Here is a 53,313-nt window from a genome sequence, read left to right as displayed (position 1 = left end):
CGTCTGTCACGCCCCTTGGGTGCTGATTGAGGCCGACATCGTGGCAGGCCGCGAAATGACCGCCTATCCGTCGATCCGCACTGACCTCAAGAACGCGGGCGCGCGGGTGGTGGACCAGCCGGTTGTGGCCGACAGTGGTATCGTCACCAGCCGCAATCCCGACGACCTCAAGGATTTTGTCTCGAAGATCGTCGAAGAGATCGAAGAGGGCCGTCACAACCAGAAAGCGGCCTGATCGTCGCTTGACCCAAGTGGTTCGACAAGACGGGGCGCGTCGCATCTGCGGCGCGCCCCTTTGCATTTTTGGCCCGTCTTTGGCCCGTCGCGCCGGGGTTATTCCGAGACGGTGATGGTGATGTATTCCGAGACGACCGACGGGTTGTGCGGGATGTGGTTCATGTCCCCCAGCACCAGTTGCAGGGTATGCGTGCCGGGATCGAGTCCCAGCATGACCTCTGTCTGGCCCCCACCGAAATGCCGGTGGTTGTCGTCGCCGGGAATGCCGTACTCGGCGAACTCTGCGTCCTCGTCCCCTTCACCATAGGGCGCGCGGTCGATCAGGATGTGATGGTGGCCGGTGAATTCCTTGTCGGTGCCCGCAGGTGCGACCCCCATGCCCGACAGGCCAAACTGGATCGCGACCGGGCTGGTCACGGTATCCCCGTCAGCGATGTTGATGAAATAGACGGATGCGTCATCCGGGGCCGGCGTGGATTCGGCCCAGACAGCAAGCGGGGCAATGACAAGCGCAGCCGCGCAGGCGATGTTTCGGAACATGGTTTTGGTCCTCCCTGAAAATAACTTCTGACGTCACGGCAATCGTGCGGGCAGACTACACTTTCGCGGTCCTTCGGTCAGGTGTTTTCCGTTTCGGTACGGCAAACAGAGAACGCGATTACCCCTCAATTGTCGCCTCATTGCCCAAGTTGCGCCCCAGTTCAAAAGCATAGCTGCTGGAGGAATGTTTAGTTGAACGGAGACCGGTATGGATCGTCTGACCGAAATGGAGGCCTTTGCCACGGTTGTGGATCAGGGCGGTTTCACTGACGCCGCCAAGAAGATGGGGATTTCCAAATCCGCGGTCTCGAAGCATGTTTCGAGTCTGGAGGCGCGGCTGGGCGCACGTCTTTTGAACCGCACCACACGCCGAGTCTCACCGACAGAGATCGGTCTGGCCTATTACGACCGCGCCCGCCGCGTCCTGAACGACGCCGGTGAGGCGGACGCTCTGGTGACCTCGATGCAATCCGCGCCCTCGGGCCTGTTGCGGATCTCGGTCGCCACGGATTTCGGCGTGAATCACCTCAGCCCGGTGCTGGGCGAGTTTCTGGCCGAATTCCCCGACATCACCGTGAACATGGTGCTGAACAACCGCTACGTGGAACTGATCTCTGAAGGGTTCGACATGGCGATCCGCATCGGAGAACTGGAGGACAGCACCCTGCGCGCGCGCAAGCTGACCGAAACGACCAAGCGGATGATTGCCTCGCCCTCGTATTTCCAGAAATTCGGACGCCCGCAGCGGATCGACGATCTGAACGAGCACAAACTGCTGCATTATTCCAACCAGTCCTCTGGCAACGTGTGGAAGCTGACCGCCCCGTCGGGCGAAAAGCGTCAGGTGCGGACGGCGGGCTGGCTGACGGTAAACGACGGTCAGTCGCTGCTGAACGCCTGTATTGCGGGTCTCGGCATCGCCTATCTGCCTTCCTACCTGTACAATGAGGCGATGGAGGCCGGTCTGGTCGAGGATGCGATCCCCGACCTGCCGATCGAGATGCAGGGGATCTATGCGGTCTACCCGCCGGGCCGCTTCACCCAGCCCAAGGTCCGCGCCTTTATCGACTTTCTGGTGCATGCCTTTGCCGAAAAAGGCCCGCAAAGCTGGTGATCTGACGCCACCTATTGTTGAGATTGCGCGTCGGGTGAATATGCCCGGCGCGCTTATTCCGTCGAGATCAACACCGCCTCGACGCGGCGGTTCGCCTCGCGCCCCTCGGGCGTCAGGTTTGACGCCACCGGGGCAAGGTATCCCGCCCCCTGAGCGTCGATCTGGTTGGCAGAGGAGTTGTGGCGGTCGCGCAGGTAGCGCACCGCCGCCTCTGCGCGGCGCAGGGAGACGTTGCGATTGGCGTCCAGCGATCCTGTGGCGTCGGTATGCCCGACAAACAGGATGCGCCGCGACGGGTTCTGCGCAAGATAGGCGGCGATGGCATCCAGCGACGCGAAACGCCCCGCGCCCAGCGTGGTTGAGCCGGTCTCGAACACCAGATCGCTCAGGATCACGTGGCCGTTGGTATCCAGCTGTTCGGCAATCCCCTGCGCTTTGACGACCGGTCCGACCGACGCGGGTTTGGCGCTGGGCTTGATACCCCCGACAATGTCCCCTGCGGTGCCCCCGGCGCGGATGATCTGGATATAGCCGGACCGTGCGTCGCGGCTGGTCAGGATCGACACCGCGCCCTGATCGTCAGACAGGGCCGAGACAAAATGGAAATCCGTCAGATCGACGAACATTTCCGGCGCGGGCAGCACCAGCGTGGCAAAGCGGAAATCGAATCCTCCGCAGGCCCGCGCCCGACAGTCGAGCACGATCCTGAAGCCATCGGCAATCAGCGCATCCCGCAAGGGTTTGATCAACTGGAACGGCGTGTCGTCATTGCCCGGAATATGCCATGCGGCCACCTCGACCCGCCCTTCGACCCGTTCCACCGCCACGGTGCCGTTTTTCCACGGCCCGGTCGGCAGGGCGTAGGCACCGGGCGACTGCACGGTGCCAAAGCTTTGCTGCGCACCGGGCGGCAACGACAGGTCAAGCGCCAAGGCATGGCTGCCCGCAGCCAGTGCCAGCCACAGGATCAGACCAAGCGCCTCAGCGCGCCTGCGCGTGGTACTCGTCATTCGGACGCATGTCTGTGGCGCTTGCGACGCGGTTCGTCATGTTGAAAAACCCGGCGACATTGGCAATGTCCCAGATGTCACGCTCTGAGAACCCGGCATCGCGCAGCGCCTCACGGTCAAACTCGGCCACCTCGGACGAGGCAACGGTCATTTTTTCGGCGAATTTCAACATCGCGCGGTGCCGGTGGCTCAGATCCGCGACGCGCCAGTTCATCACCAGCATCTCCCCCAGCTTGGGGTCGCCGGACAATTCGCGCACCGCCGCGCCATGCGCGGTCAGGCAGTAAAAGCAGCGGTTCACGGCGGACACCACCACGGCGATCATCTCGCGCTCCAGCTTGGACAGGCCGCTGTCCGCCAGCATCAGCTCATTGTACATCGCGGTAAAGCTGTCCAGCTTGGCGACGTCAAAGGCATAGGCCCGCAGCACGTTGGGCACCATGCCCAGCTTTTCCTGACAGATGTCGAAATATTTCTGCGTGGCGTCCGGCAATGGGTCTGCCATCGGCAGGTTCAGCGCGGTGGGAAGGGCGTCGGTCACAAGTCCTCGCTTTCAGCGTTGCGTATCCGGTAATGGTAATGCCCGGCCACCTCCATCTTCAAGGTGGCATAAAGCGCGTTGGCCCCGGTATTTTCTTTGGTGGCGGCGACGGCGATGCGGGTTGCACCCTGATCCGCCGCCCAGAGCGCGGCGCAGCGCATCATCCAGCCGCCCAGCCCCTTTTGCCGATGCTCAGAGGCAATCTCCAGCGCGTGGACCATGGCGGTCTCACCCTGCACCGCGCAAAAGGCCGCGCCTGCGGGTTTGTCCGACACCCGGCCAAGGATGCCGGTCTTGGGCAGCGCGGCGCGTTCCATGATCCTCTGGCGTGCGGCGCCAATGCCGCCCGTCTCCCAGATTTCGCGCATGATGGCCAGCGGCTCCCAGATGGCAAAGGCGGTGACGCGGGGCAGCCTGAGATCGGTCAGCCGGTCAATCGGCGCGACCCATAGCTGAACCGGGTCGATCAGGGTATAGCCGCGTGTCTTCAGCGCGCTATCCAGCGCCTCTTCGCCGGGGCGGATCATGAACAGCGGGTTTTGCCCCAGCAGCGTCATGGATTTTTCCGCCGCCGACAGATCGTCCTCGCGCCAGTCGCCCCGCGCGGTGGCCGCCGAGACGCGTTTGCCGCCGCCGCGCCCTTCGCGCAGTATCCAAGGACCGGCATTGATTTTGGCCGCGGCGGGCCAGGTGGCGTCGAGCGCGTCAAAGAAGGAAGAACAGTCGTCGGGCATGACAGCGGCCAAAAGTTAACACAGGGGTGCCGGTGTTATGGCTGTTGCCGCGGGGGCTGTCCATGCGGCCTGCGCGCCCGACCGCCGCTCAGTGTGCGACCGCCTCGGGAAACAGCGCCAGCAGATCGGCCATGGCAGCGTCGATTCGGCTGCCCTCACCGCCCCGGATCACCACATTGGCCCCGTAGACGCCGTTGCGCTGATAGGGGTACGAGCCGATGGACAGGTCCGGATATCGCCCGGCCAGATCGCTGAGCGGCCCGGCGATATCACCCTCACCGCGCTCTATCCGCAGGGTCTGGGACAAAAGCGGCTGGCCGCCGGTCAGGCCCGGCAACACGCTGGACACCATCGCCTGAAACACCGATGGCACACCGGCCATGACGTGCACATTGCCCAGTGTGAAACCGGGCGCGGCAGACACCGGGTTCTCGATCAGCGTTGCGCCGTCCGGGATACGCGCCATGCGCAGACGCGCCTCGTTCAGTTCTGTGCCCTGTCGGTCGTAATGCGCCTGTAGGATGGCGCGCGCGTCGTCGCGCACGGTGATCGCCACGCCAAAGGCCTCGGCCACGCAGGGCGCTGTAATATCGTCATGGGTCGGGCCGATGCCGCCAGAGGTCACCACATGGTCGAACCCGTCACTCAGCGCCTTGACGGCGGCGATGATCGCCGCACGGTCGTCCGACACCACGCGCACTTCCTTCAGATCGATGCCGTGTTTGGTGAATTCCTGCGCCAGATGGTGCATGTTCGAATCCCGTGTGCGGCCCGACAGGATCTCGTCCCCGATGACCAGCATGGCGGCGGTGGGATTGGGCATGGGCTGGCTCCTTGGCGCGTGCGTCGCGCTACGGTATAGGGCCGGGCCATGCGCTTTCAAACCCCTCTCGTCCCGGCGACGCTGCTGCGCCGCTACAAACGCTTTCTCGCCGACTGTCTGCTTGAGGACGGGCGCGAGGTGACGGCCCATGTGGCCAACCCCGGCAGCATGCTGGGGATGAAGGACGAGGGCCTGCGCATCTGGCTGGAACCGAACGACGATCCCAAGCGGAAACTCAAATGGGCGTGGCGGCTGGTGGATCACGGCGGTGGACACTTTACCGGCGTCGATACCGGCGTGCCGAACAAGGTGCTCAAGGCCGCGCTGATGGCCGGAGAGGTCGCGGGTCTCGACGGTTATGACCTTGTCCGGCCAGAGGTGAAATACGGCGAAAACAGCCGCATCGACTTTCTGCTGACCGGAGAAGGGCGGCCCGACACCTATGTCGAGGTGAAATCCGTCACCCTGTCGCGCACCCCCGGCCTCGCCGAGTTTCCCGACAGCGTGACCGCGCGCGGGACAAAACATCTGGGTGAACTGGCGACGATGGCCCGGCAAGGGCACCGCGCCGTCATGCTCTACCTTGTGCAGCGGACCGATTGCACACGGGTGACGCTGGCCTCGGACATTGACCCGGCCTATGCGTCAGGTTTCGCCAAGGCCCGCGCGGCCGGCGTCGAAGCGATGGCGCTGGGCTGTCGGATCTCACCGGACGGGATCGGTCTGGGCCTGCCGCTTCCCGTTTCTTCTGTCTGAAAATATTCCTAGGGGAGGCGCCGCAGGCGACGGGGGCAAAGCCCCCACCCGCACAATACTGAACGGGGGCCGACAGGCCCCCGTGCAATTGGACTGTTACCGCAGCCCGCAAGGGGCCGCCGCCTCACACCTTGAGGTTCGGGATGATCTGTTTCTTGCGGCTCATGATGCCCGGCAGGACCACGGTGTCGCCGGCCACGGTCGCGCCAAAGCTTTTCTCGGCCACGCCTTTGACAAGGTCGTTGGGGACCAGCAGGGTGGCCTCTTCTTTCAGGATGTCCACGACAAACAGCAGCACCTCGTCGACGCCGTCCTCGGCCTGCACGGTCTTGTAGGTTGCCATCAGGCTGTCCTTGCGGCCCAGCGGGATTTCCGGCGCGGTGGTTTCAAGGACCGAGACGCGGAACTTGGTGCCGTCGACTTCGTATTCCTTGCTGTCCATGCGGATCAGGTCGGCGTCGGAAAAGGCCGAGACATCGGATTTGGCGGCAAACATCTGCGCGGCGAACTCGGCGATGTTCACACCCAGATCGGCGGCCAGCTTTTGGGCCACGGCCTTGTCGTGGTCGGTGGTGGTGGGAGAGCGGAATTCCAGCGTGTCGGACAGGATGCAGGTCAGGGCCGCGCCTTTGATCGCCTCGGGCATCTTGGCGGCGTCGTCGCCCATCAGGTCGACCATGATGGTGGCGGTGCAGGCGAGGGGACGCACGGTGATGTCGATCGGGCCCTTGGTTTCCAGCCCGCCGACCAGCTTGTGGTGGTCGATGATGGCGCGGATATCTGCGGAGTTGATCGAGGCGGGCAGTTCGGCGGGGTTGTTGGTGTCGACGATGACAACCGGCGCGCCCTCGGCCACGTCCGAGATGATCTCGGGCTTGTCGAGGCCCCAGTGGGTCAGCATGAAGGCGGCCTCGGTGTTGGGCTCGCCCAGCAGGACGGGCTTGGCGGGCTCACCCTTGATCTCGGAGAGATACCAGGCCCAGATGATCGGGCTGCCGGTGCTGTCGGTGTCGGGGGATTTGTGGCCGAAAACCTGCGTGGTCATGGGGAATCCTTATTGGCTGGATAGGTCGAATTTGCGGGCCTCATAGCCGCGCGGCATCCTCTTGTCACCCCGCGTGAAGGGGGTGCGACCTTGGGGCCGATCCGGGCGGTGGCGGGGGTGTCCACGCGTGGACAGAGGGGCGGTCATGAAAAATCAATGGGTTACAGAGGCGAATTTACCTTTGGTTAGGAATTGGGCAGTCCGCCAGAGCAACGGCGAGAGGCCCCGGATCGGGTCCGGGGCGGGGGTCCACAGCCGCAGGCGCGCTACCTTGGACGCGGCGTCGCGCCCCTGTTGTACGCCGACCAATCGCTGATCTCGGGGTAATAGCGCGCCCGCCACGCCCGCACGCGCGGGTTCATCACCCGTTTCCACAGCGGCGGCACCATCGCGGCCATGGTCATCACCGGATAGCCATAGGGCAGTTGCGGCGCGTCCGCGTCCGCGTGGTTTTGCAACAGCGGAAAGCGGCGGTCGGGTTTGTAGTGGTGGTCCGAGTGCCGTTGCAGGTTGATCAACAGCCAGTTTGACGCCCTGTGCGCGGCGTTCCACGAATGGCGCGGCAGGACATGTTCGTATTTGCCCTCTCCCAGATATTTGCGGGTCAGGCCGTAGTGTTCGATGTAGTTGACCAGTTCCAATTGCCAGATCGCCACCCCGGCCTGCACCACAAACAGCCCTACGCCGCCCAGCCCGCCAAGGCCGTAGGCCAGCGCCAGCATGGCCAGTTGCAGACCCCAGTAGCGCCAGAACGGGTTCGACAAGGCGTGCCACGGCAGACGTTTGCGCGCCAGCATCGCCTTTTCGGCGGCAAAGCTGGAGCGCAGGCTTTGCCGCAACACGCGGGGATAAAAGCGGTGAAACCCCTCATTATAGCGCGCCGTCACCGGATCACGGGGCGTGCCGACATAGCGGTGATGCACCAGCAGATGCTCTGACCGGAAATGCGAATAAAGCACCATCGCCAGCAGCAGATCGCCCAGAAAGCGTTCCGCGCGGCTTTTCTGGTGCATCAGTTCATGGCTGTAATTGATGCCCACGGTGCCGGTCATCACGCCGACACCGAAAAACACCATGAATTTTTCCAACCCGTTCAGATGCGCTGCGCCGCCGACGTACCAGATCAGCGCAAACAGGCTGAAAAATTGCAACGGCACCCAGGCGGCGGTCAGAAGCTTGTACCAGCGCAGGTCCGCCTCGGCCGTTTCAAGGTCGGCGTTATCCGTTTTCAGACCCAGCACCGCGTCCAGTGCCGTAAACAGATACCACGTCGCCAAAATGGGCAGCAGCACCCAGAGCCCGCCCTGCGTCGCCGCGATCCAGACCAGCGGGATCAGCAGGTAGGACATGTAAAAGGGCAGGGCGGCACCGGGTTTGGCGACTTGGGCTGCGGGGATCATCGGGGCTCTCCGATTTCTGGGCGGGGCTATGATACTGTGCGACCCAGCCTGTCCCAAGGGGCGATCAGCCGCCTTGCGCAAGGTCAAAGGCCTTGCGCATGACCGTTGGCAGATCGGAAGGGCGAAATTCAGGCAATTCGATGAACTCTCCGCGAAGCGGCAGCCGGTCCATCGGCACCAGCGCGGTCTTGACCGTCAGGCGCAGGTGGAAATGGGTAAAGGTGTGGCGGGCCTCCCCGGCTATGGTTTTCCATTCGGCACGGATGGGCGGGGCGTCGGCGGGTTGGTCTTCGGTCCAGTCAGAGCCGGGCCAGCCCAGCATGCCACCCAGCAAGCCCTTGTCCGGGCGGGTTTCCAGCAGCATGGCCCCATCGACGCGGCGGGCCAGATAGGCGATGCCAAGGCGCGTGGGTTTGCGTTTCTTCGGGGTTTTCCTGGGCAGGTCAGCGGCGGTGCCGCGCAGCCACGCGGTGCAGGCGCTGCGCCACGGGCACAGCCCGCAGGCCGGACGCTTGGGCGTGCAGATGGTGGCGCCAAGATCCATCACCCCTTGGGCATAACAGCCGGGGCGGTCTTGGGGTGTCAGGCGGGCGGCGTGGTCCGTCAGGATCGGCTTGGCGGCGGGCAGGGGCGTGTGTTCGTCAAACAGCCGCGCCATGACCCGTTCGACGTTACCGTCCACCACGGTTTCCGGCGCGTCAAAGGCGATCGAGGCGATGGCAGCGGCGGTATACGGCCCGATGCCGGGCAGGGTCAGTAGGGTGGCGTGATCGCGCGGAAACCGGCCGTTGTGGTCGCGGGTCACGGTGCGGGCGCATTTCAGCAGGTTGCGGGCGCGGGCGTAGTACCCCAGCCCGGCCCATGCGGCCATGACATCGGCATCTTCGGCCCCGGCCAGCGCTTGAACATCGGGCCAACGGGTTGTGAAGGCAAGGAAATAGTCCTTGACCGCCGCGACGGTGGTCTGTTGCAGCATGATTTCGGACAGCCAGATGCGATAGGGATCGGGCAACGCGCCACGCGCCCGCGCGGCGGGGCCGATTCGCCACGGCAGGGCGCGGGCGTGCCGGTCGTACCAGTCGAGCAGCGCCTGCGGGTCAGGGCTGTGTTGTGGCTCATCACGCAAGGGTGAAACTCCGTGTCGGAAGGGGGGTGGTGCCGCCCCGTATGGTCACTAGAATAGCCTCGCCGACAAGGAGTCAAACGTGGCGCATCGCAAACCGACGACATACGGGTTTTCCAGCGCGTCCAAGCTGTTGCAGGGACGCATCCGCAAGGCGGCGGAGGGGCGGGGATTCGCCCAGAGCCGGGTGCTGACCCATTGGGAGGAAATCGCCGGTGCCGATGTGGCGGCGATCTCGCGGCCCGTGGAGGTAAGCTATGCCAAGGGCGGCTTTGGCGGCACCCTGACATTGCTGACCACCGGCGCGATGGCGCCCATGGTCGAGATGCGGCGCGAGGAAATCCGCGCGCGGATCAACGCGGTCTACGGCTATAACGCGGTTGCGCGGGTGCGGGTGACGCAGACCGCCGCCACCGGCTTTGCCGAGGGGCAGGTGGATTTTCAGCACCGTCCCAAAAAGACCGGGACCGCCGAGGCCTCGGCCAGGATACAGGCCGAGGCGCGCGATGTGGCCGAAGGCGTGGGAGATGCGGATTTGCGCGCGGCGCTTGAACGTCTGGCGGCAAACGTCATATCGAAGGCGGGCCGGGAGTGACCCTGGCCCCAGGACTGACAGAAAAGAGGCGAACGACATGAAATGGATCCTTCCGGCGGGCGCGGTGGCGCTGGCGCTTTTTGGTGGCGGCGCATGGTATCTGACGCAGGGCGCGGGTCAGACCGGGGCGGCGGACGTGCGTTTGCCCGGCGCGGCACAGGCGCAGGCGGCTGACATCGACATCACAACCGTGACGGACATGGTCAAGGGGGCCGAAGATGCGCCGATCGAGGTGATCGAATACGCCTCTTATACCTGCCCGCATTGCGCCTCGGCCCATGCCAATCTGATCCCCAAGCTGGAGCAGAACTATATCGACACCGGCAAGGTCCGGTTCACCTACCGCGAGGTCTATTTCGACAAGGTCGGCGTCTGGGCGTCGCTGATCGCGCGCTGCGGCGGCGAGGCCAAGTTCTTTGGCATCACCGACCTGATCTACAAGGGTCAGCAGGACTGGGCCCGCGCCGGGTCCGAGGCGGCGGTGATCGGAGAGCTGCGCAAGATCGGCCGTCTCGCCGGGATGGACGGCGACCAGATCGAGGCCTGCCTGAACGACGGCGACCAGATCGCGACGCTGGTGGCGTGGTTTCAGGCCAACGCGGCGGAACACGGCATCAATTCGACCCCCAGCTTTGTCATCGACGGCAAGAAATACACCAACATGAGCTATGAGGAATTCTCGGCCATTCTGGACGCCAAGCTGGATTGATGACGTCGGCACCGCGTGGCCCCCTCGAAGGGGTGAAGGTCATTGAACTGGCGCGCATTCTGGCCGGCCCATGGGCCGGTCAGACGCTTGCCGATCTGGGCGCCGAGGTCCTCAAGATCGAGGCGCCGCAGGGCGACGACACCCGCCGTTGGGGGCCGCCCTTCATCGACCGGGAGGGCGATACATCGGCCTCCTATTTCCACTCTTGCAACCGGGGCAAGGCCTCCGAGGTGGTGGACCTGACCAGTGCCGACGGGCAGGCGCGGATGCGTGAACTGGTCGCCGGGGCCGATATCCTGATCGAGAACTTCAAGGTCGGCGGGCTGGCGAAATACGGCATGGACTACGCGTCACTCAGCGCGGTGAATCCCGGCCTGATCTACTGTTCCATCACCGGCTTCGGGCAGGACGGCCCCTATGCGCACCGCGCGGGCTATGACTACATCATTCAGGGCATGTCCGGCTTCATGTCGATCACCGGCGACCCGGACGGCCAGCCGCAGCGCGCGGGTGTCGCCATAACCGACCTGTTCACCGGGCTCTATTCGGTCAGCGGCATCCTTGCGGCGCTGCATCAGCGCCACCGCACCGGCAAGGGCCAGCATATCGACATGGCGTTGATGGATTGCGCGGTTACGGCCATGGCCAATCAGGCGCTGAACTATCTCAGCACCGGCACACCGCCGGGGCGCACCGGCAATTACCACCCGAACCTGACACCTTATCAGGTGTTTGACTGCGCGGACGGGCATATCATCATCGCCACCGGCAATGACGCCCAATATCAACGCCTGTGCCGCCTGCTGGCACTGGATGAGATGGCCGAGGCACCGGAATTCGCCAGCAACGCCGACCGTGTCGCCAACCGCGAGGCGATGATCGCGCGTCTGACCGGCGCGACGCAGGCGCGGACCAAGGCCGACCTGCTGCACGCCTGCGAGGCGGCGGGCGTGCCTGCCGGACCGATCAACGACATGGCCGAGGTCTTTGCCGATCCGCAGGTCATTGCGCGGGGGTTGCAGATCGCCCCCGAGGGCGTGCCGGGCGTGCGTGCGCCCTTCCGGTTTTCCGACGCCGATCTGGTGCTGGAACGGCCCGCGCCCAAGCTGGGCGAGGCAGGCGGCTAAAATCCGGGCGTGAATTCGGCGCGGTCACGCCCCTGCGACAGGCGGTGTCCAGACAAGCTTCAGGCCTCCCGTGTTTCTTCTCTGGTCAAATACCCCTGGGGGTCCGGGGGCAAAGCCCCCGGCGGATCGGGGGGCCAAAGGCCCGCCGATCCGCCTGCCTTCAGTCGATGTAGTGGAAACAGACGGTCAACGCGCCGGAGTTGTCCGCCAGAACGCCGTCGCCTTCGTTGATACGAAAGGCGATCTGATCCACATTCATGTTGAACACACCCGACTGGCGGATCGCGCCGTGAAAGCGCGCCCAATCCAGCACCTGCGCCTGGCCTGCCGCCTCGAACCGGACCAGCAGCGCGCCGTAATGCGCGCCGGGGAAGGGGCGGGTTTCGGGCCGCGCGCTCAGATCCTTGGCGTCCGGTCCGCCGTGGCCCTGCGTGCCTGCGGGTGTCAGCGCGGGGGCGACCGACCAGAACCCGTTGCTGCGCACCTCCTGCACCTGTCCCGCCGGAAAGGCCGCCGCCTGCCAGCCCTGCGCGGCATCGATCTCATGACAGACATCCCCGGCCAGCGCCGGGGAGGCGAGCAGGGCGGTCAGCACCAGCGCCTTCATGCCAGATGATCCACCACGTTCAGGTGCTGGGCGAGGCTCTGCACCTCATCCAGCCAGCGTGCCACCAGTTTCGGGTCGGACGGTGCGGCGCTGACACCGGCGGGGACGGCGCGGTCCAGCACCGCCTCGACCGCCAGCGACACAGGGATCGACACCAGCCGGGCCATGGCGCTGCTGCGCGCATCGCCCCATGCGTCCATCACATAGGTCTTGTGATAGACCGGTGTGCCGTCCTTTTCCGCCTCCAGCGCCACGCACAGGACCACGCGGTCCGGTTCATCCGCCTCATAGGCGTTTTCGGCCAGCAGCTTGTCGGCGATCTCTTGCAGGCGGGCGTCGGTGGCGGTGCCGGCCTCGGCAAAGATGTCTTTCCATGCCTCGGCCCAGCCGTTCAGGCGCAGGGTGCCGCGCACGAAATTCTTGACCTTCCACGCGTCCTCAAACTTGTAGTCCGCCATGAAGGGCAAGCTGTCGCGGTTCGGGTAGACCTCAAAGCTCTCAGTATTGGGCAGCGGCGCGTCATAGCGCGACAGTGCGTCCCACGGGCGGTCCACGTTCAATTCGCTGAAGTGGCGGATCGACCGCGAGGGGGATTTCAACGCCTTGAGCACACCCACCGGCGCCCAGCTGAATTTATAGCGGAAGGCATTGGGGATTTTCGGCACCCCGCCGCAGTATGAGATGAACGACAGCGCGTTGTCGGCGTCAAAACCGTCCGAGGCGCGGTAGTCGGCCACCAGCCAATGGGCCATCAGGTGGTCGATGCCGGGATCAAGGCCGACCTCATTGACCAGCCGCGCGTCGGCCTGTTTGGCGCGGGCGTCCAGTGCGCGCATCTCCGGCGAGATATAGCTGGACGAGACAAATTGCGCGCCCTTGTCCAGCGCCAGTTCGGCCAGCGGGACGTGCCAGTCGCCCGGCAGCATGGAGACGATCACATCGCCGGGTTTCAGCACTGCGGCCAGCGCGTCCTTGTCAAAGGCATGGATGTCGTCAGTCAGGTCGCCGACGGCCTCACGCGCCTTGGCCTCTGTCCGGTTCCAGACGGTCACAGGGTGGCCGTTTTCGATCAGCCGTCGCAGGCCGGGCACCGCCGACAGGCCGGTGCCGCACCAATGGATGGTCATGTCGCGTCCTTTGGTTTGTGTTTCAGATAGGTCTCATGCGCCCGCCCCCAAACGCCGGTATCCAGCGCGTCCAGCGTCAGCAGGTGGGGCAGCAATTGCTGCGCAAAGTCGTGCGAGGATTCGCGCGGCAGCAGTGAGGGCAGGTTGTCGATGGCCATGATGTCCAGCGGCGGCGCGTCATTCACGCGGGCCACCGGCGCGGACCATGAGGTGGCCTCATGGTACAGCGGGATCGGGTTGAACGGGCTGTCCGGGTCGCAGGCGATGTCGCCGATCACCCGCAGGGCGCGCTCGGTCGTGCGGGCCTCTGGCGGGACAAAGACGGGGACGCCTTGGGTGGCGAGGATGCAGTTGAGAAAGATCCCGTGGTCGAGGATTTCCGGGAAAGGCGCGCCACGGGCGGTTTCCGCCATGTCCCATGCAGTGACCGGCAGGTCCAGTTCGGTACACAGGTCGCGGGCGCCGCTGCCGACGCGGCCTTTGGCGCCGATCACGATGACAGAGGCGCGCGGCACCGGGTCAAGGGCGGCGCGCAGCGCGTCCTTCAACTCATCCGCGTCGTCCCATGTGGTCACTGGCGGGCAGATCTTGCCGTCGCCCTGCGCGGCCCATGCCAGCAGCGACACCGCCGCCCCGGCGTAGCCCGCCCAATAGCCAAAGGCGGCGACGCGTCGGCCCGTGTCGTCGATCAAGTATTCGAGGTCGTAGAGAGACCCGCCCCCGGCGGCGAAACGTTTCAGCAGCCGCGCGCCCGCCGACTGGCCCTTGTAGGCGTGGCCGAACATGATGTGGCGGTGGATCAGCGGCGTGTCTGCCTCTGGCAGTTCCTTGAGACCAAGGATGATCGCGTCGCGCGGGGCCTCGGGCCATGAGCCTTTGGGCGCGATTTCCGCGCCCGCGTCGGCAAAGGGCTGCGGGCGCAGGATGCGTTTGGGGCAATCCTCGACCGTGACGCGAAAGCCGTGTTTCACCAGCGCGGCCACGCCGTCCGGCGTGACGCCGGTGCGTTCCTCGTTGCGGCGGCTTTCCGCCCGGATCCAGAGATGGGTCATGTCGCTTCCTGATCTTTGCGGGTCAGAGAACCTGCGGGCGGGCGGCGGTGCAAGCAGTTTTCCGACGGGACCGGGTTACAGGTGGCTGCGGGCGTGCTGGCGCGCGGGGGTGTCGAGATGGGGCAGGGCGTTGAACTGGGTCATGGCCAGCCCGGTCGACAGCGGTTGTATCCGGTGGAGCGAGCTGTTTTCGATGGCAAGGCAGAGATGCGCCATGGCCTTCAGTTCCAGGTCCAGGATCACCCGCATCGCCATGCCGATCAACCCGCCGGAGGTGACCACCAGCGCACGCCCGTCGCCTGCCGCGATCTCTGTCAGGGCCTCGGTGACGCGGGTTTCGAAGGCGGTCCAGCTTTCCGGCACGCCGTCCAGCGCGTCGTCGCGCCAGAGGGTCAGCAGTTGCGGCATGTGCCGGATGAATTCCTCACGGTCGCCGGGGATGGCGATGCCGTGCTGGGTCTCCATCCGCTGGGCCATGTCGAAATAGGCCAGTTCATTCAGCCGCGCGTCCTGTACTGGCGCGGCAAGACTGTCCGGGGCGATGCCCTCCAGCGTCTCAATATGTCGGCGCAGGGTGCCGCAATAGGTGCGGGCGAACTTCTCATTCGTCTGCTGAAAGTAGCCGCCCAGCCAGCGCGCCTGCTGCCAGCCCAGATCGCTGAGGCGGTCATAGCTGTCTTCGTCGCGGGCGTTGGAATTGGCTTGTCCGTGGCGGACGAGGGTGATGAACGACATGCCGGTCTCCGCTGATCTGCCCGGCGCTGATACGCCGGGGCAGGCCGGAGGAAAAGGGTCAGTCGGGCCGTTCGATGGAAATCGCGGGGTCGTAGGTGAAAATCTGAAGGTGCCGGTCCTTGCTGACCTCGGGGGCGAAGGAACTGACGAAATCGGTCATTTCCCAGCGCATGACCTGATCGGTCTTTGGGTCGATGTAGACGGTGTTGAGCGCGCCGAACCATGCGCCGCCCATGCTGTCGTCCGGGTCGGTCTTGGTGAAATAGGTCACGGCTTCATAGGTCATGCCCTCCACCTCGACCGCGCCGGGGCAGGCGGTGTCGGTGAGGTTGGCGACCATCTGCGCCACCTGCTTGCGCTGAAAGGCCTCGCGGTCGGGGGGCAACTGGTTGGGGGCCTTGGTCCACGGGCCTGTCAGGCTGGGACCGAACCAGCTGTCGCTGTCGATCACCATCGTGTAATTGCCGCTGTCCTTGATCCCGGAGACGCTGCGCGCCGGGGTGTCCCAGAGGGTGTCAAAGACGTAGCGCACCGTGCCCTCCGGGTCGGTCACGGTGTTGGAGAACCGGTGCGGCGGACGCTGGAACGCGTCCAGAGCGCCGCCCTGCATCATCGCCGCGATGCGGTCGTGGCAGGTGGTGTCCTGCGCTGTTGCAGGCGGGGCGAGGGACAAAACCAGAAGGCAGGCGGCGGCGTGGGCAAGGGGCTTGGGCATCGCAATAGGTATCCTGTTCAATACTCACGTATGCCAATCCTAGCCGCACAAGCGCGGCAAGGGAAACACCGCTCCTGCCCGGCAGAGAGACGGGGGCGGCACGAGGCACCAGACAGGAAGATGATGCCATAAAATGACGGTTTCCGCGCAGGGCGACCGATCTGGTTGAGTTTTCTCATTCAGATGAATATTTGCGCACATCCGTATGGGAGAGGCGCATGGTGCACATTTTGCGATCACTTGGGCCTGCGGTCTCGCATGTTTCGCCGATTGAGGCGCTGCGGGCGGGGGTCGGGGCGCTGTTGGGGCTGGGGGTGTCGGGGCTGTTCCTGCTGTCGCCGGAGGTCGATCTGGCGCTTGGGCTTTATCTTGTCGCGCCGTTCGGGGCGACCTCGGTTCTGCTGTTTGCGGTGCCGAACAGCCCGCTGGCGCAACCGTGGTCCGCGGTGGTCGGAAACATCGTCGCGGCGCTGGTGGGGGTGGCCGTCTGCCTGACCATCGCCGACCCGACGCTGCGCGTCGCCCTTGCGGTCGGTCTGGCGATCACCGCGACAATCCTGTGCCGCGCGGTGCATCCGCCCGCCGGCGCGGTGGCGATGACCGCCGCCATGAGCCCCGAGGCCATTGCAAAGCTGGGATTCTGGTTTGCGCTGACGCCGATTGCGGCAGGGACGGTCGCGCTTGTCCTGCTGGCGACGGTTTATGCGCGCCTGACCGGGCGGCATTACCCGTTCCGGCAGTTCGATGAGCCCAGCCGTCATGGCACCGAGGACCGCAATCCCTCGGAACGTCTGGGCCTGACCGAAGCGGAACTGACCACGCTGCTGGAGCGGACCCGGCACTCTCTCAATCTGGGTGTCGAGGATCTGGCACGCCTGATCGGCGCGGCGGAATTGCAGGCCGCCAGCCATGCCACCGGCCCGCTGAACGCCGAGGACATCATGTCCGTCGACCTGATCACCGTGCGCCCCGAGACCCGATTGCGCGAGGTCGCCGACCTGTTCCGGCGGCACCGGTTCGCGTCGCTGCCGGTGGTCGGTCCGAACATGGCGTTCCTTGGCGTGATCTTTCAGATCAACCTGATCAATCAGGCCCGTGACGATGCGCTGCGGCTGGATCGCGGCTATATGGCGGCGCTTGGCCGGTTGCTGGACCGCAATCGCGAGCGGCCGGTCCGGGCGGGCGAGATCATGAATGTGGCCGGTCCGCGCGCCACGACGAAAACCCCCATCGGCGTGCTGCTGCACCTGATGGCCGATGGCGATGTCGATGCCGTGCCGGTGCTGGAATACGGGCGCATCGTCGGGATCGTGTCCCGGACAGACCTGATCGCGGCGTTGGCGCGGTCGGTTGTGCGCGCCGCGTAAGCATCGGTGATTCACGGCGCTTGTAACGCGCGGCGTCCGGCGTTACCTCCGCCGCGCACACTGGCAAATCCCGGCGTGGGCCGCTAAATAGGGCGAAAGACCTGAGGAAAAGACGTGAAAGACAAGGCTGGACATCGAGTGACCCGCGACGGCATCCGCATCCATACACCCGCAGATTTCGCGGGTATGCACAAGGCGGGCCGCCTTGCCGCGCAATTGTTGGACGAAGTGGCCGAGCATGTCTTTCCGGGCCAGACCACCGGCGCGATTGATGCCTATATCGAACGCCGTGTGACCGAAGAGGGGGCCACATCGGCCACCATCGGCTACAAGGGCTATCAGCATGCCACCTGTATCAGCGTCAACCACGTGGTCTGTCACGGCATCCCCGGCGACAAAAAGCTGAAGGATGGCGATATCCTGAACATCGACGTTACGGTGATCGTTGACGGCTGGTTCGGCGATACGTCACGGATGTATGTGGCCGGCAAGCTGAGCCGCAAGACAGAGCGTTTGATCCAGGTCACCCACGATTCGCTGATCAAGGGGATCGAGGCGGTGAAGCCGGGCAATACCTTTGGCGATATCGGCTATGCCATCCAGAGCTTTGTCGAGGCGAACCGCATGTCGGTGGTGCGCGATTTCTGTGGTCACGGGCTGGGGCAGGTGTTCCACGCGCCGCCCAACGTGCTGCACTATGGCCGCGAAGGCACCGGGCCGGTGCTGGAAGAGGGCATGTTCTTTACCATCGAACCGATGGTGAACCTTGGCCGCCCGGAAACCAAGGTGCTGGCCGATGACTGGACGGCGGTGACGCGGGACAAATCCCTGTCGGCGCAGTTCGAACATTCGGTGGGTGTGACGGCGGACGGGGCCGAGATCTTTACGCTGTCGCCTGCGGGCAAATTCCACCCCACCTATTGACCGGACGGGGCATGACCGGGGCGCGGGCCGAAACCGGGTCTGACCACCCGGACCCGCGCAGCAATCCCCGCAGCCTTTTCCTGATGCTGTCGGTCTGCAACTTTGTGATCGGCATGGGGGCCTTTGCCCCCATCGGCATGCTGGAGCCGATGGCGGGCGCGCTGGGGTCGCCGGTGACGGCCGTGGCCGGATTGCTGACGGTCTATTCCATCGCCTATGCGGCCAGTTCGCCGATCCTTGTGGCGCTGACCGGGCGGATCGGGCGGCGGCGGGTGCTGACGGCGGGCTTGGCGCTCTTTACGCTGGCCATGGCGCTGTCGGCGCTGGCTCCGGGGATTGCGCTGCTTTATCCGGCGCGGGTCGTTGCGGCGGCGGGGGCGGGCATGGTCACACCTGTGTCGCTGGCCATCGCGGCGGCGCTGGCCCCGCCGGACCGGCGCGGGCAGGCGTTGTCGCTGGTGTTTCTCGGGCTGACGTTGAGTCAGGTGGCGGGGGTGCCGGTGGGCAGTTGGCTGGCCTATACCTATGGCTGGCGCAGCGTCTTCGGTCTGGTGGCGCTTATGGCGCTGCCGTGCCTCTGGCTGGTCTGGACGCGGGTGCCTGCGGGGCTGCGGTTTTCGCCCGTCACCCTGCGCGATCTTGGCGGCGTGCTGCGCAACCCGGTGGCGCTGATCACCGTGGGCTTTACGGTGGTGTTCCTTGCCGGCATTTACATGGTCTACACCTATCTTCCGCCGCTGTTGTCGCAGACCATGGGCTATGGCCGCGATGGTGTCAGCCTGACGCTGCTGATTTTCGGGCTTGGCGCGCCACTGGGCAACATGCTGGGCGGGCGCATGGCGGATCGTCTGGGACCGGGGCGCAGCCTGATCCTGATCTGTATCGCCGAAATCCTGTGCCTACCGCTGTTTGCGCTGCTGCCGTTGCCGGGGGCGCTGCTGCTGGGCTTTGTCTTTGTCTGGTCGCTGGTGGGGTGGTGTTTTTCCCCGTCACAGCAATTGCGTCTGGTCTCGCTTGCGCCGCCGCTGGCCCCGGTGCTGATGTCGCTGCACGCAGCCTCTATCTATGTCGGCATCGCCGCCGGGTCCGGGCTGGGGGCGATGGTGCTGGAGAGCGCGGGGCTGATGGCGCTGGGACCGGCGGCGGCCGTTGTGGCATTGGCCGCGCTGGGCGTACTGATTCTGTCCGACCGCGCGGCGCGGCGCGGGGTAGGGGCGGCGCAGGGCCGCCGCCCCTAGGCGCGCGCTGTCACCACTGCCAGAGCGCCGGGACAAAGCGATAGGCGTCGCCGTCGCGTGCGATGTGCCCGACGCCGGGGAAGGGGAAGTGGTAGCCCAGCACCGCCATCCGGTCGGTCGCCGCCATGTCCAGCAGGCGCTTGCGCGTGGCCACCGTCAGGTCCGCATCCATGTCAAAGCCGCTGACCCACTCGGGGCGGGCGGTGCTCATCCACGCGTGGTTCATGCTGTCGCCCAGAGCGATGAGTTGCTTGCCGCCGGATTCGACCACCACGGACATGTGGCCCATCGTGTGCCCCGGCGTGTCGATCACCCGCACGCCCGGCACGATCTCTGTGCCATCGGCGATCAGCGACCAGTCCGCGCCGTCGACGTTCAGCGAGTTCACCGCGCCGACGACAAATTGCTGCATCTCGGTCGGGACAGTGTTCACCAGCCCGTCCTGAAGCCAGAAATCATGCTCTGTGCCGCCGATGTAATAGGCGGCGTCGGGAAAGATCGCCTCATCAAAGTCATCGCGGATACCCCAGATGTGATCGGGGTGGGCGTGGGTGATGACCACATGGGTGATCGCGCCCGCGTCGATGCCCGCGCTGTCAAGGTTGTCCAGCAGGCGGCCCGCAGTTTGCAGAAAGCGGTTGCCGGACCCGACATCGACCAGAACGGTGGCGTCGCCGGTTTCGATCACAAGGTGGTTGGTGTGGGAATAGTTGACCTCGGTCGAGAGAAAATAGCTTTCGAGGAAGGCGGTGACTTCTGCCGGGTCGGCATTGATGCCCAGACCGTTGGCGGGCACCTCCAGATGGCCATCGGAGACCACGGTCAGGGTCACATCGCCCAGTTGAAACCGGAAGTGCGCGGGGTTGGCCGTGGCGGGCGCGCCCAGTGCCTGCGCCCGGACATTGGTCGGGGCCAGAGCGGGCAAGGCCAGTGCCGGAGCGGTGGCCGCAAGGCTCAGGATTTCGCGGCGCGAAGGGCGAAAGATGGACATGGAGACCTCCCAATCATTCATGGATTTGAATAGGAAGATATCACCGAGAGGCGAAAGTTCCAGTGCAATCGGCCCAGAGGACAACCCGGCGCGGAAGATCGGGGCCCTGCATGAAGTGATATTGTTATCAGGTTGTTGGGTCTGTTTCGGCGAACCATGTCCGGTCCGGTCCTTGATGGAGGGCGGTTCACACCGGGCAAAATCCGGCGAGCCGCGACCCCAAGGCAGAGATTTTGGAACCGCCCTTTGAGGAGAAAACATCCACCAAAGGGGCGTCATGCGCCGCAGGGCATTTCACCCGGAAAAACCGCGTCGATGATGGCGCGACCCTGTAGATGGCGCCCCGGCTCCGCGCCGGGGCCTCTGGCTGTTACCCGGCGGCCCGCAGCAGGGTCACATGGGTGTCGCCGTAGCGGCGCGTTTCCAACAGGTCGAACCCCGCCGGGGCCTCTTGCGGGCTTTGTTCTTCCCAGACCACCAGAGCCTCTGGCGCGACCCAGCCGCCGGCCAGCGCGGATGCCAAAGCCTGCCCGCCCAGCCCCTTGCCATAGGGCGGGTCGAGAAAGATCAGGTCGCAGGGCGTGTCCGCGGCGGGCAGGCGGGTGGCGGTATGGGCGATCAGTTTTGTCCGGTCGCCGCAACCTAGCGTGCGGATATTGTCGCGGATCAGTTTGCCCGCCACGCGCCCGTCATCGACAAAGGTCATATGTGCCGCGCCGCGCGACAGCGCCTCCAGCCCCAGCGCGCCGGTGCCTGCGAACAGGTCCAGACCCTGCGCGCCGTCAAACGGATCGCCAAAGCGCCCGCCCGCCAGCATATTGAACAGCGCCTCGCGCACGCGGTCGGTGGTCGGGCGCAGATGCGCGCCCGCGTCGCCCTTGCCAACGGCGGCGAGCCGCCGTCCGCGCCAGTCTCCGGCGATGATCCTCACGCCTTGAGCAGGGCCTTGAGGTTGGTGTCCGGGTCGGCCACCACCTCTGGCGCGGGGTTTTTGCCCGCCTCGATCAGGCGTTTGCCCACCATGTAGGCGCGGCTGTCGTTCATCGCGTCCACCGCCAGCAGGCGGTCGCCCGCGTAGTACCAATGCGACCGGGCCGCGCCATCCTCACGCACGACGATCCGGTCATAGCCCGCGTTCAGCCCGGCGATTTGCAGTTTCACGTCGTATTGATCCGACCAGAACCACGGGGTTGCGGTATAGTCACGCTCTGCGCCGAGGATGTTGTCGGCCACCAGTTCGCCCATGTCGATGGCGTTGCCCACCGACTCCAGCCGCATCCGGGCGGCGTGTTGCGGAAAGCTGGCGCAGTCGCCCGCCGCCCAGATCGCCGGGTCGCTGGTCTGCCCACGCGCGTTGACGGCGATGCCGTTGTCGATCTCCAGCCCGCAGCCTTCGGCCAGCGCGGTGGCGGGGGTGATGCCGACGCCGACAATCACCATGTCGACCTCCAGCGTGGTGCCGTCCGCCAGTTCCGCGCCGGTGACATGGCTGTCGCCGATCAGGCGGTTCAGCCCGGTGCCTTCGCGCAGGTCGACGCCGTGCGACTTGTGCAATTCGCGGAACCAGGCCGAGGTCTCAGGCGCGGCAACCCGTTGCAGGATGCGGTCCGCCGCCTCGACCAGTGTTACTTGCAGGCCCAGCTTGGCGCAGACCGCCGCCGCCTCCAGCCCGATGTAGCCGCCGCCGACGATCAGCACCCGCTTGCCCGAGGTGCAGGCGGGGGCCATCGCATCGACGTCGTTCAGGGTGCGTACCACATGCACACCCGCCAGATCGCCGCCGATGGCGGCGGGCAGGCGGCGCGGCACCGACCCGGTGCACAACACACAATGATCGTAGGACATCGTCTCGCCCCCGGCGACGACCTGTTTGTCGTCCCGGTTGATGGCGATGGCGCTGTCCGAGAGTTTCAGGTCGATACCGTTTTCGGCGTAGTAGGCTTCGGGGCGCAGGTAGAGGCGTTCAAGGTCCATCTCGCCCAGCAGATAGGCCTTTGACAGCGGCGGGCGCTGGTATGGGGGCACCGGCTCTTCGCCGATCAGGGTGATCTTGCCCTCGTGTCCCTTGGACCGCAGCCGCGCCACCAGGGAGGCGGCCGCCTGTCCCGCGCCGATCACAACAACATCGCTCATTTCGCCCTCATAGGTTTTCATTCCTCGCCGACAAACTACAGTCCGGATTCGGGAAAACGCAATTCCAAGGAGCGACAGGACAATGACGATTTCTGTAGGAAACAGCCTGCCAGAGGCAACTCTGGCGCGTATGGGAGACAAAGGCCCCGAACAAGTGGCCCTGAGCGCGCTGACCAAGGGCCGGAAGGTTGTGATTTTTGGTCTGCCCGGTGCCTATACCGGTACATGCACCACCGCCCATGTGCCCAGTTTTATGCGCACGCGTGACAGATTTGCCGACAAAGGGGTCGATGAGGTGATCTGCCTGTCGGTGAACGACCCTTTCGTGATGGCCGCGTGGGGCGAATCGACCGGGGCCTCGGCGGCGGGGATCACCATGCTGGGCGATCCGGCGGCGGAGTTTACCAAAGCCATCGGCATGGCGTTCACCGCGCCGCCCGCCGGGTTTTATGACCGCTCACGGCGGTATGCGATGATGGTCGAGGACGGCACCGTGCGGGTGCTGCATCTGGAAGAAAGTCCGGGCGTCTGCGAGACCTCGGGCGGTGAGGCGCTGCTGGCCGCGATCTGAGGCGCGGACGGACAGGCAGGAGAGGGGGCATCACGCCAGAGGTATGCTTGCAGCATGACCCCCTCGGCCTGCGGTTTCACCGCCGGGAATACTTCAGAACAGAAGAAACCGCGCGCGGGCTCAGAGACTGTCCAGCTTGCGCGCCAGTTTGGCGTCCAGCGCCGACAGGCCGCCGACGTCATGGGTACTGAGCGTCACCTGCACCGTCTTGTAGACGTTGAACCATTCGGGATGGTGGTCCCATTTTTCGGCCCAGAGCGCGGCGCGGGTCATCCATGAGAAGGCCTGCGTGAAATCCTTGAACTCGAAGGTCTTGGCAATCGCGTCGCGCCCCTCGACCATGGCCCAGCCGTTGTCCAGGAGCGGGGCGAGCACCGTCTTGCGGGCGGTGTCCGACAGTTTCTCGGTCATTCTTGTTCCTCCTGTCTGTCCTTGCGGAAGGGTCCATAGGCGGTGAGGATTTCGATGTCCTCATCGATCGCCCGACGTTCGGCTTGCAGGTATTTCGCCACCGCATCCGCAAACCCGCGGTTGCCGATCCAGTGCAGCGAATGGGTCGGGCGCGGCAGGTAGCCGCGCGCCAGTTTGTGTTCGCCCTGTGCGCCCGCCTCGACCGACAGCAATCCATGCGCGATGGCAAAGTCGATGGCCTGATAATAGCACACCTCGAAATGCAGGCAGGGATGATCCTCTGTGCAGCCCCAGTAGCGGCCAAATAGCGCCTCTTGCCCGATAAAGTTCAGCGCGCCCGCCACATAGCGCCCGTCACGCGAACACATCACCAGCGCGATGTCGTCGCGCAGGTGCTCTTGCGCAAGGTCAAAGAAGCGTCGTGTCAGATAGGGGGAGCCCCATTTGCGGCTGCCGGTGTCCTGATAGAATACCCAGAACGCGTCCCAGTGTTCAGGGCGGATCTGGTCGCCGGTCAGGATTTCGATCTGGCCGCCAAAGGCCTGCGCCTTTGCGCGTTCCTTGCGGATGTTCTTGCGCTTGCGCGAACTCAGGCTGGCAAGGAAGACGTCGAAATCCGCATACCCCTTGTTCTGCCAGTGGAACTGCTGGGTGGTGCGCCGCAGGAGGCCGATCTGCTCACCGGCGATGGCCTCGCCCTCGGTGCAGAAGGTGACATGGACCGAGGACAATTCATTGTCCGCCGCGATCTGCACGGCGCCCTGTACCAGCGCCGATGTCCCCGTCACCTCGAACCCCGGCTTGGTCAGAAAACGCCGCCCGGTGGCCGGGGTGAAGGGCACGGCGATCTGAAGCTTGGGATAATAGCTGCCGCCCGCGCTTTCGAGGGCATGGGCCCAGTTGTGGTCAAAGATGTATTCGCCCTGACTGTGCGATTTCACATAAAGCGGCGCGACGGCGATGGTGTCTCCCTCCGCCTCGACCCGCAGGTAACGCGGGTCCCAGCCGGTGCCGGGGCCAACCGATCCGCTGTCCTCCAGCGCCTTGAGGAACCGGTGCGTGGTGAACGGGTCAAGGGGACGCGCGTCGCCTGTCGCCTCCGGGCAGGCGCAGGCGTCCCATTCCTCGGGCGCGATCTGCGACAGCGAGGAGAGCACGTCGATGGTGACAGTTGGGGTCGGGCGCTGATCCGTCATGACATCTGTCAATCTGGCATCGCGGGCGCGGCGATCAAGCGTTGTACCCTTCGAAGGTCACATTCTCGGCGATGCGCCGCGCCTCTGCCTCTTCCCCGGGCGAACGGATGGTCCAGCAGAGCACATGCAGCCCGCGCGCCTTTTGATCGGCGACGATGGGACTGCTCAGGTCGGTGTAGTGGTGCGAGATGAAACTTGCGCCCATGTCCGCCAGTCCGGGCATCCCGCGCAGTTGGTCGCGCGTGTCGGCAGGGAGGGTCGGGTAATCCTCGACGGTATAGGCGCAGGTGGTCAGGCCCCGCGGGCGATCCGGGCAGAGCCGCGCCATGGCCGCTGCCGAATGCGGGTTGAAGGACATGAAGGCGATGTGCCCGTCGTACCCGGCCACGGCGTCGGCGGCGGCCTGTTCCAGCACGCCGATGTTCGGCCCCATGCGCCCGTCCTGATCCTTCAGCTCGATCAGCAAAGGCACGGCGCCGCCGACGATGTGCAAAACCTCGGCCAAGGTCGGCACACCCTCGGTGCCGCCGATCAGGGTCAGTTGCGCAAGGTCGCTGGCGCTGCGCTGCTGCACGGGGCCATTGGCCCCGGTGAGGCGCGTCAGGGCGTAGTCGTGAAAGACCATGGCCTGACCATCTTTGGACAGTTGCAGGTCAATCTCGATGCCATAGCCAGCCGCCACCGCCGCCCGGATGGCGGCGCGCGAGTTTTCAGGACGTCCGGCCCCGTGCAGGGCGCGGTGCGCGATCGGGCGGTCCAGAAAGACCGGCGGCAGCGGTGTCATCAGGCGATCTCGAAGATGCCTTCGATCTCGACCGCGACGCCCAGAGGCAGCGCGCCCGCCGAGACGGCAGAGCGCGAATGCCGCCCCGCGTCGCCCAGAATGTCGACCAGCGTGTCGCTGGCACCGTTCACCACCTTGGGTTGGTCGGTGAAATCGGGGGTGGAGTTGACGAAGCCGGTCAGCTTGACCACGCGTTTGAGGCGGCTGAGGTCGCCGCCGCAGGCGGCCCTTGCCTGCGCCAGCAGGCTGAGCGCGCAGGTCTTGGCGGCGGCGGCGCCCTCTTCGACGGACAGGTCAGCGCCGACCTTGCCGGTGATGAGGCCATCGGCATTCATGCTGATCTGACCGGAGACAAACACAAGGCTGCCGACGATCACATAGGGCACATAATTCGCTGCGGGCGCCGGGGCGTCGGGCAGGGTCAGGCCGAGTTCGGCGAGGCGGGCGTCGATGGCGTTGGACATGGTATGCTCCCTTGAATTTGGCGCCACGCTAGCGACCGCGCCGGACAGGTGCAAGCGCCCACAGCGCCTGCCGGACCACGCCGCTGAAGACCCGCACCCCTGGGCTTCTTCTCTGGTCAAATACCCCAATCTGCCCTGTCAGCTTTCGCGGAAGGCCTTGGCGAAGTAATCCATGAAGGGTTTCACCAGATAGCCCAGCGGGGTGCGGTCCTCGGTGCGGATAAATGTCTCGACCGGCATGCCGGGGATCAGCGCCGCGCCTTCGGGCAGGCGGTCGATCTCGCCCTCGTTCAGCACGATCTCGGCGCGGTAATAGCGCACGCGCGAGTTCTGATCCTCAAAGGCATCGGCGGAGATCTGCACCACCGAGCCGAACAGTTCCGGCGTCTGCCGCTGATCCAGCGACGAAAACCGCAGGCTGACCTCTTGGTCGACAAACAGCTTGTCGATGTGGATCGGTTCCACCTGCGCCGCAATCACCAGCGGGCGGTCCTGCGGCACGATATAGAGCACCGGATCGGCGGGCCGGATGACAGAGCGCGGGGTAAAGATCGTGAGGCCGTAGATGATGCCGCTGACCGGCGCGGTGATGACCATCCGGCTAAGCCGCTCCTTGATGGCGCGGCGTTGTTCGGCCAGTTCGCGTTCCTGAAACTGGAGGTCGCGCAGCGTGGTGATGGCCTCTTCGCGGCGGCGGGTCTCAAGGCCAAGAATCTGGATGTCGATTTCCGTGATCTTGCCCTCGGCCTGCGCCTTTTGCGCCTTGAGTTCGCCCACCGACCCGGCCAGCCGCGCCTCTTCGCGTTGCAGGGCAAGGATTTCCGGCGCGCGGACAAGGCCCTGCCGTTGCAGTTCCTCCTTGCCGACCAGTTCCTGTTTGATCAGGTCCGATTGACGGGTCAGGGCGGTTTGCTGGGCGTCGATGCCGATGACCTGATCGGTGATCTGGTCGGATCGTTTGCGCAATTGCCCGATTTCGCTTTCGATGGAATCGCGCCGCGCGAAGAACAGGTTGCGCTGGCCTTCGACCAGTTCCGCCACTTCGGCGTCGGCCAAGGTGCGTTGCAGGACTTCCTCGGCAAAGACGATCTCGTCCTTGCCATCCCGTTCCGCCTGTAGCCGGGCGCGGCGGGACATGATCTCGAACAACTGGCCCTCGATGATGGTCAGTTCGGACAGCAGCAGGGTCGGATCGAGCCGGATCAGCGGTTGACCAATGGCCACCGTGTCGCCCTCATCCACAAGGATTTCCGCCACCACGCCGCCGTCGGGGTGTTGCACGATCTGCCGGTTCTGATCCACTTCGATAGAGCCAGAGGCGACGATGGCCCCCGAGATATTGGTGGTCGCCGCCCATGTGCCGAACCCGCCGACAAGGATCGCCAGCCCGAGGATGCCCGCCACCATGGGGCCGCGCAGGGAAAACTGCTTGTCAGTTGTCATCGCACACCTCCCGGTCCGGCCTTTTGCAATTGCTGGTGGTTCTTGACCATGTTCTGCAACACCTCGTCCTTGGGACCAAAGGCGGCGCGGCCGCCGTTTTCCAGCATCAGCAGCAGGTCACACTCCTTGATGGCCGCGGGCCGGTGGGCCATGATCAGCACCGCCTTGCCGGCCTCCTTGAAGCTTTTGATCGCCTTGTTGACCGCCTCGGACCCCTCATTGTCGAGGTTCGAGTTCGGTTCATCCAGCACCAGCAGCACCGGATCGCCGTACATCGCGCGGGCCAGACCGATGCGCTGCATCTGCCCGCCGGACAGCCGCCCGCCAGAGGCGGAGACCCGCGTGTCATAGCCCTGCGGCAGTTTCAGGATCATCTCATGGGCGTCGGCCTTCATCGCCGCCGCGACCACCTGTTCGGGGTCGGGATTTTCCGACAGGCGGGCGATGTTTTCGGCGATGGTGCCATCGAACAGGGTCACGCGCTGCGGCAGATAGCCGATGTGCTGGCCCAGCGTTTCAGCCCCGTATTGATCCAGAGAGGCCCCGTCCAGCCGGATCTTGCCGCCCGCAGGCCGCCAGACGCCGGTCAGCGCGCGCGCCAGCGTGGATTTGCCGGCACCCGAGGGGCCGATCACGCCGCAGGCCTGACCGGGTCCGACGTTGAACGACACCAGCCGCAGCGCAGCTTGCTGTTCGCCCGGCGCGACCACGGTCAGTTGCTGCACCTCCAGCTTGGCGGCGGGTTTCGGCAGTTGGGTGGGCTGGCTGGCCTCCGGCACTTCGCTCAGCAGTTGGGACAGGTTGTCCCAGCCCTTGCGCGCGCGCTGCACCAGCGCCCATTGCCCGATCAGCAGTTCGATGGGGGCCAGCGCGCGGCCCATCAGGATCGACCCGGCGATCATCGCGCCCGGTGTCAACTCGCCTTGCAGGACAAGATATGCACCAAGACCCAGCATCGCGGATTGCAGCAGCATCCGGATGGTCTTGGTCATGGTGGAAAAGGTGCCGGTCAGGTCGGCAGAAGCGATCTGGCCCGACAGGGCCTGTGAGCGCGCCTTCATCCAGCGTTTGAAGGCATCGCCGCGCATTCCCAGCGCCTGCACCATCTCCGCCTCCTGGCGGATCTGGTCGGCGGTGCGTTCGGCCTGCATCACCGCCATGTTGGATTTCAGCGTGGGTGTCTTGCTGACCAGTTGGTTGACCAGCGTCACGGCAATCAGCACAAGGCCGCCGACAATCGCCAGATAGCCCATCCAGGGATGGAAAATCATGATGCCGATGATGAACAGGGGCGTCCACGGAATGTCGAAAAACGCCATCAGCACCGGCGAGGACATCAGCCGCTGCACCGATTCGAGGTCGCGCAGCCCGGTCTGGGCCAGTTCATCGTTCTGGACCGCCGCCCGCCGCAGGACAGCGTCGAAGACCCGCAGATCCAGCGCCGCCTGGAACCGCGCCGCCACGCGCCCCATGATCCGGCCCCGGACATAGTCCAGCAGACCCATCATCGAATACAGAAAGATCACAAGGACCGAGAGCGCGATCAGCGTCGCCTCTGACCGCGAACCAAGCACGCGGTCGTAGACCTGCAACATGTACATCGGCCCCGTGAGCATCAGAATGTTCACGAAAAGGCTGAAGATGCCGACAAACCAATAGTAGGGCCGACTCTGTCTTCGGGCTGCGAGAAGTTCGTCGCGCCCGGTGTCTTTCTTTGCGGTGCTCATGCGCCTGTGTCAGCCCCTCGTTGTGTACCGGGCCGGAATCTGTGACAGTGGGTTCCTGTCATGCCTCATGTCGCCATTGTGCCACATGAGCTGGGATTCCGGCATCCTTCGTTGGGAACAATCGGATATGAAATTATCTACCCTTTTACGGAAAGCGGGCAGCTTTCCCAAGTGGTTTGAAAAGGACTTTGGGTCATGTTGGATGTAAGACCGGTCGTTCTGGTGACGCTCGCGCTGGCTTTGGCCGGTTGTTCGGTGCCCGGACCGGGCGGGGCGCCAGATGGAATCCATGATCCATATGAGGTGCAGAACCGCAAGGTCCATGATTTCAACCGGACTCTCGACAAGAAACTGTTCAGCGGCGATGGCCCCGGCTATGCCGGAACGGTTCCGCCCTTTGTGCAGGACCGCGTGTCGAGCTTTGCCGATACGGTCTCTTTGCCGCAGACGGTGGTGAATCAGGTGCTTCAGGGGCGTCTCTTGCGGGCGACCAGCAATTCTCTGCGCTTTACGCTTAACGCGACGATCGGTCTGGGCGGGATGTTCGATGTCGCCAAGGAATGGGGGCTGGACCCCGACGAAACCGACTTTGGCGAAACACTGGCGGTCTGGGGCGCGCCCGAGGGGGCCTATCTGGAGGTGCCGGTTCTTGGCCCATCGACGGAACGGGATACGGTCGGGGACGTTGTCGACCTGTTCACCGACCCGCTGAAATACGTGGTGCCGACGCCTGAACGCTATGTCGGCACAGCGGCCAAGGCCTTGGACAAGGTTGGCGAGCGCAGCAAATTCGGCGGCACCGTCGATTCGATCCTGCACGGCAGCGCCGACAGCTATTTGCAGTTCCGGTTGATGTACTTGCAGAACCGGAGATACGAACTGGGCGAAGATGCGCCGGGGGCGGATTTCGATCCGCTGGCGGTGGACGCCGAGGGATTCTAGGAAGGAGCCTAGTCATGACGCTATTTTCACGCCGCCACTTCCTTGCGGTCGGCAGTGCCGCGGCGGCCTTGCCCGCGATGCCTGTTTTTGCCCTGACAAGCGGTCAGGCCTCCAGTCTGATCAGCAAGATGGTGGATGAGATCAACAAGGTGATCTCATCGGGCAAATCCGAATCCGCGATGTACCGCGAGTTTGAGCGGATTTTCAGGAAATACGGCGACACCCCGTTGATCGCCGCCAACGCGCTGGGCGTGGACGGGCGTCGCGCGACAGCGGCGCAGAAAAAGGCCTTTACCGACGCGTTTACCGGCTACATCTCGCGCAAGTACGGCAAGCGGTTCCGCGAATTCATCGGCGGGCGGCTGGAGGTGAAATCCGTCGGGTCGATCCGGCGCGGCTATGAAGTGCGCTGCACCGCCTTCCTGCGCGGCACCGATCCGTTCGAGATCGCGTTTCACGTCTCCGACTCTAACCGCTTTTACAACCTGTTCATCGAAGGGGTGGACATGCTGCTGACAGAGCGGAGCGAGATCGGCTCCATGCTGGATGCCCGCCGGGGCGACATCGACAGACTGATCGCCGACCTGCGCACCGCCAGCTGAGACCGTCGCGACGGTGCGATCCACCGCGACAGAAAAGGGCCGGGCCTCCGTGAGGAGCCCGGCCCTTTGGCATTTGCAGGCAGGGCGTTGCCTCAGTTCCCGCCGCCCAAAATGTCGCGCAAGACCTGCTCCAGTATCGACTGGTTCTGGCGGCGGCGCACTTCCGGTTCGGGGCGCGGCTGGGGTTCGGGGACCTTGGGCGGCACCGGCTCTGACATTGGCAAGGGCTGCACCGGCAGGCCCTCTTCGACGCCCACCATGACCTCATGCCAGATTTCCGCCGGCAGGCCGCTGCCGGTCACGCCGGTCAGCGGCGTGTTGTCGTCGTAGCCCATCCAGACGCCGGTGACGTAATCGGCGGTGAAGCCCACAAACCAGGCGTCGCGCGCCTCTTGGCTGGTGCCGGTCTTGCCCGCGACCTGACGGTCGGGCAGGGCGGCGCGCCCGCCGGTGCCTTCGGTCACGACCTTGTGCATCATCCAGACCAGTTGCCGCGCCGCTTCTTCGCGGACCACGCGCTCTCCGATGCCGCCGCCGGAGCCCATCAGCGGGTCGTTCTGGCCTTTCAGCCGCAGCACGCGCAGCCCGTAGGGCGTCACGGACGAGCCGCCGTTCAGGATGCCCGCATAGGCACCGGTCATCTCCAGCAGGGTCGCCTCGGACGCGCCCAGCGCCAGCGCGGGCGTGTCCGTCAGCTCGCGGTGGATGCCAAAGTCGCGGGCCACCCGCAGCACCAGATCGCGGCCCACGGATTCCGAGACCTTGACCGCCGGCACGTTCAGCGATTTCTTCAGCGCCTCGGTCAGCGTGACCACACCGTAGTGGCGGCGCGAGTAGTTCTCGGGGCACCATTGGCCCGATCCGGGAATGTTCAGGCAGTAGGGCGCGTCCTCGACCGTATCCAGCGGCGAATAGCCCAGTTCCAGCGCGGTGGCATAGACAAAGGGTTTGAAGGCCGATCCGGTCTGGCGCACCGCCTGCGTCGCGCGGTTGAACAGGCCGGTGGCATCGGTGTCGCGCCCGCCGACCATGCCCCGCACCGCGCCGTCGGCGGACATGACCACCACGGCCACCTGCGCCTTGGACCCGGATTTGACCTTTTCGGCAAAGATCCTTTCCACCGCCGAGGCCGTCACCCGCTGGATGCGCTGGTCCAGCGTGGTCTCAATCACCACATCCTCGGTGGTGTCGCGGGTAAAGAAGTCCGGTCCCGACTGCATCACCCAATCGGCGAAATAGCCGCCACCCAACTGCTGTGCGCCGCTCGACAGCACCGCAGGGTCGGCCTGATACTGGCGCATCTCCGCCTCGGTGAGATAGCCCTGATCGTACATCAGCCGCAGCACCGTCGCCGCCCGGTCCTGACTGCGCTTGAGGTTGGATGTGGGCGCAAGGGTCGACGGCGCGGTCAAAAGCCCGGCCAGCATCGCCGCCTCCGCCGGGTTCAGCGCCGCGGCGGGTTTTGCGAAATAACGCTGTGCCGCGGCCTCGGCCCCATAGGCCCCGCCGCCCATGTAGGCGCGGTTGAGATAGATCGAGAGGATCTCGTCCTTGGAGTATTTGGCCTCCATCGCCATCGCATAGATCGCCTCGCGCCCCTTGCGCATCAACGAGCCCTCGCGGCAGTCGGAGACGTAGTCCGCTTCTGTCTTCCAGACGTCGGGGTCGTATTCCTCGCCAAGGCAGACCAGCTTGGCGGTCTGCTGGGTGATCGTTGACCCGCCGTGCCCCGACAGCGGGCCGCGCCCTTCGCGCAGGTTGATGCGGATGGCGCTGGCGACGCCGCGCGGGCTGACCCCGAAGTGCCAGTAGAACCGCCGGTCCTCGGTGGCCACAACCGCGTTCTTGAGGTGCGGGCTGACGCTTTCGGCTGTGACAACACCGCCGAACTGATCGCCGCGCAGGGCAAAGACATCGCCGTTGCGGTCCAGCAATGTCACCGACCCGCGCGCGCGCCCGTCGAGCAGGGCGTTCAGCTCGGGCAGGGTGCTGTAGACATACAGGACCGCCGCGCCAAGGATCAGCGCCACAACCACTGTGGCCGACAGCGTCACCCGCCAGACCAGCCGAAAGATCCAGCGCAGCAGGCCGCCGAAAAACCCGAGAATACCGCCGCCGCCGCCGCGCTTGCGCCGTGTCGTTGTCTTGCGCCGGGTGGCGGGATTGCGGGTCTGGGTGGGTTTCGCGGCGGGTTTCGCGCCGCCGCGCGGATAGCGGCGGTCTGCCACGAGCCGCTTTGACTTACCTTTCGAGGAACTCATGAACTCTGCCCGTCACGTTTTTCTTTGACCACGACTCTATCGACTCCGGACGGGAATGTTGACCATCCCCGACGCGGCGTTGCGTTTATTTTGAGATTAAATATTGTGCAATGTTCCATTGGCGCACAAAAATTAAACACACTCACCCCCGTGTTCGCCTGAATTCCGGGCTGATCCCTTCAAATTTGCGCTCTGTCGCCGTTCTGCTGCTGGTGCAAATGCAGGCGCTGCCCTGCCAGACCGAAGGGGACCAAGGTGAAACTGATCATTGCAACGATCAAGCCGTTCAAGCTGGAGGAAGTGCGCGAAGCACTGACCGGCATCGGCGTGCGCGGCATGATGGTAACGGAAATCAAGGGCTTCGGCTCTCAGTCCGGCCATACCGAAATCTACCGCGGCGCGGAGTACGCCGTGAATTTTGTGCCGAAAATCAAGCTGGAGATCGTCGTCTCCTCGTCGATGGCCGATCAGGTGATCGAGACCATCAAGACCACCGCGCAGACCGGCAAGATCGGCGACGGCAAGATCTTTGTGCTCGACGTGCTTCAGGCCGTGCGCGTGCGTACCGGCGAAACCGACGCAGACGCGCTCTGACGCGCAGTTCATCATGAGGGAAACGGACATGAAACTACTAAAGACGCTTGCGCCGGCCGCCCTGTTGCTGGCCTTGCCGAGTATCGGGTTTGCGCAGGATGCGGCACCCGTGGCGGGGGTCGACGCCTCGACCGACTCAATCTTTATCTTCAACTCGCTGCTGTTCCTGATCGGTGGCTTTCTGGTGTTCTGGATGGCGGCGGGCTTTGCCATGCTCGAAGCCGGTCTGGTGCGGTCCAAAAACGTGACCATGCAGTTGACCAAGAACATCGCGCTCTTCGCGATTGCGGCGATCATGTACTACCTGATCGGCTACAACGTGATGTATCCGCTGGGCAACTGGTCGATCGGGACGGATGAGACCGGTGGCTACCTTGGTGCCTTTGGCGTTGCCGTTCTTGAGGCCGTCGGCGTTGGCCGCGATGCGGCGGACGACTATGGCTATGCCTCGACTGGCTCTGACTTCTTCTTCCAGCTGATGTTCTGCGCCACAACCGCGTCGATCGTGTCCGGCACGCTGGCCGAGCGCATCAAGCTGTGGCCCTTCCTGATCTTTACCGTGATCCTGACCGGCCTGATCTACCCGATCCAGGCCTCGTGGAAGTGGGGCGGCGGTTTCCTTGACAGCCAGTACGGCTTCCTCGACTTCGCCGGTTCGACTGTTGTGCACTCGGTTGGTGGTTGGGCGGCCCTTGCTGGCGCGCTGATCCTTGGCCCGCGCATCGGCAAATACACCAAAGACGGTCGTACGGTTCCGTTCATGGGTTCCAACCTGCCGCTGGCAACGCTGGGTACGTTCATCCTGTGGCTGGGCTGGTTCGGCTTTAACGGTGGTTCGCAGCTTGCCATGGGCACTGTGGGTGACGTCGCTGACGTGTCGCGTATCTTTGCCAACACCAACACGGCGGCTGCCGGCGGTGCCATCGCGGCGCTGATCCTGACGCAGGTGATCTACAAGAAGGTCGACCTGACCATGGTGCTGAACGGCGCGCTGGCGGGTCTGGTGTCCATCACCGCGGAACCGCTGACCCCGACGCTGGGCGAGGCGACCCTGATCGGCGCCGTGGGCGGTGTGATCGTGGTCTTTGCCGTGCCCTTCCTTGACAAGCTCAAGATCGACGACGTCGTCGGCGCCATCCCGGTGCACCTGTTTGCCGGTATCTGGGGCACGCTGGCCGTGCTGCTGACCAACCCGGACGCGACCTTTGGCGGTCAGATCATCTCGATCATCATCGTCGGTGTGTTCGTCTTCGTGGTGTCGGCTGTGATCTGGTTCATTCTCAAAGCCATCATGGGCATCCGTGTATCGGAAGAGGAAGAGATCACCGGTCTCGACATGGCCGAGCTGGGGATGGAGGCATACCCGGAGTTCTCCAAGGGCTGAGTTTCTCCTTCCACTCCGTCTTTGATCACTGGCCCGGGCGTGCGCGCCCGGGTTTTTTTATTGGCGGGCTGCGGATGATGGCGAAGGGCCTGTCATCCGGATCAGGCTGGGGTAGGGTGGCGCTGAAAGGGGCCGCCAGAGATGCCGCGTTTGATCCTAGTGCTGATTGCGACAGCGTTCCTGCTGTGGGGGGCATCCCCGGCCATGGCGGGTCATGGCGGCGTCATGATGGAATGCGCGGCGGATTGCATGGACTGTGCGGCCGCTGACGATGCGGCGCGCGGCCATGACGTTGCCTGCGCGGCCTGTCCGGCCATCGGCTCTGTCTTGCCCTGCGTCCTTGCTCTGTCCGGTCCCGAAGGGCATCGCGGCATGTTCGACTTGCCGGGACGGTTGCTGGTTGCCGAACCTGCCTTGGCGTTCGACCCGCCGCCTCCGCGCGTCTGACACCGCAACCGGTCGCCAATCGGCGGCCACGCCTGTCAGACACACATGGAGAGTCATATGAAACCCGGATACATAGTGGCCGGTGCGCTTGCCCTTGGGGCCGCCATCGCCGCCTATCAGTTCACCACTTTCGGCAGCGCCGATGCCCAGACCGCTCCCGCTGCGGGGGCAGCGCTGGTGCAGGTTGTCGTGCCGGAAACACTGTCGCCCGTGGCGCAGATTGGCAAAACCGGCTTTGACGCCATTTGCGCGGCCTGCCACGGGCAGAACGCGGCGGGGCGCAATGGCATGGGGCCGCCGCTGATCCACAAGATCTATGAGCCATCGCATCACGGCGACGAATCGTTCCAACTGGCGGTGCAGCGCGGCGTGCGCGCGCATCACTGGACGTTTGGCAACATGCCGCCGGTCGAGGGGCTGACCCGCGCGGATGTGGTCGCCATCGTCGGCTATGTGCGGGAAATGCAGCGCGCCAACGGCATCAACTGACCGGGCACCCGGCCTGCGTCCGTCGCCGGACACGGCGGCGGAGGGGGCCGGGTCAGCCGCGCTCTGTCTCGCGGCGCAGCCGTTGACGGGCAATGGCCTCGTTCTTTTCGGCCTCGCGGTTGTCGCTCAGCGCCGCCTCGACAAAGTTCAGATGCGCCTCGACGGCGGTGCGCGCCGCCTGCGGGTCACGGGCCTGCAAGGCGTCGTTGACGGCGCGGTGCTGCTCCAGCAGGGTGTCGCGTCTTGTGCGCTGCTTGAACATGATCTGGCGGTTGTAGAACACGCCCTCGCGCAGAAGCTGGTACATCGACCGCATCATGTGCAGCATGATGACGTTGTGGCTGGCCTCGATGATCGCAAGGTGAAACTCGGCGTCCAGACCGGCCTCTTCGGTCGGATTGCGCTTGGTATGGGCGGTTTCCATCTTGGCAAAGACCGCCGCGATGACCGCCAGATCGCAGTCGGTGCCATAGATCGCCGCGCGTTCGGCGGCCAATCCTTCCATGTCGCGCCGGAAGGACAGGTAGTCGAACACTGCCTCGTCGTGGTTGGCGAATAGCTGGATCAGCGGTTGGGAAAAGGCGCTGCCCAGCACCTCGGTCACAAAGATGCCCGCACTGGCGCGTGAGGTCAGCAGGCCGCGCGACTGCAATTCCGCCACCGCCTCGCGCAGCGAGGGGCGCGAGACCCCCATCTGTTCCGACAGGTCGCGTTCCGAGGGCAGGCGTTCACCGGGGCGCAGAACCCCGCGCAGGATCAACTGTTCGATCTGGCGCACAACGGCCTGCGAGAGCTTCTCGGACTGGACTTTTTCGAACGGCATGGTGACTCTGAACGTATTGGTAAGGTCAGATGACCATAGCTGGCTGGCTGGCGTCTTGACACTTGAAAATCAAAAAATCGGCGGACACCCACAAGATGCCCGCCGAAACCTGTCCGGTCATCGAGGCTTAGGCCATCGCCCCTTCCCACTGGGATTGAAACATGGAGAACTCGTCTACCTCGAAAAAGACAGGGTCCTCGGGATCCTGCTTTTCCGGCCTGTCTCCCTTGCGGGTTGTCACCAGAAACTCGCGGATCAGCTTCAGGAAAAAGGCCCGCTGGCGCCACGCGCGCTGCGCGGCCGGGGCACCAATCGCCGCCAACAGGATGCGCCAGCGTTGGAAGAAGGTCGGATTGCCGTTGAGTGTATGCGGTATCACTGTAGGTTCCTTTTGGTTGTTGACGACCCTTGGCAGGTGTTGCTCTGGGGTCTGAAAGGATCGTGCGGAGTGCCGTCCTTTTGCGCAATAATCCAATCTCTGCCGCGCCGGGTGGTTTACGTAAATGTCAGAGATTGTTTAGTATTTTCCAGATTTCGCGATATTCGGAGAAACCCGGCCAAAACGGACGGCACCCGAAATTTCTGGCACTGCAAGCAGCGGATATTAGGAGTGTGCGGCGTCAAAGTCCTAATAGGTGAATTTCCTTCGGACAAACGATAGCCTGTCTCGAAGCGAATCAATTTTGAGGCGACTGCGTGTCCGGAGAGTTCCCGTTTCAGAAGTTAGTCGTCGATCCTGACGTCACCGAGCAGAAACGCCTTTTCCTGTTTTTCTACACCTTGAAAAAGGCAAAAATCGCGAAGGGGTTCATGAGCGCGTTCAACGGGTCCTTGTTGCGCCGTGTTGGTGAACGGTCTGACCTGAACTCGAACAACGCGTGCTGGTCCAACCCGACAGGCAACCTCAACCGCAACCTGTCCTTCACCACCTTCAAAAACTTTCGGGCGAACAAATACGAGACTAGGTCAATCATCGAGGAGTTGCCGAAAGTCGAAATTCACCCCGAGCACTTCGAATTTGTCAAAGCGGCCTACGAGCATTTTCTCGAACGGGATTTTGAGCCGACGCCGGGGGAAGATTTTGCCATTTTCCGCCGCCATGACGCGATCGAGCGCACAGGAGAGAACGGCCAAATTCGGCTGGACGGCGATTATTTGATGTATCGTGTGGAACAACGCCTGAGAGAGCGGAACGCGGGCTCCGGTCCGGTGAAGGAAAGCGTCTCCCAAGTCTCGATAAACTTCCTGCGCTTTTTTCCGCACCGGCTGGAAGGGACGCGGTTCATGATGTTGTCACTGGCCGCTTACCGTCACATGGGAAACAACAGGTATCTTGGTGCCCGTGGCTGGGTGGACAATCTGGGCGATCAAATATTGGCGACTGGCCGTATCGTGTCGCGCAAAGGCCCAAGGATTGACCATGAGGTGGACTTTGGCGGCATGTCGACGCTGGTCGTCGAGGTGAACAAGACCGCGCCATTTGTCATCTACAGGGAACACGACGGCGGACAGCGCCACACCGTTGAAACCGCCGCGTGTCTGCACATGCGCGCGCTCTACGGTCAGCAGCCGTCTCTGGCGCGCGGCTATCTGGTCAGGTGTAACGGGCTGGAAAGTTATGGCGGCCACAAGGATCAGCTGGTCGGTGAGCGGTATCGCGAGATCCGCGCCCTGCACAAACAACTGGGAGAACAACATCCCGCAGACATTACGATGGAAGACGCCGCAGAGGCTCTGGCCCGCGCGACAGGCTACGCGCAGGATGTCTTTTTTCACTCGGACAAAGACACTGGGATGCCGCGGGGCCTGCTGGTGAACCTACCGTTTGCGCGTGATGGCGAACAAAGACCTGTCAACATGCCATTGATGCTGCCCAGCGAGGATGCGCCAAGTTGGGCGGCGGACCATCCGGCGCGACGCCTGTTGCCGGACGCGCAATTCGGCATCACCGTGCAACTGAGCGACAGGGATGACAGCGACGATAACCCCGTGGCGTGACCCCGAAGGTCGCTACCACCGCGTCAGGGCTGCCTCGTCTTCGTCCTTGGCGGCGACCCAAGTGCCGGTTTCCGCGCAGAATTCCTTTTTCCAGAACGGCGCGCGGGATTTCAGATAGTCCATCAGGTATTCCGCCGCCTCAAACGCGTCCTTGCGGTGCGGCGCGGCGGTGGCGACCATCATGATCTGTGCGCCCGGTTCCAGCCGCCCGTAGCGGTGGATCACCAGCGCGTCGCCCAGCGACCAGCGGTCAACCGCCTCTGCCGCGATCTTTTCCAGCGCCTTTTGGGTCATGCCGGGATAATGCTCGATCTCCATGGCGTACAGGCCGCCGCCCGGACGGTCGCGGACGATCCCGGTAAAGGTGACAACCGCGCCCATGTCGTGCCGCCCGGCGGCAAAGCCCGCCGCCTCTGCACCAAAGTCAAAGGGCGCCTCCTGCACCACGATCCGCATCGGTTAACCCCCCGTCATCGGTGGGAAAAACGCCACCTCTCGGACACCGGCCAGCGGCGCGTCGAAATCGGTCAGTTCCTGATCGACGGCCACGCGCAGCGCGCTCAGGTCCTCAAAGGCCATGGCGTAGCGGTCTTCCCGCGCGCGGAGCTCGGCCACCAGATCGGCGACCGTGGCGGCCTCTGTCCGGACCGTTTCACGCGGCAGCCCGATGCGTTCGCGCACCCATGCGAAATACAGCACGTCCATCACTTGTCCTCCTTCAGATGCGGCAGCGCCTTGCGGAAGTAATCCCAGCCGGTGACCAGCGTCAAAGCCGCCGCCAGCCAGAGCAAAACCAGCCCGCCCTTGCCGGACCAGACCATGCCTTGCAGCTTCCAGCGCAGGCCGAATTCATCCGCGATCTCGCCGCCAAGGACTTGCCCGATGATGTCATCGCCCATGCCCATGCTCGACATCACAAGATAGTGCTCGAATATGCCCTGCGCAAACAGCACCGCGATGGCGACCATCTGGGTGGTGGTCTTCCACTTGGCCAGCTTGGTCACCTTCAGTGTGCCCGCCGTATCACCAAGGAATTCGCGCAGGCCAGAGACAAAGACCTCACGGAAGAGGATCATGGTGGCGGGCAGGACAAGCCACGGAGACCATGACGAAAATCCGACGATGACCATCAGCGCGATCACCACCATCGCCTTGTCGGCAATGGGGTCCAGCATCGCGCCCAGCTTGGTCTCCTGTTGCCAGCTGCGGGCCAGATGGCCGTCCAGCCAATCGGTCATGGCGGCCCCGGCAAACAGGATCAGCGCCGCCCAATCGGCCAAGGGGCGAGAGAAATACAGGAACATCACCGCAACGCCGGGGGCGGCGAGCAGTCGCAGGATGGTCAGAAGGTTGGGCAGCGTGAGTTTCATCGTCGCCTTCCTAGCCGGTTCTCAGGGAAGGGGGAAGGCTTGCCGGACGGGCCGAGGTGGGCCAGATTGGGTCAGATGACAGCGAGGTGATCATGCGTGCGACACTCTTTGCCCTGTTGGGGCTGGCAAGCAGCGCCATGGCGCAGGACGGCATGACGGAGTCATCCGCAAAAGGCCGGTGGGTGCTGCAAAGCATCGGCGACGCGCCGTTCGCCGCGCGGGCGGAACTGGACCTGTCAGAGCCGGGACGGCTGAGCGGGCGGGGGCCGTGCAACGGGTTTTCCGGTCGGCTGGACGGCGTCTGGCCGGAGATCTTGGTCGGGCCGCTACGCGCCACCCGTCGGGCCTGTCCGGAGCTGGCGCAGGAACATGCGTATTTCATGGCCTTGCAGGCGGTGCGGTCGGCCGACCTGCGCGACGGCGCGCTGGTGCTGACCGACGCGGCGGGGCGCGAGATGGTGTTCAGCCCGCTGCCCGCGCCCTGAGGCGCGTGACAAAGGCCGCGCGCGCGGCGGGCAGGGGTTTGTCCCTCAAATCCGGGGCGAGACGATTTTCCATGAAAAATCCAGTGGTTGCGAGCCCGTCGAGGATGTCGGTGTCCTCGGCCTCTCCATCGCCCAGCAGGATTGGCGGCAACGGCAACAGGCGGTCGGCCCAGTCCCCGGCGGCCTGCATCGTCACCGCGCGCCCGGTTCTGGGAGAGACATAGGCAAGGTTGTCGGTGGCCCCGGTCACCGCGCAGGCGGTCAGGTCCAACCCAAAGCCCATTTCGTCCAGCAGGGCGAGTTCCCAGCGCAGATAGGCCAGCGGCCAGAGGTCCGGGCGGTCGAGCAGATCCAGCAGCGCCTCGGAGCGGGTGTAGAGGGCCGGGTGCGGTTCTCTTTCCGGCAGGCAGAAGGCCAGTAACGCGGTCACCGTGTTGAGCCCCGCCAGCGCAACCCGGTCCCCCAGCGCCGCCGCCGCGCGCGAGCGTTGCGGTTCGGCGGTGTAGCTGCCGATGTGATCCTCAAGCCGCGCGCGCCAGGCCAGATCCAGTTGCGCCCCGGGTTGCAGGTGCGGGGCCAGTTTGCGCGAGGTGCCGCCGCGCAGAACGCCCGCGTGGCGGCCATGTCCGGGGGTGAACACGTCGAGGATCAGCGAGGTTTCGCCGTGTTTTTTCGTGCTGAGCAAGATGCCGGTGTCGCGCCAGTCCATGGGGTGCAAGATCGGGACGCGGGCGCGCTTTGGCAAGCGGTGATCCGGCGGAGCAGCCTGCGGCTGCGCTGAGTGTCTCGGCCCCCTGCGGGGCCTCGGGTTTTCGGGTATTTGGACAGAGAAGAAACCCGCAGGTCAGGCGAGGGAGGGATCGTCGAGCAGGTGGCGGCCCTGTTTGTCCTCGACCTCGATCACCCAGAGGTCGGGGTCGAAGCGGCGCTGGCGGGTGATGGCGGCATCGACATCGCGCTCGGCCCCGGAGGTCAGGTCGGTCCATGTGCGGTCGCCGGTCATCAGGTCAAAGCCACGGGTGAAGGCGCGGGCCTGACCGTCGAGGGTGTTCAGTTTGACGAGGACCGCGCCGGCGCTGTCGTCGCCATGGGCGAGGACAAAGGCGGGGATGTCGGACAGGCGCAGGCGCGCGAGGTAGGCGTCGACCCAGAAGCGCGCGGTGAGGCGCGCCATCTCAGGCGTTGCCGTCTTTGAAATCCAGCCCCATTTCGGAGTAGCGCTCTTTTTCCTCCAGCCAGTTTTCGCGGACTTTTACCTGTAGGAACAGGTGGATAGGTCGGCCGAGGAATTCTGTGAGTTCCTCGCGGGAGGCCTTGGAGATGGCCTTGATCGTCTCGCCCTTGTGGCCGAGGATGATGCCCTTGTGGCCGTCGCGGGCGACGTAGACGATCTGGTCGATGCGGGCGGAGCCGTCTTTGCGCTCTTCCCAGTTTTCGGTCTCGACCGTCAATTGGTAGGGCAGTTCCTGATGCAGCCGCAGGGTCAGCTTTTCGCGGGTGATCTCGGCCGCGATCATGCGCATGGGCAGGTCGGCGATCTGGTCCTCGGGGTAGAGCCAGGGGCCCTCGGGGACCTCGGCGGCCAGCCATGTGCGCAGGTCGTCGATGCCATAGCCTTTTTCGGCGGAGATCAGGAAGGTTTGGGCAAAGGGGAAGCGGTCATTCATATCCTTGGTCAAGGCCAGCAGGGTCTTCGCCTCAACCCGGTCTATCTTGTTGATGGCAAGGGCAATTTTGCGTCCCTGTGGCAGGTCGGCTAGGCCTTCGAGGATGCGTTCCACGCCTTCGGTCACGCCGCGATGCGCCTCGATCAGCAGCACGGTCACATCGGCGTCCGCCGCCCCGCCCCAGGCGGCGGCGACCATGGCGCGGTCCAGCCTGCGGCGCGGTTTGAACAGGCCCGGCGTGTCGACGAAGATCAGCTGGCTGTCGCCCGCCATCGCCACCCCCCTGATGCGCGCGCGGGTGGTCTGTACCTTATGGGTGACGATGCTGACCTTGGCCCCGACCATAAAGTTGGTGAGTGTGGATTTGCCCGCGTTGGGCTCTCCGATCAGGGCGATGAAACCGGCGCGTGTGGTCATGGGATGTCCCGGAGGGTTACATGGTGAAGCTGGTGATTTAGGGGAAAACCGGGATCAACGCCAGTGGATTCCCCGGATGCGCCGCGAATCGGGGTTAACGCCTTGCGGTGGTGCGGAAAATGCCGGGGCACAGTCCATGCACAAACGATGCACACTCCATGCGCATGCGGTGCGCCGCGCGGGCGGGTTAACGCATCGTGCGCCGCTCTCGCAGGAGTGAGTAGATCCCGGCCCCCACGATCAGCGCCGCCCCGGCCAGCGTCATGCTGTCCGGGCGTTCGCCGAACAGCGTATAGGCGAGGACAAGCGCCACGATCAGGCGGCTGTAGCGGAACGGGGCGATGACGCCGACCTCTCCGGTGCGCATGGCGAAGGTCATCGCGGTATACCCCGCCACGCCGCTGAGCGCGGTGCCGCAGATCAGGGTGGCGGCCATTGCGGTTGGCAGCGCCGGGGCGGCGGGTTCGAACGCGAGGATCACCAGACCCGCGACGCTGACGACGGCAAAGCCCAGAACCCCCAGCTGCGCGGTGTGCACATGCGGCGGCGCGGTCCGTGTCGCCAGATCGCGCCCGGCAAAGCCGATCATGCCGAGCAGGGCGAAGACCGCGTTCGCTTCGATCCCCGAAGGCGAGGGCCGCACGATCAGCAACACGCCCAGAAAGCCCACCGCCATGGCGGTCCAGCGGCGCGGGCCGATGCGTTCCTTGAGCACCACCGCCGCGCCCAGCATGACAAACAACGGCGCCGCCTGAAGGATCGCCGAGGTGGTCGACAGCGGCGTGTAGGCAAGGCTGAGCGCAAAGAACAGGCGGCCGGTGATCTCGAACGCGGTGCGGATCAGCAGGCCGGGGCGCAGGTAGTCGCGGGTCCAGACCGGCACGCCGCTGGCGCGGGCGTAGAGCGCGTAAAGCGCCATCGCCAGCAGCCCGAATTGCAGCGTGCCCATGCCGGGGGTGATCCCGCCGGAACCGGTGGCGGACTTGAAAAAGGCATCCTCGATCCCGAAGCCGAGCATGGCGAGGATCATGTAGAATGCGCCGCGCTGATTGTCGGTCATGGGAGGCTCCGGTTTGTGGATGCCATCCCATACCGATGGAAAATGAACAAGTGGGCGAAAATAATATTGTGCGGGCCGCTTGCAATTCGGGACTGGTTTGACCCTGAATGGGTTTGGCCACAATTGGATTGAACTGCTTGTCATGAATGATTTTGGAACTTGGGTAATTGTTGTCGTGGCTTTCGGCGCGGCAGCACTGGTGTATCGCTTGAAAGCATTGAAAAAACGGAAGGAAAACGAAAAATGGAATACTCCTGCCGAACCGGTATTTTCGCCGCGCGTGCCGCCAAAGCCTCTTGTTGTGAGTGCGCCACCGCCGGATCCAAGTCCGCCCTACGACCCAAACGATAATGCCGGGGAAGCGCCTGCTGATGCGGTGCGACTGGGGGCAGCCTACGTCGTGGACGGAGATACAATTGTTGTCCAGAAAACGCAGATACGTTTATTCGGTGTCGATGCCCCGGAGATGAATCATCCCTTCGGAAAAAAAGCGAAGTGGGCGTTGGTCAGGCTCTGCAAAGGACACAAGGTCCGGGCTGAACTGATCAGTCAGGATGCACACGGACGAACGGTGGCCCGTTGTTATTTGCCCGATGGGCGCGACCTGTCGGCAGAGATGGTAATGCTTGGGCTCGCGATTGACTGGCCAAAATATTCTGGTGGAGTCTACGCAGCCCTGGAAACCCCCGATGCCCGCAAAAAGATGTGGCTGGCAGATGCGCGTCAGAAGGGCCGGATGCATGTCTGGGAAGCGTTTGACGCGCGGCAGGGCGCCAACGGCTCATAGCCTTCCGCGGAGTGTTTCATTGGGTTGTCCGAGTTGTAAGATGCGGGTTCCATTGGAGTGAAGTCGCACCGGGAAGGCAGACGGCCAAAGGTGCGACGCGGACGGAACATGAAACCTCTGACCGGACAGCGGTTGGACGCGCCGCCCGCGCGCCTGTCCAGCCATGATGTCGACGGTGAAGCGTTGAAGGCCTGTCGCGGACGGCTTTTGAGGCAACTGTGGAAGCGGTGGTGGCGGATCGCTTTTTAGCGGGGGATCATCCCAACTGTTCCAGCAGCGCCTTCGCCGCCATCTGTTCGGCCTGCCGTTTGGAGCCGGCGGTGGCCTCGGCGGTCTCGCCAGACGGCAGCCGCGCCTCAATGACGAAGACCGGGGCGTGATCCGGCCCGGTCCGCGAGGTTTCGACATAGGCGGGGGGCGGCAGGCCGCGCGCCTGTGCCCATTCCTGCAAGCTGGTCTTGGCGTCCTTGGCGTCTTCTTCGACGCCGTCGATGCGCGCGCCCCAGAGCCGCAGGATCAGCGCGCGGGCCACGTCAAACCCCGCGTCGACATAGACGGCGGCAATCACCGCCTCCATCGCGTCGCCCAGCAGCGCCTGTTTGCGGCGCCCGCCGGAGAGCTGTTCCGAGCGGCCCAGTTTCAGCGCCTCGCCCAGCCCGATCTCCCGCGCGACATCGGCGCAGGCCTCTTTGCGCACCAGCGCGTTGAAGCGCGGCGCAAGCTGGCCCTCGGAGGCGGCGCGGTCGCGTTGCAACAGCGCCTCTGCCATGACCAGACCCAGCACCCGGTCGCCAAGGAACTCCAGCCGCTGGTTGTCCTCGCGCCCCGGACCGGAGCGCGAGGCATGGGTGACGGCGCGGCGCAGCAGCGCGGGATCGGTGAAACGATGGCCCAGCGCCTCCTGCAAGGCGGTCAGTTCGGCGGAGACTTTCATTCGACCATCCTCAGGACGCGGCCCTCGCGTCCTTCCTGTGAATAGAGCACCAGACGGACCCGTCCCGCAACCGCCGCAAGGGGGACAAGCCCGACTCCCCCGGCGCTTTGCGCGATCCGGCTGTCGAGTGAGTTGTCGCGGTTGTCGCCAAGCACAAAGGCAAAGCCAGCGGGGACGGTCATGGCGGCGGTGAAATCGGTGGCCATCGGGCCGACCTCCAGCACGGTGTAGGCGGGGCCGCCGGGCAGCGTTTCGGTCGCGGCCCGTTTGATGCAGGGGGCGCCCGCGACCACCGGGGTGACGCAGCGGGGGCGGGTGCCGCTGGCGGTGGCGCGATTGGGTTCGGTCCAGTCCGGGGCGGCAACTTGCGGGACCGGCGTGCCGTTCAGGATCACCTGACCGTCGCGCATCTGCACGGTGTCGCCGGGCAGGCCGATCACCCGTTTGAGAAAGTCATAGCCGTTGACCGGGTGGCGAAAGACCACCACATCGCCGCGCCGCGGGGCCGCAAGGCTGCGGGTGGCCAGCACGTAGTCGCCGGGTTGCAGGGTGGGGGACATGCTGCCGGTCGGGATGATGAACGGGGCCCAGAGCGCCCGGCTGGCCACAACGGCGACAAGCGCCCAGACCAGCGCGCGTCCCGCAGGGCTGAACGGGCCCGGCGCGGCCTCGGGGTGGGGGCGGCGCACCAGCATGACAAGCACAAGGAGCAGCGACAGCAGCGGGACCACCAGCGCCCACATCCACGCGCCGGACCAGCCCATCGCCCGCAACCGCCGCCGGGCATGGCCCCAGAACAGCAGGATCGCCAGCGCCGACAACAGGGCGAGGACGGCCCCGGCAAGGCTGAGGGGCGGCACCTGCGTCTGCGCCGCCATCAGCCCCGCCACCGGAAGCACCGACAGCGCAAAGCCCCCGCGCCCGGTCAGGCCATGCCAGTTCAGCGCGGCGCGGAAAAAGCCCATGGCACCCGGCTCAGTCGATCTTTTCAAAGTAGCGGTCGCTGCGCCATGTCCAGAAGTACAGCATCGAGCGGCCCGCGGATGAGAACATCACCCGGTCGGCGCGGCCGATCAGGTTCTCGTAGGGGACAAAGCCCACGCCATTGGCGATATTGGGGACGCGGCTGTCGGAAGAGTTGTCGCGGTTGTCGCCCATGAAGAAGTAGTGCCCTTCGGGCACCGTGTAGACCGGCGTATTGTCCGAGCCCTGCATGGAGATGTTGAGGATCGAGTGGCTGACCCCGCCGGGCAGCGTCTCGATGTATTTTTCCTTGATGCAGGTGGCGCCGTCGCCGACGGTGCCATTGGCGCAGCGCGGGCGCAGACGCTGCGGCCCCTGCGGCGCGGCCAGTTCCTCGAACGTGCCGTCGGGTGTGACCTCGACCGGCTGGCCGTTGATGTGCAGCACGCCGTTGCGCATCTGGATGCGTTCGCCGGGCAGGCCGATCAGCCGCTTGATGAAATCGCGGCCCGACACCGGATGGCGGAACACCACCACATCGCCGCGCTGCGGGTCGCCGCCGAACAGGCGCTTGTTGTCGCCATCGGCCCAGCCGCACAGATCCTGCGCGTCGACGTTGATGCCAAAGCGCGGAATGATGACAGAGGGGCAGGAGGCGTAGGAATAGCCATAGGCCATTTTGTTGACGAACAGGAAATCGCCGATCAGCAGCGTGTCTTTCATCGAACCGGAGGGAATCCAGAACGGCTGAAACAGGAAGGTCCGGAAGACGCCGGCAATCAGCAGCGCGTAGACAATCGTCTTGATGGTCTCCCAGAGACCGCCTTTTTTCTCTTCGGTTGCCATATGGCGAGCCCCTTGCCTGTCGTTCCGGCGTTTCATGAGCGGCGGGGCAGGGCGTGTCAAGGCGGGACGCCCGGTGATTGACCGGCGTGCGCCCGAGCCATTACCGTCATGGCCATTCAAAAGACCCCGGGGAGGGGGCAACATGATTCGGAAAATTCTGTTGGTCTCCGGGCTGCTTGCCCTGTTTGGCGCACCGCTAAAGGCCTTTACCCAGTGCGACTTTGGCTTTGAGGTGAACAACGAAAGCAGCGCGTTGCAATCGCTGATCGACGGGGCGCAGGACATGGGCGGTTTCTGGCGTCCGATCCGTCAGGCCCCGGATGACGTGCAGGAGATCGGGCGGTTCATCGCGCGGCTGGATATCTGCCTGGTGACCCCGGACGGCAAGCCGCGCACCATCCGCATCGGCGGCGGCAGTCAGGAAATCCCCAGCCCCTATGTCACCACCTGCACCGCCGCGCTGTTGCCCGGCAACCGGCTGCTGGCCAACCGCCATTGTTATTACGAACCGGCGCTGGTGAAGGCCGGGTTCACCTTTGTGCAGGAGGCGCGGGCGAATTTCGGTTACGTTTCGGAGGATTTCACCGACAACGTGCAGACCTTTCTGGTGGCCAACCGCGAACTGGCGCAGGACGCGCGCACCGATGCGCTGGTGTTGCAGATCGTGGGGGCGGATGCCAACGAACGGCTGGGCGGTCATATCCCGATGCTGATGGAAACCCGCGCCACGCCGCGCCGGGCGCTGACAATGATCCACCATCCGCTACGCCAGCCGCAGCGCTTTTCCGCCGGGAATTGCCAGATTCACCCGACGCAGGCCGAATTGCCGCCAGAGGCGGCAGAGCTGCGCCACAGTTGTGAAACCGGCGGCGGCTCTTCCGGGGCGCTGTTGCTGGACGCGCGGACGCTGGCGGTTGTGGGTTTGCACAACCGGGGCGGGCTGACGGCGCGCGGCGGGCACAATGGCGGGCACAAGATCGCGGCGGTCGAGGCGGCGCTTGACCTGGGCTTCAAGGAGGTGCGCGCACCAGAGCCCAAGGTCGACCCCGAGGCAGAGGCCCGGTCGGCGCTGGCCGATGCCATGCAGGTGCCCGGCCTGTCGGCGCAGCGCGCGGCGCTGGAGGCCGTTGTGGCGCGGTATCCGAACAGCAGTGCCGCGATCAGCGCCCGCAACACCCTGCACCTGATGGCACCCAAGGCCCCGACCCGCGAAGAGAAGGCGACCGAAGCCTTGCTGGCCGCGTTGCAGGTCGCCAGCGTCGCCGACAAGCGGCAAAAGCTGGAGACCATCCAAAAGCAGTTTGCCGGGACCGCGGCGGCGCTCAGCGCGCAGGCGGTGTTGTTGTCGATGGCCCCCGTCGTGCCGGTGCCGCCCAAGCCCGCGCCGCGCGCGGCGGTGGAGATGGCCAATACCCTGACGCTGGTCAGTTGGGGCGGCACCTATCAGCGCAGTCAGGCGAACGCCTATCTGGACCCCTATCTAAGGGACAACCGCGCGCTGAACGCCAAATGGGATGAAAAATCCTACGAGGCGGTCAGTCGGCTGCGCAACAAGAACGCGGCGGCCCGGTTGTGGGATCTGGTCGATGTGGTGGCCGCCGATGCGATCAGGCTGTGCGACGAGGGGCTGGCCGAAAAGATCGACCATGATCGCGTTCTGGCACCGGGCAGCGACGGCTCACCGGCCACCCGCGATTTTGGCCGCTTTATCATCAGCGCGTGTTTTGTTCCGCAGATCGCCTATTCGATGACCTTCGGCTATCGCACCGACAAGGTTGGCGGCAGGCCGCCCCGGTCGGTCTGCGATGTCTTTGATCTGAACCGCTATCCGGGCAAACGCGCGCTGGAAAAGCGGCCTGACTACAATATGGTCTGGGCGCTGCTTTGCGACGGTGTTCCGGAGGCGCAACTGTATGACGTTCTGCTCACCCGGCAGGGGCAAGAGCGGGCGCTGGCCAAGCTGGACACCATCAAACGGCATGTCGTCTGGTGGCAGTCCGGAGCCGAGACGCCGCAATTGCTGGCCGATGGCGAGGTTGTCATGGGGTCCGGCTACAACGGGCGGCTGTTCAGCCTGATCAATGAGCATGGCGCGCCGGTCGACATGCTGTGGGACCGGCAGGTTCTTGATCTGGATGGCTGGATCGTGCCCACCGGGCTGTCGGCGAAACGCAAGGCGCGGGTGATGGATTTCCTGTATTTTGCCACCGATACCCAGCGGCTGAGCGATCAGGCGAAATACATCGCCTATGGTCCGGCCCGCCGCAGTTCCGCCGCCCTGCCGGTGCGCCATGCCAGCCTTGGCTTTGACATGACGCCGCATCTGCCCACCGGCCCCGAGAACGTGCAAAACGCACTGGTGTACAACCACGCCTTTTGGGCGCGCCACCGCGACACAATCGAGGCGCGGTTCGCAACCTGGCTGGCGCGCTAGGGGTCCGGCCTTTCCGGTGGGTTGCGGGTCTTACGCTTTGGGGCGCGCCTCGATCACCACAAAGGCCTGCGCCCAGGGGTGATCGTCGGTCAGGGTGACGTGGATGATCGCCTCATGCCCCGGCGGCGTCATGGCGTCCAGCCGGTCCTTTGCCCAGCCCGTGACCTCCATCACCGGCTGGCCGGTGCGCAGGTTGCTGACGGCCATGTCCTTCCACGAGATGCCCATGCGCAGGCCGGTTCCCAGCGCCTTGGAGCAGGCCTCTTTCGCGGCCCATCGTTTGGCATAGGTGCCCGCCACGTCGCGGCGGCGTTCGGCCTTGCGCTGTTCCACCTCGGTGAAGACGCGGTTGCGGAACCGGTCGCCGAACCGCTCCAGCGTGCCGGCGATGCGGTCGATATTGGCCAGATCGGTGCCGATGCCAAGGATCATATGGAGCGGTCTCTATCCGGGGATCACTGCGTCAGGGCGGTGGTGATATCGCCCGTCGCCTGATTGAGCGTGAACCGCAGCGTGTACCAGTCGACATCGCTAATCGCCGAACTATAGGCCTGTACCGGCACGGTAAAATTCAGGCCGGTCGCGGGGTCATAGCTGGAGGTCAGCTCATTGAAGCGAATGCCGCCGAACCCCATGCCATTATAACCGATGGTCTTGCACTGGCGGTCGCCGATCTCGGAATAGGGCGGCGAGAGCACAAGGATATGCGCCCATGCGGCGGCCGGTTCGATGGTGTCGAGCAGCGCCAGCCGGGTCTTGCCGTTGGAAAAGGTGCGGCTGTTCTCTTCCCACGGCTCGGCAAGGTTCCACGCGCTCGCTTGCCAGTCACAATCGCTGACGGTGACACCGGGGTCTTCTTGCGCGGCGGCCAGTGCGGGCAGCAGAACAAGGGGCAGGGCGGTCAGGAAACGGGGCATGGCGGATCACCGGGGCTGTCTGGGGTTCCGCGAAACCCTAGGCCGATCCGGGCGGCAAAGCGAGGACGGGTTTTCCCCACCGTGCCTAGAATCCCAGCCGTTGCAGCCGTCCAATCACCTTGCGGAAGATCACCGGCGGCAGGATCTCCTGCAACCGGTCGGCGCGCTTGACCTGCCGGTCGATCTGATCCTGCGTGCCGGGGCGTGGCTTGAACAGGGTGGTGTGCGACTTGCGCGTATAGTCCCATGTGGCGGTGTAGTAATACAGCGCCAGCGACATGCGCGGCTCTCCGTCCGGGTGGTTCACCGTCTCGGGGTTGCCGTGCCATGTGTCGGACCCGGTGTTGAAACAGCACATGCGGTTGAAGACCGGCACAAAGCTGTCGACCTGTTCCGTCATGTCGGTGTTCCAGATCTCAAACGAACCGCCGTAGTCCTTCTTCCAGTCCTTGTTGAGGTAAATCAGGATGTTCAGGCGGCGTTCGAGGTTCAGCTTGGCGTTGTGGTTGAAATCCGCGTGGATATCCAGATGCCCGCCATTGGCCACCACATGCACGCCGCCACCGGCGAAATAGGGATCGGGGATCAGCCCGTTGATGCCGGTCATCTCTTCGAGAAAGCGCACAAAGGGGCGCGAGTTCAGCACGTAGAACAGGTTGCGGGTGTAGGGCGGCAGGCGCTCGGGCAGGTAGCTGGTTTTCAGCTTTTCCTGCGGCCGGTCGAACATGGTTTCCGCCTCCGGCAGGGTGCGGATCTCTTGCAGGACTTGCTCCAGCACCGCTTCGGGCAGGAAGTCGTCGAAACAGCCATAGGGATAGGGCTGGCGGCTTTGATACGCCGCGCCCGCCTGCGCCCCGGCGGCCTTGGCGGCCCCGGCGTCAATGACAAGCGTTTCGGGATCCATCGGGATAACTGGCATGAGAGTACCCTCTGCTGACAGGCGCGTTTGCGCCTTCATACGGCCCGTTTGCGGCAAGAAAATGGTAACAAACGTATGGATTCTGGCCCGCTCCGTGCGGCAACCGGTCCGCTCAGGCGCGCGCCTCGTCCATCAGCCGCCGCATCTCGGCTATCGCCGGGCCAAGACCCAGAAAGATCGCCTCGCCGATCAGGAAGTGGCCGATGTTCAGCTCCATCACCTCGGGGAAGGCGGCAACCGGCTGGACCGTGTCATAGGTCAGCCCGTGCCCGGCATGGACCTCCAGACCCAGCGAATGGGCAAACCCGGCCATCTCGCGCATCCGCGCCAACTCGGCGTCGCGTTCGTCAAACCGGCCCTCGGCGTGAAAATCGCAATAGGCCCCGGTGTGCAGCTCGATCACCTGCGCGCCGATCCGGTGCGCCGCCTCGATCTGGCGGGCGTCGGCAGCGATAAAGATCGACACCCGGCTGCCCGCCTCGCGCAGCGGCGCGATGAAATGCGCCAGCCGGTTTTCCTCGCGCGCAACCTCCAGCCCGCCCTCGGTGGTCCGCTCCTCGCGCTTTTCCGGCACGATGCAGACCGCGTGCGGCCTGTGCCGCAGGGCAATGGCCTGCATCTCCGCCGTCGCCGCCATCTCAAAGTTCAACGGCACCGTCAGCTGATCCATCAGCGCGTCGATATCCGCATCCGAGATATGGCGGCGATCCTCGCGCAGATGCGCGGTGATGCCATCGGCGCCTGCCGCCTCGGCCAGTTTCGCCGCGCGCACCGGATCGGGATAGGCGCTGCCGCGGGCATTGCGCACCGTGGCGACATGGTCGATGTTGACGCCAAGGCGCAGGCTTCCGGCGTTGGGGTTCATGGCATACTCCCGCTCAAGATTTGATCAAAAGCTAGATCGGAGGCCCCGGAAAGGAAAGTGCGAATTCCGCGCGCGCCCCTGCGCTTCTTCTTTGTCCAAATACACCCGGGGGAGTCGACCGGAGGGAGACGGGGGCAGCGCCCCCTAGTCCGCCTGCTTGCCCAGCTTCTTTTTCTTTTTCAGCTCCGCCAGCTTGGCCTTGATCGCGCCTTTGCGCCGGTTCTGGAACGCGGTGATCAGCGGCAGCGACACGTAATAGGCGATGGTGCCCGCCACGATGCCGGGAATGATTCCGCCGATCATGTAGGGAAAAAACACCTCGTCATAGAAGATCCCCAGATGGTTCCAGTCGGCCTTGTCCGGGGTGAAGAGGGCCAGGAAATTGTCCCACAGGTCTTCGCCGGCCTTGACGAATTTCTTGCCGATACTGCCGTGATCCGCGCCCGCCTTCAGCCCGAGCAGGGCATAACCCGTCTTCATCGCGACAACGCCGATGGGCACATAGGTCAGCGGGTTGCCAAAGAAGGTCGACAGGATCGCGGCCAGGATGTTCCCGCGCATGATCCAGGCCAGTATGGCCGCGAACACAAAGTGAAAGCCGTAGAACGGGGTGAAGGTGGTGAACACCCCGGCAAAGATGCCGCGTGCGATTCGTTCGGGCGGATCGGGAAGACGGTTCAGGCGCAGTTGCACGTAACGCGCAGCCCGGCCCCAGCCGCCACGCGGCCAGAGCGCTTCGAGCACGATCCGGCCCACTGGCCGTCTGTCGCGTCGCTTGAAGACCAAACTGTGCCTTTCTGCCTACTCTGCCGCTTCGGAGGCTGCTCCGGGGACTGATTCCAGAGCCGGATCACGCCGCCGTTCGACCGA

61 protein-coding genes (2 of these 61 running past the window's edge) are annotated in these 53,313 nt (G+C 64.6%); 20 read left to right on the top strand and 41 right to left on the bottom strand.

Translation table 11 applies throughout. The features are described from left to right. Window positions 1-235, top strand: partial view of a type 1 glutamine amidotransferase domain-containing protein gene (locus ACN0S5_RS07880; protein WP_417207568.1) — the end only. It extends 326 nt beyond the left edge of the window; the window shows 235 of its 561 coding nt (coding positions 327-561); its start codon lies off the left edge, out of view; its stop codon occupies window positions 233-235. 98 nt (window positions 236-333) lie between these two features. Here ACN0S5_RS07880 and ACN0S5_RS07875 read toward each other — a convergent pair whose 3' ends face one another. Next, a complete protein-coding gene (locus ACN0S5_RS07875) occupies window positions 334-777 on the bottom strand; it encodes a DUF4399 domain-containing protein (RefSeq protein WP_417207567.1) in 444 nt (147 codons plus the stop codon). 208 nt (window positions 778-985) lie between these two features. Between ACN0S5_RS07875 and ACN0S5_RS07870 the strand changes: the two genes are divergently transcribed. Next, window positions 986-1,891 (top strand): LysR family transcriptional regulator, encoded by a 906-nt coding sequence (locus ACN0S5_RS07870; protein WP_323769629.1) that lies wholly within the window; start codon window positions 986-988, stop codon window positions 1,889-1,891. A gap of 53 nt (window positions 1,892-1,944) precedes the next feature. Here ACN0S5_RS07870 and ACN0S5_RS07865 read toward each other — a convergent pair whose 3' ends face one another. The 4 genes from ACN0S5_RS07865 to ACN0S5_RS07850 all read right to left on the bottom strand — a co-directional run bounded on the left by ACN0S5_RS07865 (window position 1,945) and on the right by ACN0S5_RS07850 (window position 4,999). Further along, the gene (locus tag ACN0S5_RS07865; RefSeq protein WP_417207566.1) at window positions 1,945-2,901 is read right to left on the bottom strand and encodes an OmpA family protein; all 957 of its coding nucleotides are present in this window, start codon (window positions 2,899-2,901) and stop codon (window positions 1,945-1,947) included. Next, the gene (locus ACN0S5_RS07860; RefSeq protein WP_417207565.1) at window positions 2,873-3,442 is read right to left on the bottom strand and encodes a peroxidase-related enzyme; all 570 of its coding nucleotides are present in this window, start codon (window positions 3,440-3,442) and stop codon (window positions 2,873-2,875) included. The genes ACN0S5_RS07865 and ACN0S5_RS07860 overlap by 29 nt, the downstream gene beginning before the upstream one ends. Further along, entirely contained in the window at window positions 3,439-4,176 is a 738-nt protein-coding gene (locus ACN0S5_RS07855) for a GNAT family N-acetyltransferase (protein WP_417207564.1), read from the bottom strand. Before ACN0S5_RS07855 ends, ACN0S5_RS07860 begins: the two co-directional genes overlap by 4 nt. 88 nt (window positions 4,177-4,264) lie before the next feature. Beyond that, entirely contained in the window at window positions 4,265-4,999 is a 735-nt protein-coding gene (locus ACN0S5_RS07850; protein WP_417207563.1) for a competence/damage-inducible protein A, read from the bottom strand. A gap of 48 nt (window positions 5,000-5,047) precedes the next feature. Here ACN0S5_RS07850 and sfsA point away from each other — a divergent pair, with 48 nt between their 5' ends. Then, window positions 5,048-5,755 carry a DNA/RNA nuclease SfsA gene (sfsA, locus tag ACN0S5_RS07845; protein WP_417207562.1) on the top strand — a complete coding sequence of 236 codons (708 nt, stop codon included), beginning with the start codon at window positions 5,048-5,050 and terminating at the stop codon, window positions 5,753-5,755. 124 nt (window positions 5,756-5,879) lie between these two features. Here the strand turns inward: sfsA and ACN0S5_RS07840 are convergent, their stop codons facing one another. The 3 genes from ACN0S5_RS07840 to mutY form a co-directional block, all read right to left on the bottom strand. Then, window positions 5,880-6,800, bottom strand: a complete 921-nt coding sequence (locus ACN0S5_RS07840) for a manganese-dependent inorganic pyrophosphatase (RefSeq protein ID WP_417207561.1) — start codon at window positions 6,798-6,800, stop codon at window positions 5,880-5,882. Between the two features lie 266 nt (window positions 6,801-7,066). Then, on the bottom strand, window positions 7,067-8,200 hold the full coding sequence (locus ACN0S5_RS07835; protein ID WP_417207560.1) for an alkane 1-monooxygenase: 1,134 nt from the start codon (window positions 8,198-8,200) through the stop codon (window positions 7,067-7,069). Between the two features lie 64 nt (window positions 8,201-8,264). Beyond that, complete coding sequence (gene mutY / locus ACN0S5_RS07830; RefSeq protein WP_417207558.1) at window positions 8,265-9,326, bottom strand: A/G-specific adenine glycosylase; 1,062 nt, start codon at window positions 9,324-9,326, stop codon at window positions 8,265-8,267. Between the two features lie 79 nt (window positions 9,327-9,405). On the opposite strand from mutY, the gene ACN0S5_RS07825 reads away from it, so the two are divergent. The 3 genes from ACN0S5_RS07825 to ACN0S5_RS07815 are packed head-to-tail and all read left to right on the top strand — an operon-like array spanning window position 9,406 to window position 11,754. After that, window positions 9,406-9,918, top strand: coding sequence for a DUF721 domain-containing protein (locus ACN0S5_RS07825; protein WP_417207557.1), 513 nt, complete (start codon window positions 9,406-9,408; stop codon window positions 9,916-9,918). Between the two features lie 37 nt (window positions 9,919-9,955). Further along, entirely contained in the window at window positions 9,956-10,627 is a 672-nt protein-coding gene (locus ACN0S5_RS07820; protein WP_417207556.1) for a DsbA family protein, read from the top strand. Then, window positions 10,627-11,754, top strand: a complete 1,128-nt coding sequence (locus tag ACN0S5_RS07815; RefSeq protein WP_417207555.1) for a CaiB/BaiF CoA transferase family protein — start codon at window positions 10,627-10,629, stop codon at window positions 11,752-11,754. The genes ACN0S5_RS07820 and ACN0S5_RS07815 overlap by 1 nt, the downstream gene beginning before the upstream one ends. 160 nt (window positions 11,755-11,914) lie before the next feature. Here the strand turns inward: ACN0S5_RS07815 and ACN0S5_RS07810 are convergent, their stop codons facing one another. The 5 genes from ACN0S5_RS07810 to ACN0S5_RS07790 all read right to left on the bottom strand — a co-directional run bounded on the left by ACN0S5_RS07810 (window position 11,915) and on the right by ACN0S5_RS07790 (window position 15,990). Then, the gene (locus ACN0S5_RS07810) at window positions 11,915-12,361 is read right to left on the bottom strand and encodes a hypothetical protein (RefSeq protein WP_417207554.1); all 447 of its coding nucleotides are present in this window, start codon (window positions 12,359-12,361) and stop codon (window positions 11,915-11,917) included. Then, a complete protein-coding gene (locus ACN0S5_RS07805; RefSeq protein WP_417207553.1) occupies window positions 12,358-13,488 on the bottom strand; it encodes a saccharopine dehydrogenase family protein in 1,131 nt (376 codons plus the stop codon). Before ACN0S5_RS07805 ends, ACN0S5_RS07810 begins: the two co-directional genes overlap by 4 nt. Then, the gene (locus tag ACN0S5_RS07800) at window positions 13,485-14,540 is read right to left on the bottom strand and encodes a saccharopine dehydrogenase (protein ID WP_417207551.1); all 1,056 of its coding nucleotides are present in this window, start codon (window positions 14,538-14,540) and stop codon (window positions 13,485-13,487) included. Before ACN0S5_RS07800 ends, ACN0S5_RS07805 begins: the two co-directional genes overlap by 4 nt. Window positions 14,541-14,615: 75 nt before the next feature. After that, window positions 14,616-15,275 carry a histidine phosphatase family protein gene (locus ACN0S5_RS07795; RefSeq protein ID WP_417207549.1) on the bottom strand — a complete coding sequence of 220 codons (660 nt, stop codon included), beginning with the start codon at window positions 15,273-15,275 and terminating at the stop codon, window positions 14,616-14,618. Window positions 15,276-15,333: 58 nt separating this feature from the next. Continuing rightward, window positions 15,334-15,990 carry a hypothetical protein gene (locus tag ACN0S5_RS07790; RefSeq protein WP_417207548.1) on the bottom strand — a complete coding sequence of 219 codons (657 nt, stop codon included), beginning with the start codon at window positions 15,988-15,990 and terminating at the stop codon, window positions 15,334-15,336. 218 nt (window positions 15,991-16,208) lie between these two features. Here ACN0S5_RS07790 and ACN0S5_RS07785 point away from each other — a divergent pair, with 218 nt between their 5' ends. The 3 genes from ACN0S5_RS07785 to ACN0S5_RS07775 all read left to right on the top strand — a co-directional run bounded on the left by ACN0S5_RS07785 (window position 16,209) and on the right by ACN0S5_RS07775 (window position 19,519). Continuing rightward, window positions 16,209-17,357: an HPP family protein gene (locus tag ACN0S5_RS07785; protein WP_417207547.1), complete on the top strand. Its 1,149-nt coding sequence runs from the start codon at window positions 16,209-16,211 to the stop codon at window positions 17,355-17,357. A 114-nt stretch (window positions 17,358-17,471) separates the two neighbouring features. After that, window positions 17,472-18,281, top strand: a complete 810-nt coding sequence (gene map, locus ACN0S5_RS07780; protein WP_417207546.1) for a type I methionyl aminopeptidase — start codon at window positions 17,472-17,474, stop codon at window positions 18,279-18,281. An 11-nt stretch (window positions 18,282-18,292) separates the two neighbouring features. Then, window positions 18,293-19,519, top strand: a complete 1,227-nt coding sequence (locus ACN0S5_RS07775) for an MFS transporter (protein ID WP_417207545.1) — start codon at window positions 18,293-18,295, stop codon at window positions 19,517-19,519. A 10-nt stretch (window positions 19,520-19,529) separates the two neighbouring features. On the opposite strand, the gene ACN0S5_RS07770 is transcribed toward ACN0S5_RS07775, so the two are convergent. The 3 genes from ACN0S5_RS07770 to ACN0S5_RS07760 all read right to left on the bottom strand — a co-directional run bounded on the left by ACN0S5_RS07770 (window position 19,530) and on the right by ACN0S5_RS07760 (window position 22,643). After that, window positions 19,530-20,510: an MBL fold metallo-hydrolase gene (locus ACN0S5_RS07770; RefSeq protein WP_417207543.1), complete on the bottom strand. Its 981-nt coding sequence runs from the start codon at window positions 20,508-20,510 to the stop codon at window positions 19,530-19,532. A 370-nt stretch (window positions 20,511-20,880) separates the two neighbouring features. Further along, window positions 20,881-21,441: a 16S rRNA (guanine(966)-N(2))-methyltransferase RsmD gene (gene rsmD, locus ACN0S5_RS07765; RefSeq protein WP_417207541.1), complete on the bottom strand. Its 561-nt coding sequence runs from the start codon at window positions 21,439-21,441 to the stop codon at window positions 20,881-20,883. After that, complete coding sequence (locus tag ACN0S5_RS07760) at window positions 21,438-22,643, bottom strand: NAD(P)/FAD-dependent oxidoreductase (RefSeq protein ID WP_417207540.1); 1,206 nt, start codon at window positions 22,641-22,643, stop codon at window positions 21,438-21,440. The genes rsmD and ACN0S5_RS07760 overlap by 4 nt, the downstream gene beginning before the upstream one ends. A gap of 82 nt (window positions 22,644-22,725) precedes the next feature. Here ACN0S5_RS07760 and ACN0S5_RS07755 point away from each other — a divergent pair, with 82 nt between their 5' ends. Further along, entirely contained in the window at window positions 22,726-23,214 is a 489-nt protein-coding gene (locus tag ACN0S5_RS07755; protein WP_417207539.1) for a peroxiredoxin, read from the top strand. A 120-nt stretch (window positions 23,215-23,334) separates the two neighbouring features. On the opposite strand, the gene ACN0S5_RS07750 is transcribed toward ACN0S5_RS07755, so the two are convergent. The 6 genes from ACN0S5_RS07750 to ACN0S5_RS07725 all read right to left on the bottom strand — a co-directional run bounded on the left by ACN0S5_RS07750 (window position 23,335) and on the right by ACN0S5_RS07725 (window position 29,239). Next, entirely contained in the window at window positions 23,335-23,625 is a 291-nt protein-coding gene (locus ACN0S5_RS07750) for a 4a-hydroxytetrahydrobiopterin dehydratase (RefSeq protein WP_417207538.1), read from the bottom strand. After that, the gene (locus tag ACN0S5_RS07745) at window positions 23,622-24,821 is read right to left on the bottom strand and encodes a GNAT family N-acetyltransferase (RefSeq protein ID WP_417207537.1); all 1,200 of its coding nucleotides are present in this window, start codon (window positions 24,819-24,821) and stop codon (window positions 23,622-23,624) included. The genes ACN0S5_RS07750 and ACN0S5_RS07745 overlap by 4 nt, the downstream gene beginning before the upstream one ends. Window positions 24,822-24,855: 34 nt before the next feature. After that, on the bottom strand, window positions 24,856-25,605 hold the full coding sequence (locus tag ACN0S5_RS07740) for a glycerophosphodiester phosphodiesterase family protein (RefSeq protein ID WP_417207536.1): 750 nt from the start codon (window positions 25,603-25,605) through the stop codon (window positions 24,856-24,858). Next, window positions 25,605-26,069, bottom strand: a complete 465-nt coding sequence (locus tag ACN0S5_RS07735; protein ID WP_417207534.1) for a RidA family protein — start codon at window positions 26,067-26,069, stop codon at window positions 25,605-25,607. The genes ACN0S5_RS07740 and ACN0S5_RS07735 overlap by 1 nt, the downstream gene beginning before the upstream one ends. Before the next feature lie 138 nt (window positions 26,070-26,207). Continuing rightward, entirely contained in the window at window positions 26,208-27,512 is a 1,305-nt protein-coding gene (locus ACN0S5_RS07730) for an HlyD family type I secretion periplasmic adaptor subunit (RefSeq protein WP_417207533.1), read from the bottom strand. Then, the gene (locus ACN0S5_RS07725; protein ID WP_417207532.1) at window positions 27,509-29,239 is read right to left on the bottom strand and encodes a type I secretion system permease/ATPase; all 1,731 of its coding nucleotides are present in this window, start codon (window positions 29,237-29,239) and stop codon (window positions 27,509-27,511) included. Before ACN0S5_RS07725 ends, ACN0S5_RS07730 begins: the two co-directional genes overlap by 4 nt. Before the next feature lie 195 nt (window positions 29,240-29,434). Here ACN0S5_RS07725 and ACN0S5_RS07720 point away from each other — a divergent pair, with 195 nt between their 5' ends. Then, complete coding sequence (locus ACN0S5_RS07720; RefSeq protein WP_417207531.1) at window positions 29,435-30,181, top strand: VacJ family lipoprotein; 747 nt, start codon at window positions 29,435-29,437, stop codon at window positions 30,179-30,181. 14 nt (window positions 30,182-30,195) lie between these two features. Next, the gene (locus ACN0S5_RS07715; RefSeq protein ID WP_417207530.1) at window positions 30,196-30,783 is read left to right on the top strand and encodes an MlaC/ttg2D family ABC transporter substrate-binding protein; all 588 of its coding nucleotides are present in this window, start codon (window positions 30,196-30,198) and stop codon (window positions 30,781-30,783) included. Window positions 30,784-30,875: 92 nt separating this feature from the next. On the opposite strand, the gene ACN0S5_RS07710 is transcribed toward ACN0S5_RS07715, so the two are convergent. Then, the gene (locus ACN0S5_RS07710; RefSeq protein ID WP_417207529.1) at window positions 30,876-33,044 is read right to left on the bottom strand and encodes a transglycosylase domain-containing protein; all 2,169 of its coding nucleotides are present in this window, start codon (window positions 33,042-33,044) and stop codon (window positions 30,876-30,878) included. Window positions 33,045-33,299: 255 nt separating this feature from the next. Between ACN0S5_RS07710 and ACN0S5_RS07705 the strand changes: the two genes are divergently transcribed. The 4 genes from ACN0S5_RS07705 (at window position 33,300) to ACN0S5_RS07690 (ending at window position 35,958) form a co-directional block, all read left to right on the top strand. After that, a complete protein-coding gene (locus ACN0S5_RS07705; protein WP_323769665.1) occupies window positions 33,300-33,638 on the top strand; it encodes a P-II family nitrogen regulator in 339 nt (112 codons plus the stop codon). 28 nt (window positions 33,639-33,666) lie between these two features. After that, window positions 33,667-35,022 carry an ammonium transporter gene (locus ACN0S5_RS07700; RefSeq protein ID WP_417207528.1) on the top strand — a complete coding sequence of 452 codons (1,356 nt, stop codon included), beginning with the start codon at window positions 33,667-33,669 and terminating at the stop codon, window positions 35,020-35,022. A gap of 141 nt (window positions 35,023-35,163) precedes the next feature. Continuing rightward, entirely contained in the window at window positions 35,164-35,469 is a 306-nt protein-coding gene (locus ACN0S5_RS07695; protein ID WP_417207527.1) for a hypothetical protein, read from the top strand. Window positions 35,470-35,526: 57 nt separating this feature from the next. Continuing rightward, entirely contained in the window at window positions 35,527-35,958 is a 432-nt protein-coding gene (locus ACN0S5_RS07690) for a c-type cytochrome (RefSeq protein ID WP_417207525.1), read from the top strand. Window positions 35,959-36,010: 52 nt separating this feature from the next. Here ACN0S5_RS07690 and ACN0S5_RS07685 read toward each other — a convergent pair whose 3' ends face one another. Both ACN0S5_RS07685 and ACN0S5_RS07680 read right to left on the bottom strand, forming a co-directional pair. Further along, window positions 36,011-36,781: an FCD domain-containing protein gene (locus tag ACN0S5_RS07685; RefSeq protein WP_417207524.1), complete on the bottom strand. Its 771-nt coding sequence runs from the start codon at window positions 36,779-36,781 to the stop codon at window positions 36,011-36,013. Window positions 36,782-36,908: 127 nt separating this feature from the next. Next, window positions 36,909-37,160: a hypothetical protein gene (locus tag ACN0S5_RS07680; RefSeq protein WP_417207523.1), complete on the bottom strand. Its 252-nt coding sequence runs from the start codon at window positions 37,158-37,160 to the stop codon at window positions 36,909-36,911. Window positions 37,161-37,477: 317 nt separating this feature from the next. Here ACN0S5_RS07680 and ACN0S5_RS07675 point away from each other — a divergent pair, with 317 nt between their 5' ends. Next, a complete protein-coding gene (locus ACN0S5_RS07675; protein WP_417207522.1) occupies window positions 37,478-38,779 on the top strand; it encodes a hypothetical protein in 1,302 nt (433 codons plus the stop codon). Window positions 38,780-38,791: 12 nt separating this feature from the next. Here ACN0S5_RS07675 and ACN0S5_RS07670 read toward each other — a convergent pair whose 3' ends face one another. From ACN0S5_RS07670 to pgsA, 3 genes are read right to left on the bottom strand one after another with little or no spacing between them, the layout of a single operon-like run. Beyond that, entirely contained in the window at window positions 38,792-39,235 is a 444-nt protein-coding gene (locus ACN0S5_RS07670; protein ID WP_417207521.1) for a molybdenum cofactor biosynthesis protein MoaE, read from the bottom strand. A 3-nt stretch (window positions 39,236-39,238) separates the two neighbouring features. Continuing rightward, window positions 39,239-39,484, bottom strand: a complete 246-nt coding sequence (gene moaD, locus ACN0S5_RS07665; protein WP_417207520.1) for a molybdopterin converting factor subunit 1 — start codon at window positions 39,482-39,484, stop codon at window positions 39,239-39,241. Continuing rightward, complete coding sequence (pgsA, locus tag ACN0S5_RS07660; RefSeq protein ID WP_417207519.1) at window positions 39,484-40,149, bottom strand: CDP-diacylglycerol--glycerol-3-phosphate 3-phosphatidyltransferase; 666 nt, start codon at window positions 40,147-40,149, stop codon at window positions 39,484-39,486. The genes moaD and pgsA overlap by 1 nt, the downstream gene beginning before the upstream one ends. 92 nt (window positions 40,150-40,241) lie before the next feature. Between pgsA and ACN0S5_RS07655 the strand changes: the two genes are divergently transcribed. Then, entirely contained in the window at window positions 40,242-40,634 is a 393-nt protein-coding gene (locus tag ACN0S5_RS07655; protein WP_417207517.1) for an META domain-containing protein, read from the top strand. Here ACN0S5_RS07655 and recO read toward each other — a convergent pair. From recO to ACN0S5_RS07635, 4 genes are all read right to left on the bottom strand, one after another. Next, window positions 40,612-41,343: a DNA repair protein RecO gene (gene recO, locus ACN0S5_RS07650; protein ID WP_417207674.1), complete on the bottom strand. Its 732-nt coding sequence runs from the start codon at window positions 41,341-41,343 to the stop codon at window positions 40,612-40,614. The two genes, ACN0S5_RS07655 and recO, sit on opposite strands and share 23 nt — an antisense overlap. Before the next feature lie 135 nt (window positions 41,344-41,478). After that, the gene (locus tag ACN0S5_RS07645; RefSeq protein WP_417207516.1) at window positions 41,479-41,808 is read right to left on the bottom strand and encodes a DUF1491 family protein; all 330 of its coding nucleotides are present in this window, start codon (window positions 41,806-41,808) and stop codon (window positions 41,479-41,481) included. A 1-nt stretch (window position 41,809) separates the two neighbouring features. Then, window positions 41,810-42,718: a GTPase Era gene (era, locus tag ACN0S5_RS07640; protein ID WP_417207514.1), complete on the bottom strand. Its 909-nt coding sequence runs from the start codon at window positions 42,716-42,718 to the stop codon at window positions 41,810-41,812. 187 nt (window positions 42,719-42,905) lie between these two features. Further along, window positions 42,906-43,778: a DMT family transporter gene (locus ACN0S5_RS07635; RefSeq protein ID WP_417207513.1), complete on the bottom strand. Its 873-nt coding sequence runs from the start codon at window positions 43,776-43,778 to the stop codon at window positions 42,906-42,908. 142 nt (window positions 43,779-43,920) lie between these two features. Between ACN0S5_RS07635 and ACN0S5_RS07630 the strand changes: the two genes are divergently transcribed. Continuing rightward, window positions 43,921-44,565 (top strand): thermonuclease family protein, encoded by a 645-nt coding sequence (locus ACN0S5_RS07630; RefSeq protein ID WP_417207511.1) that lies wholly within the window; start codon window positions 43,921-43,923, stop codon window positions 44,563-44,565. Window positions 44,566-44,821: 256 nt separating this feature from the next. On the opposite strand, the gene rnc is transcribed toward ACN0S5_RS07630, so the two are convergent. Genes rnc through lepB (ACN0S5_RS07615) form a run of 3 tightly spaced genes read right to left on the bottom strand, consistent with a single transcriptional unit; the run spans window position 44,822 to window position 47,308 of the window. After that, window positions 44,822-45,499 (bottom strand): ribonuclease III, encoded by a 678-nt coding sequence (rnc, locus tag ACN0S5_RS07625; protein WP_417207510.1) that lies wholly within the window; start codon window positions 45,497-45,499, stop codon window positions 44,822-44,824. Continuing rightward, window positions 45,496-46,491: a signal peptidase I gene (gene lepB / locus ACN0S5_RS07620; RefSeq protein WP_417207509.1), complete on the bottom strand. Its 996-nt coding sequence runs from the start codon at window positions 46,489-46,491 to the stop codon at window positions 45,496-45,498. The genes rnc and lepB (ACN0S5_RS07620) overlap by 4 nt, the downstream gene beginning before the upstream one ends. Further along, on the bottom strand, window positions 46,475-47,308 hold the full coding sequence (gene lepB, locus ACN0S5_RS07615) for a signal peptidase I (protein WP_417207508.1): 834 nt from the start codon (window positions 47,306-47,308) through the stop codon (window positions 46,475-46,477). Before lepB (ACN0S5_RS07615) ends, lepB (ACN0S5_RS07620) begins: the two co-directional genes overlap by 17 nt. A 1,348-nt stretch (window positions 47,309-48,656) precedes the next feature. Between lepB (ACN0S5_RS07615) and ACN0S5_RS07610 the strand changes: the two genes are divergently transcribed. Further along, window positions 48,657-49,742, top strand: a complete 1,086-nt coding sequence (locus tag ACN0S5_RS07610) for an extracellular solute-binding protein (RefSeq protein WP_417207672.1) — start codon at window positions 48,657-48,659, stop codon at window positions 49,740-49,742. Between the two features lie 30 nt (window positions 49,743-49,772). On the opposite strand, the gene acpS is transcribed toward ACN0S5_RS07610, so the two are convergent. From acpS to ACN0S5_RS07580, 6 genes are all read right to left on the bottom strand, one after another. After that, a complete protein-coding gene (gene acpS, locus ACN0S5_RS07605) occupies window positions 49,773-50,174 on the bottom strand; it encodes a holo-ACP synthase (RefSeq protein ID WP_417207507.1) in 402 nt (133 codons plus the stop codon). A gap of 23 nt (window positions 50,175-50,197) precedes the next feature. After that, the gene (locus tag ACN0S5_RS07600; protein WP_417207506.1) at window positions 50,198-50,659 is read right to left on the bottom strand and encodes a hypothetical protein; all 462 of its coding nucleotides are present in this window, start codon (window positions 50,657-50,659) and stop codon (window positions 50,198-50,200) included. 85 nt (window positions 50,660-50,744) lie between these two features. Further along, complete coding sequence (locus tag ACN0S5_RS07595) at window positions 50,745-51,578, bottom strand: 2OG-Fe(II) oxygenase (protein ID WP_417207505.1); 834 nt, start codon at window positions 51,576-51,578, stop codon at window positions 50,745-50,747. A 112-nt stretch (window positions 51,579-51,690) separates the two neighbouring features. Continuing rightward, complete coding sequence (locus ACN0S5_RS07590; protein WP_417207504.1) at window positions 51,691-52,443, bottom strand: pyridoxine 5'-phosphate synthase; 753 nt, start codon at window positions 52,441-52,443, stop codon at window positions 51,691-51,693. 144 nt (window positions 52,444-52,587) lie between these two features. Further along, on the bottom strand, window positions 52,588-53,229 hold the full coding sequence (locus ACN0S5_RS07585) for a DUF2062 domain-containing protein (protein WP_417207502.1): 642 nt from the start codon (window positions 53,227-53,229) through the stop codon (window positions 52,588-52,590). Between the two features lie 15 nt (window positions 53,230-53,244). Next, window positions 53,245-53,313, bottom strand: partial view of a RelA/SpoT family protein gene (locus ACN0S5_RS07580; protein ID WP_417207501.1) — the 3' portion only. It continues 2,082 nt past the right edge of the window; only the last 69 of its 2,151 coding nucleotides appear in the window; the start codon falls outside the window, past its right edge; the stop codon is at window positions 53,245-53,247.

It is taken from the genome of Antarctobacter sp., from assembly GCF_048262615.1.
Lineage (GTDB): Bacteria > Pseudomonadota > Alphaproteobacteria > Rhodobacterales > Rhodobacteraceae > Antarctobacter.
The sequence above is the reverse complement of the archived record's forward strand: the minus strand, read 5'-3'. Positions and strand labels throughout refer to the sequence as shown.

Coding starts and splice junctions, on each gene's coding strand:
- sfsA (WP_417207562.1), top strand. CDS start 5,048: ATGCGCTTTCAAACCCCTCTCGTCCCGGCGACGCTGCTGCGCCGCTAC.
- ACN0S5_RS07800 (WP_417207551.1), bottom strand. CDS start 14,540: ATGACCCATCTCTGGATCCGGGCGGAAAGCCGCCGCAACGAGGAACGC.
- ACN0S5_RS07835 (WP_417207560.1), bottom strand. CDS start 8,200: ATGATCCCCGCAGCCCAAGTCGCCAAACCCGGTGCCGCCCTGCCCTTT.
- ACN0S5_RS07745 (WP_417207537.1), bottom strand. CDS start 24,821: ATGACGGATCAGCGCCCGACCCCAACTGTCACCATCGACGTGCTCTCC.
- ACN0S5_RS07600 (WP_417207506.1), bottom strand. CDS start 50,659: ATGCCCCGTTTCCTGACCGCCCTGCCCCTTGTTCTGCTGCCCGCACTG.
- ACN0S5_RS07610 (WP_417207672.1), top strand. CDS start 48,657: ATGGCCCCCGTCGTGCCGGTGCCGCCCAAGCCCGCGCCGCGCGCGGCG.
- ACN0S5_RS07840 (WP_417207561.1), bottom strand. CDS start 6,800: ATGACCACGCAGGTTTTCGGCCACAAATCCCCCGACACCGACAGCACC.
- ACN0S5_RS07795 (WP_417207549.1), bottom strand. CDS start 15,275: ATGTCGTTCATCACCCTCGTCCGCCACGGACAAGCCAATTCCAACGCC.
- pgsA (WP_417207519.1), bottom strand. CDS start 40,149: ATGAAACTCACGCTGCCCAACCTTCTGACCATCCTGCGACTGCTCGCC.
- ACN0S5_RS07820 (WP_417207556.1), top strand. CDS start 9,956: ATGAAATGGATCCTTCCGGCGGGCGCGGTGGCGCTGGCGCTTTTTGGT.
- ACN0S5_RS07630 (WP_417207511.1), top strand. CDS start 43,921: ATGAATGATTTTGGAACTTGGGTAATTGTTGTCGTGGCTTTCGGCGCG.
- ACN0S5_RS07715 (WP_417207530.1), top strand. CDS start 30,196: ATGACGCTATTTTCACGCCGCCACTTCCTTGCGGTCGGCAGTGCCGCG.
- ACN0S5_RS07790 (WP_417207548.1), bottom strand. CDS start 15,990: ATGCCCAAGCCCCTTGCCCACGCCGCCGCCTGCCTTCTGGTTTTGTCC.
- ACN0S5_RS07725 (WP_417207532.1), bottom strand. CDS start 29,239: ATGAGCACCGCAAAGAAAGACACCGGGCGCGACGAACTTCTCGCAGCC.
- ACN0S5_RS07815 (WP_417207555.1), top strand. CDS start 10,627: ATGACGTCGGCACCGCGTGGCCCCCTCGAAGGGGTGAAGGTCATTGAA.
- ACN0S5_RS07695 (WP_417207527.1), top strand. CDS start 35,164: ATGCCGCGTTTGATCCTAGTGCTGATTGCGACAGCGTTCCTGCTGTGG.
- ACN0S5_RS07785 (WP_417207547.1), top strand. CDS start 16,209: ATGGTGCACATTTTGCGATCACTTGGGCCTGCGGTCTCGCATGTTTCG.
- ACN0S5_RS07590 (WP_417207504.1), bottom strand. CDS start 52,443: ATGAACCCCAACGCCGGAAGCCTGCGCCTTGGCGTCAACATCGACCAT.
- ACN0S5_RS07670 (WP_417207521.1), bottom strand. CDS start 39,235: ATGCGGATCGTGGTGCAGGAGGCGCCCTTTGACTTTGGTGCAGAGGCG.
- era (WP_417207514.1), bottom strand. CDS start 42,718: ATGACCACACGCGCCGGTTTCATCGCCCTGATCGGAGAGCCCAACGCG.
- ACN0S5_RS07750 (WP_417207538.1), bottom strand. CDS start 23,625: ATGACCGAGAAACTGTCGGACACCGCCCGCAAGACGGTGCTCGCCCCG.
- ACN0S5_RS07595 (WP_417207505.1), bottom strand. CDS start 51,578: ATGCCAGTTATCCCGATGGATCCCGAAACGCTTGTCATTGACGCCGGG.
- ACN0S5_RS07755 (WP_417207539.1), top strand. CDS start 22,726: ATGACGATTTCTGTAGGAAACAGCCTGCCAGAGGCAACTCTGGCGCGT.
- ACN0S5_RS07875 (WP_417207567.1), bottom strand. CDS start 777: ATGTTCCGAAACATCGCCTGCGCGGCTGCGCTTGTCATTGCCCCGCTT.
- ACN0S5_RS07865 (WP_417207566.1), bottom strand. CDS start 2,901: ATGACGAGTACCACGCGCAGGCGCGCTGAGGCGCTTGGTCTGATCCTG.
- ACN0S5_RS07775 (WP_417207545.1), top strand. CDS start 18,293: ATGACCGGGGCGCGGGCCGAAACCGGGTCTGACCACCCGGACCCGCGC.
- ACN0S5_RS07685 (WP_417207524.1), bottom strand. CDS start 36,781: ATGCCGTTCGAAAAAGTCCAGTCCGAGAAGCTCTCGCAGGCCGTTGTG.
- ACN0S5_RS07810 (WP_417207554.1), bottom strand. CDS start 12,361: ATGAAGGCGCTGGTGCTGACCGCCCTGCTCGCCTCCCCGGCGCTGGCC.
- ACN0S5_RS07700 (WP_417207528.1), top strand. CDS start 33,667: ATGAAACTACTAAAGACGCTTGCGCCGGCCGCCCTGTTGCTGGCCTTG.
- ACN0S5_RS07870 (WP_323769629.1), top strand. CDS start 986: ATGGATCGTCTGACCGAAATGGAGGCCTTTGCCACGGTTGTGGATCAG.
- ACN0S5_RS07770 (WP_417207543.1), bottom strand. CDS start 20,510: ATGTCCATCTTTCGCCCTTCGCGCCGCGAAATCCTGAGCCTTGCGGCC.
- ACN0S5_RS07690 (WP_417207525.1), top strand. CDS start 35,527: ATGAAACCCGGATACATAGTGGCCGGTGCGCTTGCCCTTGGGGCCGCC.
- ACN0S5_RS07850 (WP_417207563.1), bottom strand. CDS start 4,999: ATGCCCAATCCCACCGCCGCCATGCTGGTCATCGGGGACGAGATCCTG.
- acpS (WP_417207507.1), bottom strand. CDS start 50,174: ATGATCCTTGGCATCGGCACCGATCTGGCCAATATCGACCGCATCGCC.
- ACN0S5_RS07655 (WP_417207517.1), top strand. CDS start 40,242: ATGCGTGCGACACTCTTTGCCCTGTTGGGGCTGGCAAGCAGCGCCATG.
- ACN0S5_RS07635 (WP_417207513.1), bottom strand. CDS start 43,778: ATGACCGACAATCAGCGCGGCGCATTCTACATGATCCTCGCCATGCTC.
- moaD (WP_417207520.1), bottom strand. CDS start 39,484: ATGGACGTGCTGTATTTCGCATGGGTGCGCGAACGCATCGGGCTGCCG.
- ACN0S5_RS07805 (WP_417207553.1), bottom strand. CDS start 13,488: ATGACCATCCATTGGTGCGGCACCGGCCTGTCGGCGGTGCCCGGCCTG.
- lepB (WP_417207508.1), bottom strand. CDS start 47,308: ATGGCAACCGAAGAGAAAAAAGGCGGTCTCTGGGAGACCATCAAGACG.
- ACN0S5_RS07740 (WP_417207536.1), bottom strand. CDS start 25,605: ATGACACCGCTGCCGCCGGTCTTTCTGGACCGCCCGATCGCGCACCGC.
- ACN0S5_RS07730 (WP_417207533.1), bottom strand. CDS start 27,512: ATGACAACTGACAAGCAGTTTTCCCTGCGCGGCCCCATGGTGGCGGGC.
- ACN0S5_RS07760 (WP_417207540.1), bottom strand. CDS start 22,643: ATGAGCGATGTTGTTGTGATCGGCGCGGGACAGGCGGCCGCCTCCCTG.
- ACN0S5_RS07855 (WP_417207564.1), bottom strand. CDS start 4,176: ATGCCCGACGACTGTTCTTCCTTCTTTGACGCGCTCGACGCCACCTGG.
- ACN0S5_RS07710 (WP_417207529.1), bottom strand. CDS start 33,044: ATGAGTTCCTCGAAAGGTAAGTCAAAGCGGCTCGTGGCAGACCGCCGC.
- recO (WP_417207674.1), bottom strand. CDS start 41,343: ATGGACTGGCGCGACACCGGCATCTTGCTCAGCACGAAAAAACACGGC.
- rnc (WP_417207510.1), bottom strand. CDS start 45,499: ATGAAAGTCTCCGCCGAACTGACCGCCTTGCAGGAGGCGCTGGGCCAT.
- ACN0S5_RS07720 (WP_417207531.1), top strand. CDS start 29,435: ATGTTGGATGTAAGACCGGTCGTTCTGGTGACGCTCGCGCTGGCTTTG.
- ACN0S5_RS07735 (WP_417207534.1), bottom strand. CDS start 26,069: ATGTCCAACGCCATCGACGCCCGCCTCGCCGAACTCGGCCTGACCCTG.
- ACN0S5_RS07645 (WP_417207516.1), bottom strand. CDS start 41,808: ATGGCGCGCCTCACCGCGCGCTTCTGGGTCGACGCCTACCTCGCGCGC.